57 protein-coding genes (1 of these 57 cut by a window edge) are annotated in these 56,104 nt (G+C 58.5%); 22 read left to right on the forward strand and 35 right to left on the reverse strand.

Annotation, left to right across the window (positions count from 1 at the left end):
* Positions 1 to 2 precede the first annotated feature (2 nt).
* From pta to ACR0D9_RS17115, 4 genes are all read left to right on the forward strand, one after another.
* Positions 3 to 986: a phosphate acetyltransferase gene (gene pta / locus ACR0D9_RS17100; RefSeq protein WP_480539585.1), complete on the forward strand. Its 984-nt coding sequence runs from the start codon at positions 3 to 5 to the stop codon at positions 984 to 986.
* 90 nt (positions 987 to 1,076) lie between these two features.
* Entirely contained in the window at positions 1,077 to 3,896 is a 2,820-nt protein-coding gene (locus ACR0D9_RS17105; protein ID WP_480539587.1) for a molybdopterin oxidoreductase family protein, read from the forward strand.
* 109 nt (positions 3,897 to 4,005) lie between these two features.
* Positions 4,006 to 4,755, forward strand: coding sequence for a 4Fe-4S dicluster domain-containing protein (locus ACR0D9_RS17110; protein WP_480488652.1), 750 nt, complete (start codon positions 4,006 to 4,008; stop codon positions 4,753 to 4,755).
* On the forward strand, positions 4,755 to 5,627 hold the full coding sequence (locus tag ACR0D9_RS17115; protein WP_480488650.1) for a dimethyl sulfoxide reductase anchor subunit family protein: 873 nt from the start codon (positions 4,755 to 4,757) through the stop codon (positions 5,625 to 5,627). The genes ACR0D9_RS17110 and ACR0D9_RS17115 overlap by 1 nt, the downstream gene beginning before the upstream one ends.
* 133 nt (positions 5,628 to 5,760) lie before the next feature.
* Here the strand turns inward: ACR0D9_RS17115 and dapA are convergent, their stop codons facing one another.
* Positions 5,761 to 6,633, reverse strand: a complete 873-nt coding sequence (gene dapA, locus ACR0D9_RS17120; protein WP_267363596.1) for a 4-hydroxy-tetrahydrodipicolinate synthase — start codon at positions 6,631 to 6,633, stop codon at positions 5,761 to 5,763.
* 133 nt (positions 6,634 to 6,766) lie between these two features.
* Between dapA and ACR0D9_RS17125 the strand changes: the two genes are divergently transcribed.
* Entirely contained in the window at positions 6,767 to 8,740 is a 1,974-nt protein-coding gene (locus tag ACR0D9_RS17125; protein ID WP_480539589.1) for a lytic transglycosylase domain-containing protein, read from the forward strand.
* On the opposite strand, the gene ACR0D9_RS17130 is transcribed toward ACR0D9_RS17125, so the two are convergent.
* Entirely contained in the window at positions 8,714 to 9,583 is an 870-nt protein-coding gene (locus ACR0D9_RS17130; protein ID WP_480484082.1) for a DMT family transporter, read from the reverse strand. The genes ACR0D9_RS17125 and ACR0D9_RS17130 overlap by 27 nt on opposite strands.
* Entirely contained in the window at positions 9,580 to 10,245 is a 666-nt protein-coding gene (gene mnmC2, locus ACR0D9_RS17135; protein WP_480539591.1) for a tRNA (5-methylaminomethyl-2-thiouridine)(34)-methyltransferase MnmC2, read from the reverse strand. The genes ACR0D9_RS17130 and mnmC2 overlap by 4 nt, the downstream gene beginning before the upstream one ends.
* Positions 10,246 to 10,300: 55 nt before the next feature.
* Here mnmC2 and ACR0D9_RS17140 point away from each other — a divergent pair, with 55 nt between their 5' ends.
* Positions 10,301 to 11,335: an NAD(P)/FAD-dependent oxidoreductase gene (locus ACR0D9_RS17140; protein ID WP_480539593.1), complete on the forward strand. Its 1,035-nt coding sequence runs from the start codon at positions 10,301 to 10,303 to the stop codon at positions 11,333 to 11,335.
* On the opposite strand, the gene ACR0D9_RS17145 is transcribed toward ACR0D9_RS17140, so the two are convergent.
* The 4 genes from ACR0D9_RS17145 to ACR0D9_RS17160 all read right to left on the reverse strand — a co-directional run bounded on the left by ACR0D9_RS17145 (position 11,327) and on the right by ACR0D9_RS17160 (position 14,288).
* Positions 11,327 to 12,118 (reverse strand): HTD2 family dehydratase, encoded by a 792-nt coding sequence (locus tag ACR0D9_RS17145; RefSeq protein ID WP_480539595.1) that lies wholly within the window; start codon positions 12,116 to 12,118, stop codon positions 11,327 to 11,329. The genes ACR0D9_RS17140 and ACR0D9_RS17145 overlap by 9 nt on opposite strands.
* Before the next feature lie 15 nt (positions 12,119 to 12,133).
* Positions 12,134 to 12,676: an NADPH-dependent FMN reductase gene (locus tag ACR0D9_RS17150; RefSeq protein WP_480488644.1), complete on the reverse strand. Its 543-nt coding sequence runs from the start codon at positions 12,674 to 12,676 to the stop codon at positions 12,134 to 12,136.
* A 122-nt stretch (positions 12,677 to 12,798) separates the two neighbouring features.
* Complete coding sequence (locus tag ACR0D9_RS17155; protein WP_480484182.1) at positions 12,799 to 13,470, reverse strand: YiaD family glycine zipper/OmpA-like lipoprotein; 672 nt, start codon at positions 13,468 to 13,470, stop codon at positions 12,799 to 12,801.
* A gap of 125 nt (positions 13,471 to 13,595) precedes the next feature.
* Entirely contained in the window at positions 13,596 to 14,288 is a 693-nt protein-coding gene (locus ACR0D9_RS17160; RefSeq protein ID WP_480539597.1) for a helix-turn-helix transcriptional regulator, read from the reverse strand.
* 104 nt (positions 14,289 to 14,392) lie between these two features.
* Here ACR0D9_RS17160 and ACR0D9_RS17165 point away from each other — a divergent pair, with 104 nt between their 5' ends.
* Complete coding sequence (locus ACR0D9_RS17165; protein WP_267363584.1) at positions 14,393 to 14,584, forward strand: hypothetical protein; 192 nt, start codon at positions 14,393 to 14,395, stop codon at positions 14,582 to 14,584.
* 2 nt (positions 14,585 to 14,586) lie between these two features.
* Here ACR0D9_RS17165 and ACR0D9_RS17170 read toward each other — a convergent pair whose 3' ends face one another.
* Positions 14,587 to 15,234 (reverse strand): RluA family pseudouridine synthase, encoded by a 648-nt coding sequence (locus ACR0D9_RS17170; RefSeq protein WP_267363583.1) that lies wholly within the window; start codon positions 15,232 to 15,234, stop codon positions 14,587 to 14,589.
* A gap of 92 nt (positions 15,235 to 15,326) precedes the next feature.
* On the opposite strand from ACR0D9_RS17170, the gene ACR0D9_RS17175 reads away from it, so the two are divergent.
* A complete protein-coding gene (locus ACR0D9_RS17175; protein ID WP_480506396.1) occupies positions 15,327 to 15,737 on the forward strand; it encodes a nuclear transport factor 2 family protein in 411 nt (136 codons plus the stop codon).
* A 4-nt stretch (positions 15,738 to 15,741) separates the two neighbouring features.
* Entirely contained in the window at positions 15,742 to 16,455 is a 714-nt protein-coding gene (locus ACR0D9_RS17180; protein WP_480539599.1) for an SGNH/GDSL hydrolase family protein, read from the forward strand.
* Here ACR0D9_RS17180 and rarD read toward each other — a convergent pair.
* The 12 genes from rarD to ACR0D9_RS17240 form a co-directional block, all read right to left on the reverse strand.
* Positions 16,446 to 17,351, reverse strand: coding sequence for an EamA family transporter RarD (gene rarD, locus ACR0D9_RS17185; RefSeq protein ID WP_267363579.1), 906 nt, complete (start codon positions 17,349 to 17,351; stop codon positions 16,446 to 16,448). The genes ACR0D9_RS17180 and rarD overlap by 10 nt on opposite strands.
* A 260-nt stretch (positions 17,352 to 17,611) precedes the next feature.
* Positions 17,612 to 20,065: a GcvT family protein gene (locus tag ACR0D9_RS17190; RefSeq protein ID WP_480539601.1), complete on the reverse strand. Its 2,454-nt coding sequence runs from the start codon at positions 20,063 to 20,065 to the stop codon at positions 17,612 to 17,614.
* 89 nt (positions 20,066 to 20,154) lie between these two features.
* The gene (locus ACR0D9_RS17195; RefSeq protein ID WP_480539603.1) at positions 20,155 to 21,129 is read right to left on the reverse strand and encodes a GlxA family transcriptional regulator; all 975 of its coding nucleotides are present in this window, start codon (positions 21,127 to 21,129) and stop codon (positions 20,155 to 20,157) included.
* A gap of 10 nt (positions 21,130 to 21,139) precedes the next feature.
* Complete coding sequence (locus ACR0D9_RS17200; protein ID WP_480539605.1) at positions 21,140 to 22,033, reverse strand: homocysteine S-methyltransferase family protein; 894 nt, start codon at positions 22,031 to 22,033, stop codon at positions 21,140 to 21,142.
* Between the two features lie 11 nt (positions 22,034 to 22,044).
* Entirely contained in the window at positions 22,045 to 23,079 is a 1,035-nt protein-coding gene (locus ACR0D9_RS17205; protein ID WP_480539673.1) for an alcohol dehydrogenase family protein, read from the reverse strand.
* A gap of 14 nt (positions 23,080 to 23,093) precedes the next feature.
* Positions 23,094 to 25,547, reverse strand: a complete 2,454-nt coding sequence (locus tag ACR0D9_RS17210; protein ID WP_480488627.1) for a GcvT family protein — start codon at positions 25,545 to 25,547, stop codon at positions 23,094 to 23,096.
* A gap of 16 nt (positions 25,548 to 25,563) precedes the next feature.
* Positions 25,564 to 25,944 carry a GFA family protein gene (locus ACR0D9_RS17215; protein ID WP_480484095.1) on the reverse strand — a complete coding sequence of 127 codons (381 nt, stop codon included), beginning with the start codon at positions 25,942 to 25,944 and terminating at the stop codon, positions 25,564 to 25,566.
* 4 nt (positions 25,945 to 25,948) lie between these two features.
* Positions 25,949 to 26,572 carry a LysE family translocator gene (locus ACR0D9_RS17220; RefSeq protein ID WP_480484096.1) on the reverse strand — a complete coding sequence of 208 codons (624 nt, stop codon included), beginning with the start codon at positions 26,570 to 26,572 and terminating at the stop codon, positions 25,949 to 25,951.
* On the reverse strand, positions 26,572 to 27,141 hold the full coding sequence (locus tag ACR0D9_RS17225; protein ID WP_267365885.1) for a helix-turn-helix domain-containing protein: 570 nt from the start codon (positions 27,139 to 27,141) through the stop codon (positions 26,572 to 26,574). Before ACR0D9_RS17225 ends, ACR0D9_RS17220 begins: the two co-directional genes overlap by 1 nt.
* 126 nt (positions 27,142 to 27,267) lie before the next feature.
* Complete coding sequence (locus tag ACR0D9_RS17230; RefSeq protein ID WP_480484097.1) at positions 27,268 to 27,786, reverse strand: GNAT family N-acetyltransferase; 519 nt, start codon at positions 27,784 to 27,786, stop codon at positions 27,268 to 27,270.
* A gap of 100 nt (positions 27,787 to 27,886) precedes the next feature.
* Positions 27,887 to 28,342: a GAF domain-containing protein gene (locus tag ACR0D9_RS17235; RefSeq protein WP_480488625.1), complete on the reverse strand. Its 456-nt coding sequence runs from the start codon at positions 28,340 to 28,342 to the stop codon at positions 27,887 to 27,889.
* 73 nt (positions 28,343 to 28,415) lie between these two features.
* On the reverse strand, positions 28,416 to 29,588 hold the full coding sequence (locus ACR0D9_RS17240; RefSeq protein WP_480539607.1) for a thiolase family protein: 1,173 nt from the start codon (positions 29,586 to 29,588) through the stop codon (positions 28,416 to 28,418).
* A 101-nt stretch (positions 29,589 to 29,689) separates the two neighbouring features.
* Between ACR0D9_RS17240 and ACR0D9_RS17245 the strand changes: the two genes are divergently transcribed.
* From ACR0D9_RS17245 to ACR0D9_RS17255, 3 genes are all read left to right on the forward strand, one after another.
* Positions 29,690 to 30,028: an STAS domain-containing protein gene (locus ACR0D9_RS17245; protein ID WP_480484099.1), complete on the forward strand. Its 339-nt coding sequence runs from the start codon at positions 29,690 to 29,692 to the stop codon at positions 30,026 to 30,028.
* A 21-nt stretch (positions 30,029 to 30,049) separates the two neighbouring features.
* The gene (locus ACR0D9_RS17250; protein WP_267365664.1) at positions 30,050 to 30,499 is read left to right on the forward strand and encodes an ATP-binding protein; all 450 of its coding nucleotides are present in this window, start codon (positions 30,050 to 30,052) and stop codon (positions 30,497 to 30,499) included.
* Between the two features lie 219 nt (positions 30,500 to 30,718).
* The gene (locus ACR0D9_RS17255; protein WP_480484100.1) at positions 30,719 to 32,296 is read left to right on the forward strand and encodes a gamma-glutamyltransferase family protein; all 1,578 of its coding nucleotides are present in this window, start codon (positions 30,719 to 30,721) and stop codon (positions 32,294 to 32,296) included.
* Positions 32,297 to 32,331: 35 nt separating this feature from the next.
* Here the strand turns inward: ACR0D9_RS17255 and hspQ are convergent, their stop codons facing one another.
* Entirely contained in the window at positions 32,332 to 32,658 is a 327-nt protein-coding gene (gene hspQ, locus ACR0D9_RS17260; protein WP_209504966.1) for a heat shock protein HspQ, read from the reverse strand.
* Positions 32,659 to 32,738: 80 nt separating this feature from the next.
* On the opposite strand from hspQ, the gene ACR0D9_RS17265 reads away from it, so the two are divergent.
* Together ACR0D9_RS17265 and ACR0D9_RS17270 are read left to right on the forward strand one after the other, a co-directional pair.
* Positions 32,739 to 33,620 (forward strand): AEC family transporter, encoded by an 882-nt coding sequence (locus ACR0D9_RS17265; RefSeq protein WP_480488621.1) that lies wholly within the window; start codon positions 32,739 to 32,741, stop codon positions 33,618 to 33,620.
* Positions 33,621 to 33,680: 60 nt separating this feature from the next.
* Positions 33,681 to 34,262 (forward strand): transglycosylase SLT domain-containing protein, encoded by a 582-nt coding sequence (locus ACR0D9_RS17270; RefSeq protein ID WP_209504968.1) that lies wholly within the window; start codon positions 33,681 to 33,683, stop codon positions 34,260 to 34,262.
* Between the two features lie 15 nt (positions 34,263 to 34,277).
* On the opposite strand, the gene ACR0D9_RS17275 is transcribed toward ACR0D9_RS17270, so the two are convergent.
* The 4 genes from ACR0D9_RS17275 to ACR0D9_RS17290 all read right to left on the reverse strand — a co-directional run bounded on the left by ACR0D9_RS17275 (position 34,278) and on the right by ACR0D9_RS17290 (position 40,471).
* Complete coding sequence (locus tag ACR0D9_RS17275; RefSeq protein ID WP_480488619.1) at positions 34,278 to 34,874, reverse strand: LolA family protein; 597 nt, start codon at positions 34,872 to 34,874, stop codon at positions 34,278 to 34,280.
* Between the two features lie 39 nt (positions 34,875 to 34,913).
* Positions 34,914 to 37,838, reverse strand: a complete 2,925-nt coding sequence (locus ACR0D9_RS17280; protein WP_480539609.1) for a DNA translocase FtsK — start codon at positions 37,836 to 37,838, stop codon at positions 34,914 to 34,916.
* 14 nt (positions 37,839 to 37,852) lie between these two features.
* Complete coding sequence (locus ACR0D9_RS17285; RefSeq protein WP_480488615.1) at positions 37,853 to 39,034, reverse strand: aminotransferase class I/II-fold pyridoxal phosphate-dependent enzyme; 1,182 nt, start codon at positions 39,032 to 39,034, stop codon at positions 37,853 to 37,855.
* Positions 39,035 to 39,142: 108 nt separating this feature from the next.
* Positions 39,143 to 40,471 (reverse strand): amidase, encoded by a 1,329-nt coding sequence (locus tag ACR0D9_RS17290; protein WP_480539611.1) that lies wholly within the window; start codon positions 40,469 to 40,471, stop codon positions 39,143 to 39,145.
* A 52-nt stretch (positions 40,472 to 40,523) separates the two neighbouring features.
* On the opposite strand from ACR0D9_RS17290, the gene ACR0D9_RS17295 reads away from it, so the two are divergent.
* Complete coding sequence (locus ACR0D9_RS17295) at positions 40,524 to 41,786, forward strand: FAD-dependent monooxygenase (RefSeq protein ID WP_480539613.1); 1,263 nt, start codon at positions 40,524 to 40,526, stop codon at positions 41,784 to 41,786.
* On the opposite strand, the gene ACR0D9_RS17300 is transcribed toward ACR0D9_RS17295, so the two are convergent.
* From ACR0D9_RS17300 to ACR0D9_RS17325, 6 genes are all read right to left on the reverse strand, one after another.
* On the reverse strand, positions 41,783 to 41,968 hold the full coding sequence (locus ACR0D9_RS17300) for a Trm112 family protein (RefSeq protein ID WP_209504973.1): 186 nt from the start codon (positions 41,966 to 41,968) through the stop codon (positions 41,783 to 41,785). The two genes, ACR0D9_RS17295 and ACR0D9_RS17300, sit on opposite strands and share 4 nt — an antisense overlap.
* Positions 41,965 to 42,606, reverse strand: a complete 642-nt coding sequence (locus ACR0D9_RS17305) for an LON peptidase substrate-binding domain-containing protein (protein WP_480506416.1) — start codon at positions 42,604 to 42,606, stop codon at positions 41,965 to 41,967. Before ACR0D9_RS17305 ends, ACR0D9_RS17300 begins: the two co-directional genes overlap by 4 nt.
* 26 nt (positions 42,607 to 42,632) lie before the next feature.
* Positions 42,633 to 43,547, reverse strand: coding sequence for a thioredoxin (trxA, locus tag ACR0D9_RS17310; RefSeq protein ID WP_480539615.1), 915 nt, complete (start codon positions 43,545 to 43,547; stop codon positions 42,633 to 42,635).
* A gap of 75 nt (positions 43,548 to 43,622) precedes the next feature.
* A complete protein-coding gene (locus tag ACR0D9_RS17315; protein WP_480488609.1) occupies positions 43,623 to 44,411 on the reverse strand; it encodes an exodeoxyribonuclease III in 789 nt (262 codons plus the stop codon).
* A gap of 73 nt (positions 44,412 to 44,484) precedes the next feature.
* Positions 44,485 to 44,877 carry a GFA family protein gene (locus ACR0D9_RS17320; RefSeq protein WP_267364337.1) on the reverse strand — a complete coding sequence of 131 codons (393 nt, stop codon included), beginning with the start codon at positions 44,875 to 44,877 and terminating at the stop codon, positions 44,485 to 44,487.
* 238 nt (positions 44,878 to 45,115) lie between these two features.
* Complete coding sequence (locus ACR0D9_RS17325) at positions 45,116 to 45,802, reverse strand: response regulator transcription factor (protein ID WP_171724917.1); 687 nt, start codon at positions 45,800 to 45,802, stop codon at positions 45,116 to 45,118.
* Between the two features lie 162 nt (positions 45,803 to 45,964).
* On the opposite strand from ACR0D9_RS17325, the gene ribA reads away from it, so the two are divergent.
* Together ribA and ACR0D9_RS17335 are read left to right on the forward strand one after the other, a co-directional pair.
* Positions 45,965 to 47,056, forward strand: a complete 1,092-nt coding sequence (gene ribA / locus ACR0D9_RS17330) for a GTP cyclohydrolase II (protein WP_480539617.1) — start codon at positions 45,965 to 45,967, stop codon at positions 47,054 to 47,056.
* Complete coding sequence (locus tag ACR0D9_RS17335; RefSeq protein ID WP_480488605.1) at positions 47,053 to 47,553, forward strand: L,D-transpeptidase family protein; 501 nt, start codon at positions 47,053 to 47,055, stop codon at positions 47,551 to 47,553. The genes ribA and ACR0D9_RS17335 overlap by 4 nt, the downstream gene beginning before the upstream one ends.
* Here the strand turns inward: ACR0D9_RS17335 and ACR0D9_RS17340 are convergent.
* Both ACR0D9_RS17340 and ACR0D9_RS17345 read right to left on the reverse strand, forming a co-directional pair.
* Complete coding sequence (locus ACR0D9_RS17340) at positions 47,537 to 48,196, reverse strand: YggS family pyridoxal phosphate-dependent enzyme (RefSeq protein ID WP_480488603.1); 660 nt, start codon at positions 48,194 to 48,196, stop codon at positions 47,537 to 47,539. The two genes, ACR0D9_RS17335 and ACR0D9_RS17340, sit on opposite strands and share 17 nt — an antisense overlap.
* A 99-nt stretch (positions 48,197 to 48,295) precedes the next feature.
* Positions 48,296 to 49,315, reverse strand: a complete 1,020-nt coding sequence (locus ACR0D9_RS17345) for a porin (RefSeq protein ID WP_480539619.1) — start codon at positions 49,313 to 49,315, stop codon at positions 48,296 to 48,298.
* Positions 49,316 to 49,596: 281 nt separating this feature from the next.
* On the opposite strand from ACR0D9_RS17345, the gene ACR0D9_RS17350 reads away from it, so the two are divergent.
* The 4 genes from ACR0D9_RS17350 (at position 49,597) to holA (ending at position 54,195) form a co-directional block, all read left to right on the forward strand.
* Entirely contained in the window at positions 49,597 to 50,082 is a 486-nt protein-coding gene (locus tag ACR0D9_RS17350; protein WP_480484184.1) for a DUF3576 domain-containing protein, read from the forward strand.
* Between the two features lie 72 nt (positions 50,083 to 50,154).
* Entirely contained in the window at positions 50,155 to 52,692 is a 2,538-nt protein-coding gene (gene leuS, locus ACR0D9_RS17355; protein WP_480539621.1) for a leucine--tRNA ligase, read from the forward strand.
* Positions 52,679 to 53,170, forward strand: a complete 492-nt coding sequence (gene lptE, locus ACR0D9_RS17360; protein WP_267364334.1) for an LPS assembly lipoprotein LptE — start codon at positions 52,679 to 52,681, stop codon at positions 53,168 to 53,170. The genes leuS and lptE overlap by 14 nt, the downstream gene beginning before the upstream one ends.
* Positions 53,167 to 54,195 (forward strand): DNA polymerase III subunit delta, encoded by a 1,029-nt coding sequence (gene holA / locus ACR0D9_RS17365; protein WP_480488599.1) that lies wholly within the window; start codon positions 53,167 to 53,169, stop codon positions 54,193 to 54,195. Before lptE ends, holA begins: the two co-directional genes overlap by 4 nt.
* Position 54,196: 1 nt before the next feature.
* On the opposite strand, the gene ACR0D9_RS17370 is transcribed toward holA, so the two are convergent.
* Positions 54,197 to 55,381, reverse strand: a complete 1,185-nt coding sequence (locus ACR0D9_RS17370; RefSeq protein WP_480539623.1) for a TIGR03862 family flavoprotein — start codon at positions 55,379 to 55,381, stop codon at positions 54,197 to 54,199.
* A 48-nt stretch (positions 55,382 to 55,429) separates the two neighbouring features.
* On the opposite strand from ACR0D9_RS17370, the gene ACR0D9_RS17375 reads away from it, so the two are divergent.
* A complete protein-coding gene (locus ACR0D9_RS17375) occupies positions 55,430 to 55,726 on the forward strand; it encodes an HNH endonuclease (RefSeq protein WP_480539625.1) in 297 nt (98 codons plus the stop codon).
* Here the strand turns inward: ACR0D9_RS17375 and ACR0D9_RS17380 are convergent, their stop codons facing one another.
* On the reverse strand, positions 55,727 to 56,104 hold the 3' portion of the coding sequence (locus tag ACR0D9_RS17380; protein WP_480539627.1) for a VOC family protein. It continues 360 nt past the right edge of the window; the window shows 378 of its 738 coding nt (coding positions 361-738); the start codon falls outside the window, past its right edge; it ends in the stop codon at positions 55,727 to 55,729.

Genomic DNA, 56,104 nt, shown 5'->3' on the forward strand with positions numbered 1-56,104 from the left:
TGTTGCGGCAAAACGCTCCGGCCACCCGTCCCATAATCGCCCTCAGCGAAGGCAACGACCCCCGCATCACAAAAGGGGCCATCAACGCGCAGAGGGCCAATCTGGCCGATATCATTCTGGTTGGCCCGTACGCCGAGGTCGAAGCAGCCCTGAAAGATCAGGGGGCTGCTGCCTCTCGGGGCGTTGATATCCATGACCCCAAGACTTCGGACCTGACCGAAGAGTTTGCCGAGGCCTTTTTCGAACTGCGCCGGCATAAAGGCGTCGATCGGGCCAAGGCCCGTGCCGCCGTTGAAACACCCCCCGTCTATGCCGCCATGCTGGTGCGCAGCGGACGTGCCACCGGCACCGTAGGAGGGGCCGTTCACACGACCGGCGAAATCGTCCGTGCGGCGATCCAGGTGATTGGCATGGCCCCCGATGCAGGAATGGTGTCGTCTTTCTTCCTGATGTACCCGCCGGAAAACGCTCAGCCCGGGGCGCGGGCGATGCTGTATTCCGATTGCGGGCTGGTCATCAATCCGACCGCGAGCGAGCTGAGCAAGATCGCCATCGCATCCGCCGCATCGGCCCGGACGCTGCTGCAGGTCGATCCAAAAATCGCGATGCTCAGCTTTTCCACCAAGGGCAGCGCCAAGCATCCCGACGTGGACAAAGTGATCGAGGCCACTGAGGCGCTGCGCCAGGCCGCGCCGGACCTGAATGTCGACGGTGAATTGCAATTTGACGCCGCCTTTGTACCTTCGGTTGGCGAGCGAAAATCGCCGGGATCGTCAGTCGCCGGGCAGGCCAACGTGATGATCTTTCCCAACCTTGATGCTGGTAATATCGGCTACAAGATCACCCAAAGGTTGGGGGGCTACACCGCCATTGGTCCGGTCTTGCAGGGGCTGGCCAAACCCGCCAACGACCTGTCCCGCGGATGCAGCGCCGAGGATGTGACCCAGATGATCGCCGTGACCGCGCTGCAGGCAACTGGACTGTAACACTTAATTTTCGCACCGTTCCCGGAACGATGTTCTAAAGTACCGAGGAAACTGACAAAATCCTCCTGACATAACCAATTGGACCCGCAAATGACCCATCAGCAGCCGATCCTTGATACGTCACCGAAAGTCTCGGACGAAATCCGCAGGACCACCTGCTACATGTGCGCCTGCCGATGCGGCATCAACGTCCACATGAAAGACGGCAAGGTTGCTTATATCGAAGGCAATCGCGACCACCCGGTGAACAAGGGTGTCCTGTGTGCCAAGGGATCCGCCGGGATCATGCAGGTCAATGCCCCCTCGCGCCTGCGCAAGCCACTGAAACGGGTCGGCCCGCGTGGCTCGGGTGAATTTGAAGAGATCAGCTGGGACGAAGCGCTGGAACTGGCGGTCAGCTGGCTGGAGCCAATCCGCAAAGACAACCCGGAAAAGCTGGCCTTTTTCACCGGACGGGACCAAAGCCAGAGCTTCACCAGCTTCTGGGCGCAAAATTTCGGAACTTGCAACTATGCGGCGCATGGAGGCTTTTGTTCGGTCAATATGGCTGCGGGCGGCATTTATACGATGGGCGGCGCATTCTGGGAATTCGGCCAGCCTGATTGGGACCACACCAAACTGTTCATGTTGTTTGGCGTGGCCGAAGACCACGACTCCAACCCGATCAAAATGGGTATTGGAAAGATCAAGGCGCGCGGTGCACGTGTTATCGGCGTCAACCCCATCCGCAGCGGATACAACGCCGTCGCTGATGATTGGGTCGGCATCACACCGGGAACTGACGGGCTGTTCATCCTGTCGTTGATCCATGTGCTGATGAAAGCCGGAAAGATCGATCTCGACTATCTCAGCCGCTATACCAATGCCCCGGTTTTGGTGAACGCGTCCGAAGGCGCCGGAAAAGGCCTGTTCCTGCGCGACGATGACGGAAAGCCTCTGGTCATCGACCGGAATACAGGCAAGCTGACGGCTTTCGATACGCCTGGCGTTCGCCCGGATTTGTCGGCGGTCTACGCAAACGACGGTGTCGTTCATCGCCCTGTATTTCACTTGATGGCGGAAAAATACCTGTCCGAGGAGCACGCGCCCGAAGCCGTTGCCGAAACATGCGGTATTCCCGCCAAGCGCATTCGCGCGATTGCCGCGGAACTGGCGCGCGTCGCCTTTGACGAGGCATTCGAACTGGATCACGAATGGACCGATTTCCGGGGCGAGAAACACACAAAGATGATCGGCCGCCCTGTCGCGATGCACTCGATGCGCGGCGTTTCGGCTCATGCCAATGGTTTCCAGACCTGCCGCGCTCTGCACGTGCTGCAAATCATCCTGGGCACGGTCGAGGTTCCCGGCGGTTTCCGCTTCAAGCCCCCCTACCCCAAACCGGTCGAGGCGCACCCGACACCGCATTGCAAGGTGACGCCCAACTCGCCCTTGGATGGCCCGCACTTGGGGTTCGTCCGCGGTCCGGAACACCTTGCACTGAAGGAAGATGGCAGCCCCGCACGGATCGACAAGGCGTTCACCTGGGAAAACCCGATGTCCAGCCACGGGCTGATGCATATGGTGATCTCGAACGCACATGCGGGCGACCCGTACAAGATCGATACGCTGTTCATGTACATGGCCAATATGTCTTGGAACTCGACCATGAACACCACGGGTGTCATCGAGATGCTGACGGACAAGGATGAAAACGGCGATTACGTGATCCCGCGCATCATCTATTCAGACGCCTATTCTTCCGAGATGGTGGCTTACGCGGACCTCATCCTGCCGGATACTACTTACCTCGAACGCCACGACTGTATCTCGCTGCTGGATCGCCCGATTTGCGAGGCGGACGCGGCCGCTGACGCCATCCGCTGGCCTGTGATCGAACCGGACCGTGACGTGCGCGGGTTTCAGTCAGTATTGATCGATCTCGCAAACCGCATGAAGCTCCCGGGTTTCACCCATGAAGACGGCAGCGCAAAATGGGTCGATTACGCCGACTATATCGTCAATCACGAACGCAAGCCGGGTATTGGCCCGCTGGCCGGATTCCGCGGTGAAAACGCCGACAAGGAAGGGCGCGGAGAGGTCAACCCGGATCAGTTGAACCGCTATATCGAAAACGGTGGCTTCTACGTGGCGCATATCCCGCAAGGCGCGGATTACTACAAACCATGGAATACAGCCTATCAGGACTGGGCCGTGGGCATGGGGCTCTATGACAGCCCGCAGCCATACATATTCCAGCTTTACTCCGAACCAATGCGCAAGTTTCAGCTGGCAGCCGAAGGCCATGGCGACCGACAGCCGCCTGATCATCTGCGCCAGCGGATCAAAGACACAATGGACCCGCTTCCGATCTGGTACGAAACCGACCAGCAGGGCAACGACGGCTTCACTGTCAACGCGCTGACTCAGCGCCCGATGGCGATGTATCACAGCTGGGGCACGCAAAACGCCTGGCTGCGGCAGTTGCACGGGCGAAACCCGCTCTATGTTCCGACTAGGCTGATGCGCAAGCATGGGCTGAGCGACGGAGATTGGGCTAAAATCACATCCCCTCATGGTGAGATCACCGTCCCTGTGATGGAAATGGCCGCGCTGAACGACAACACCGTCTGGACATGGAACGCCATCGGCAAGCGCAAAGGCGCCTGGGCCCTGCAGCATGACGCGCCGGAGGCCACAAAGGGTTTCCTGCTGAACCACCTGATCCACGAACTGCTGCCGCCAAAAGGCGACGGGCTACGCTGGGCCAATTCTGACCCCATAACTGGTCAGGCCGCATGGTTTGACCTGAAGGTGAAAATCGAAAAGGCCGACGCGCCCGCCGATGCCCAAAGCCAACCTCATTTTGACCCGATCAAATCACCGGTCGGAACTGGCCCCGACAATCTGGCTTGGAAGGTGGGCAAATGACCCGGATCCGCGCTTCATCTGGCCACAAATATCCCGGGGGTGAATTGAGCCGCAGGCTCAAGAGGGGGCTGGCCCCCTCACCCGTCCTCAACAGCACAGGTATCCTGACATGACCCAGCTACCGAACTCAACCGAGCGCAAGATAGGTCTGGTGATCGACCTGGACACCTGCGTTGGATGCCATGCCTGCGTGATTTCCTGCAAGGGCTGGAACACGGAAAATTATGGCGCGCCACTGTCCGATCAGGACGCCTATGGTGCCAACCCGTCGGGCACTTTCCTGAACCGCGTGCATTCCTACGAGGTGCAACCGGCGGAAGGGCACGCGCAACTGATCCATTTCCCGAAATCCTGCCTGCATTGCGAAGACGCGCCCTGCGTCACCGTCTGCCCGACCGGGGCCAGCTACAAGCGAACCGAGGATGGCATCGTGCTGGTCAATGAAAGCGACTGCATCGGGTGCGGCCTGTGTGCCTGGTCCTGCCCCTATGGCGCGCGTGAACTGGATAAGGCCGAGGGGGTGATGAAGAAATGCACCCTCTGCGTCGACCGGATCTATAACGAGAACCTGCCCGAGGTGGACCGGATCCCCTCCTGTGTCAGAACCTGCCCGGCGGGCGCGCGGCACTTTGGCGATCTGGGTGATCCGGACAGCGACGTCAGCAAGCTTGTTGCGGAACGCGGCGGAATGGACCTGATGCCCGAAATGGGCACCAAACCCGTCAATAAATATCTGCCGCCGCGCCCGAAAGACACGGTGGAAGACCAGATCGACATCCTGGCCCCCCTGTTGGCACCTGTCGCTGAAGAACCCAAAGGGTTCCTTGGCTGGCTCGACAAGACGTTGGAGAAACTCTGATGCATCCCGCACCCTCCGTCATTCTGTTCACCACCCTGTCCGGTCTGGGATTTGGACTGCTGTTCTTTCTTGGCCTGGGGTTTCCGGCTGTCTCGGGTTGGGTGGCCTTTGTGTTCTTCGCCATTGCTTACGGTCTGGCCGTCGGAGGGCTGATGGCCTCGACCTTCCACCTCGGCCACCCGGAACGGGCCTGGAAGGCTTTTACCCAATGGAAAACCAGCTGGCTTAGCCGTGAGGGCTGGTGTGCCGTGCTCGCCCTGGTCGTCATGGGACTTTATGCGATTGGCGTAGTGTTTCTGGATCGGCATTGGAGCCTGCTGGGTTGGGTCGGAGCGTTGATGTCACTGGCGACCGTGTTCACGACATCGATGATCTACACGCAACTCAAGACCATCCCGCGCTGGAATATGAACCTGACCCCCGCCATGTTCCTGAGCTTCAGCCTGGCGGGTGGTGCGTTGCTGGCGGGCCAGACACGTGTTGCTATTCCGCTTCTGCTGATCGCCGCTTTGGTTCAATTCTTGTATTGGAAGAATGGCGACAAAGCGCTGGAGGCATCCGGAACGGATCTGGGCACGGCGACAGGTTTGGGTAACCGGGGCACAGTCAGAGCCTTCGAGCCACCGCATACCGGTACCAACTATCTGCTGCGCGAGTTTGTTCATGTGGTCGGGCGCAAACATGCCGAAAAGCTACGGGTGATCTCGTTTGTATTCGCCTTTGCCCTGCCGGTTCTGTTGCTGGTCCTGCCATTCAATCATTTCCTGGCCCTGCTAGCCGTGGCATCGCATCTGGCAGGTGTCGCGACCTCGCGCTGGTTGTTCTTTGCGCAGGCTGAACATGTCGTTGGGCTTTACTACGGTAAGCGTTGAGGGGGCTCTGCCCCCGCCGCGGCAAGCCGCGACTCCCCCGGGATATTTTTGGCCAGATGAAGTTTGGATCCTGAAAACCAAAAAGGCGGCACTCGGTAGTCGAGGCCGCCTTTTCCGGTTTCTGAAGGCCGGGTTAGATGAGGCCCGCGTGTGCCATTGCCGCATCAATCGCGGCTTTTGTGTTGTCTTCCAGCTCAGTCAGAGGTGAGCGGACTTCGGTGCTGCAAAGGCCCAGTTTGCTGAGCGCGTATTTGGCGCCGACCAACCCGGGTTCTATAAAGATCGCTTCGTGCAGCGGCATCAGCTTGTCCTGGTATTCCAGTGCCTTTGCATAATCGCCCGACAATGTGGCCTGCTGGAATTCGGCGCATAGCCTGGGAGCCACGTTTGCGGTGACTGAAATGCATCCGACACCGCCATGGGCGTTAAAACCCAGTGCAGTGGCGTCTTCACCGGATAGCTGGCAGAAGTCCTTGCCACAGATCGCGCGCTGCTGGCTGACGCGCGCCAGATCGCCCGTCGCATCCTTGACACCGACAATACGCGGCAACCGGGCCAGTTCGCCCATGGTGGCCGGGGTCATGTCGATGACCGATCGCCCGGGAATGTTGTAGATGATGATCGGAATATCCGCAGCCTCGTGCAGGGCTTGGAAATGCGCGATCAGGCCGCGTTGAGTCGGTTTGTTGTAGTAAGGCGTGACAACCAGCGCCGCATCGGCACCAACTTTTTCGGCGAACTGAACGAACCGGACGGCTTCGACCGTGTTGTTCGACCCGGCACCGGCAATAACCGGAACACGGCCAGCAGCCGTTTTGACCACTTCTTCGATGACCGTTTCGTGTTCGTCGTGGCTGAGCGTCGGGCTTTCGCCGGTGGTTCCAACAGGCACCAGCCCGGTCGAGCCTTCGGAGATCTGCCATTCAACCAGATGTTTAAGCGTCTTCAGGTCCAACTCGCCGTTGTTGAACGGAGTGACGAGGGCTGGCATCGAGCCTTTGAACATGACACGCTCCTTAAGGTGCATATTGCGGTTTTTGCGCCCTGGTCACTCACGTTTCCAGCTTTGTGAGTTGATCCCGCCGGCGCAGGGTTTATCCTCACAGGCTCTATCCTCGGTTGGTTGGGAAATGCAAGGGATGACACGCTTTCTGGCACTGTTGACCGGTTTGATTCTATACGCAGTGACGACACCGCAAGCCGCACGCGCGGATGCGGCCGATGATTTGCGCTCCGGGCTGTATGAAATGCGCAAGGGCGACTGGAATGCGGCGCTGCGCGTATCGGGCCAGCGCGGCTCGGTCTCGCGCGATGTCATCGTCTGGCACTGGTTACGTGAGGGATTTGGCAGCTCGGGCGATGTGCTGGTGTTTCTCGAACGCCGCCCGGACTGGCCCGGGCTGGACTGGCTGCGCCGCAAGAGCGAGCCGGTCTTTACCGGGGCCGATCCCGACAGAGTTCTGAAGTTTTACGCTGGCTTGCCCCCTCAGACTGCTGAAGGCGCGCTGAACTATGCGGTGGCCCTTAAGGCCAAAGGGCGCATTGGCGAGGCGGAAGCCGATATCGTGACAGCCTGGCGTACCATGCCGATGGGGTCGGGGTTGCAAAAGGACTATCTGGAGAATTTTGCCAAACTGCTGAAGCCGCACAATGCCGCGCGGCTGGACCGGATGCTGTGGGATGGCCATTTGGTCAGCGCAGAACAGATGCTGCCCTTAGTCAGCACCGACGAGCGCAAGTTGGCCGAAGCGCGGATCGCATTGCAGAAACGCCAGCCAGGCGTTGACGGCAAGGTGGCGGCGGTGCCGAAGTCGCTGGCAGATACGCCGGGGCTGGCATTCGACCGTTTTGTCTGGCGGGACAAGAAAGAACTGGATGACAGCGCCGTCGACCTGATGCTGGCACGGTCAAGCGGACCGGAAGCCCTGGGCGAGCCTGACAAATGGGCCGAGGGTCGTCGCCGTCTGGCCCGGCTCGAGATGCGATCGGGGCGGGCGGCGCGTGCTTATGACGTAGCGGCCAAGCACCATATGACCCCGGAAATGGGATATTCCTATGCGGATCTGGAGTGGCTGGCCGGGTTTTTGGCCCTGCGCAAACTGAATGACCCCGCCACAGCCGTGCGACACTTCCAGAATTTTTCGGATGCCGTGCAATCGCCAATCTCGAAAGGGCGCGGCGGCTATTGGCTGGGGCGGGCTTACGCCGAGCTTGGGGACGCAGACAAAGCCTATGAGGCCTACGCCATGGGCGCGGACCATCAGACCTCTTTTTATGGTCTTCTGGCGGCGGAACGGATCGGACGACCATTTGACAAGGAACTGGCCAATCCGCGTCGCGCCCCGCATTGGCGTCAGGCAGATTTCGCCGATTCCAGCGTTCTGGAAGCCGGGCTGCTGTTGCTCAAGGCCGGCGAAGACAACTTGTCCGAGAGGTTCCTGACCCATCTTGTCGAAGGTCTTGACCCTGTGCAGGCCAATCAGTTGGGCGACCTTGCGATTGAGCTGAAACAGCCACATCTGGCCGTGATGATCGCCAAGCGGGCAGCGACCACGGGCACCGTTTTGCCTGCGGCCTATTACCCGGTTCATCCGGTGGCCGACATGCGCCTGCCAATGGCCAAGGAAATGACGCTGGCCATCGCGCGGCGCGAAAGCGAATTTGATCCGGTTGTCGTCAGCGGCGCGGGGGCGCGCGGCCTGATGCAAGTGATGCCTGCAACAGCCAAGCTGGTGGCTGGAGAACTGGGGATACTCAGCGGCCATCAGACCGGTCGGTTGACGTCGGACTGGCAATACAATGCCAAGCTTGGCGCCAACTATCTTTCGGGCCTTGCAACCGAGTTCAACGGGAATGTCGTCATGATGGCGGCTGGATACAATGCCGGTCCAAAGCGCCCGATCTCGTGGATGGAACGCTATGGTGATCCGCGCACCGGTGAGGTGGATATCGTAGACTGGATTGAGACCATTCCGTTCAATGAGACGCGCAATTATGTGATGCGCGTGACCGAAAGCCTGCCGGTCTACCGCGCCCGTCTGGGGCAGCCCGCCCTGCCGGTTCCGTTTTCGCAGGAACTGATCGGATCATCGCTGGCGGCGTTCGCGCCATAAGGTAAACAGACCTGCGGCCACAACAATCGCTGCGCCCGTGACAACTTCGGGGCGCAGTTTTTCACCAAAGATCGAAATCCCCAGAATCGCGCTCCAGACAAGGTGGAAATAGGCGAAGGGTTGGACGGCGCTGGCTTCGGCCATCTCATAACATTTGATCAGCAGCCAGTGCCCCGTTGCCCCGCTGACGCACAGCAACGCCATCCACAGCCAGTCGCTGCGGGCCATTGGCTCCCAGAACCACATTCCAAAAAGGGTCATGGCGATGGCACCAACAACGCCGGTCCAGAAAAAGCTGGTGGCCGTGCTGTCCTGACGTGCGACGTAGCGCGTCAGCAGGCCGTAAATCGCAAACAAAAACGCCGAGATCAGCGGTATGACGGCCCAAGGATCAAAAACACCAACGCCCGGCTGCAGAATGATCAGAACACCAATGCAACCGACACCGATCGCAACCCAGCGCCGCCATCCAACCTTTTCACCCAGAACCGGACCGCTCAGCGCGGCGACAAGCAGGGGATAGCTTATGAAAACGGCCATACTGTCGATCAGACCGAGCACTGTGAAACCGAACACGGCGACGCAGATCTCGGTGGCCAGCAGCAGGCCCCGCAGTATCTGAAGCCCCATCTGGTTCGTCTGCATGGCCGCCCTTAACCCGCCGGAAGATCGCGCCGCCAATGCAATGACAAAGGCCGCAAAGAACCAATAGCGGATCATCACCACCATGTAGGTGTTATAGGTTCCGGCCAAATGGCGTGAGATACCGTCCTGCAAGGCAAAGACAATCGTCGCGCCCACCATCAGGGCGATACCCGCACCTGCATTGTTTTTCTGCGTCATGCCTTGAGCGCCCGCGTCATGTGCCGCTTGCGGCCATAGCCGGATGTACGGGTGACGGTGAAACCGGCATCCTGAAGCCCGCGGCGAACAAACCCGGCGGCCGTATATGTGGCTGCCGTGCCATCGGTGGCAGTATGCGCCGCCACTTGCTGCATCAGCTCTGCCCCCCACAATTCAGGGTTCTTAGCCGGAGAGAACCCGTCAAGGAACCAGGCGTTGGCCATGCCTGCCCATTGCGGCAGGCTGTTGCGCGCATCGCCGATGATCACTTCGCATTGAAGGGTTTCAAGATTGCAGGCGTGACCTGTCCAATGGGCTAGAAACCGGCTGCTCCACGGGTGTAACTCGGGGAAGGCCTCAAGCGCGTGACGCATATCATCCGTGGCCATGGGAAAGGCTTCGAAACTGGTGAACCGAAGCGGGCCTGTTTGGCCGGATTTCTCCCATTCAGACCAAACCGTCAGCAGGTTCAGACCGGTGCCAAAGCCCAACTCGGCAATATGAAACCCCGGCGCAAAGCGTTCTGGCAGATCATTGCCTGCCAGAAACACATGGCGCGTCTCTTCCAGCCCGTTTTGCAACGAGTAGTAGGGATCGTCGAAACGGTCCGAGACCGGTATCTGATCCTCGGTCCACGTCAATTCGGCATGCTGGTCTGCCATCGGGGAATCCTGTAGCTAAGCGGCGCGACACTGAACAAGGAAAAGGGAATTGGCAATGGTCGATGTAACGGTTCGCGGGGCAGGAATTTTCGGCCTGTCCATCGCCTGGACCTGCGCCCGGCGGGGCGCGAAGGTACAGGTTGTCGACCCTTTTGGGCCGGGCTCCGGGTCCAGTGGCGGTCTGGTGGGGGCCTTGGCCCCGCATGTGCCCGAAAACTGGAATGCCAAGAAAGCTTTTCAATTCGACAGCCTGATCATGGCCGAACCCTTTTGGCAGCAGGTCGAGGGTACCGGCGGCGTTTCCCCCGGCTATGGCCGTCTGGGCCGTCTTCAACCCATTCCTGACACCCGCAGCCTTGATCTGGCCCGGCAACGCGAAGGTTCAGCCGATCAACTTTGGCAGGGGCTGGCAGAGTGGCGGGTGATCAGCACATCGCAGGCCGGATCGTGGTGCCCGCCCAGCCCCACCGGCTTTGTCATCCGCGATACACTGACAGCGCGCATGCATCCCCGGCGGGCCTGCGCCGCTCTGGTTGCAGCCCTTGAGGTGATGGGCGTTCACGTTGTCAGTAACGCTGATGATAAAGGACAGGTTGTCCACGCCACGGGCCTAGCAGGATTACTGGAACTGAACGACGCCTACGGAAAAACCGTCGGAAACGGTGTCAAAGGCCAGGCCGCCCTGTTGCGCTTTGATGCAGGAGAGATGCCACAGCTATTCGCAGATGCGGTCCATATCGTGCCACATGCGGACGGAACGCTTGCAATCGGATCAACGTCTGAACGGGATTATGACGACCCGACCAGCACAGACGGTGCTTTGGACGATGTCATAGACCGCGCCACGCGCGCGCTGCCGCTTTTGCACGGGGCCGAGGTGATCGAACGTTGGGCCGGGGTGCGTCCCCGCAGCAAAAGCCGCGCCCCGATGTTGGGCCTGCATCCATTGCACCAGGGCCAGTTCATCGCCAATGGCGGCTTCAAGATCGGCTTTGGCATGGCTCCGAAAGTTGCCGAGGTTATGGCCGATCTGATGCTGGAGGACCGGGATTCGATCCCCGATGACTTCCGCCCCGAAGTCTCACTGTAATAGGGCCACAGCCTTCATGCATTGCCGCCCGTCCGGGCCGCGCACCCACATGTCCTGACCGTTCCGGCACAGCTGTGCAGTCTCGAAATGCATCAACGGTGAGGTCGCACGGAAAGAAAACGATTTGAGTGGTCCGCCAAGATCAACTGCAAACAGCATCAGAAGCTGCGCCAGAAGTGGCCCGTGCACAACCAGCCCTGCATATCCTTCCACATCACGCGCATAGTCCAGATCGTAGTGAATGCGATGGCCGTTGAAGGTCAGCGCCGAATAGCGAAACAGCAGGGTGGAATTAAACTCGACCGCGCGGATATCCGTTTCATCCGTGCGCGATTGGGGCGGCGCCGGAGTCATCACACCCGGTGCGGGGTCTTCACGATAAACAAGATCCTGCCATTCTGTCAGACAAAGTTGGCCGCCTTGCCGTATCTCGTGCCGCAACGTGACAAAACCCAACGGGCCGGACCGGCCCGCTTTTGCGCTTTGGTTTTCAAGAACCGATGTCCTGTCAGCAGGGACACCCGCGATCAGCGGTGCATGATATTCCAATTGCCCACCGGCCCACATTCTGCGGGGCAATCCCATATCCGGGATCAGGCCACCCACCTTGGGATGCCCATCCCGCCCCAGCTCGGCAGGCGGTTGCGGCGCCCAGAAATAGAGCTGATGGAAGAATGGCGGCAGAGCTGAGCCTTTGGCAATTGTTGGCTCAGAGCCCAACGCAACCTGAAACGACGCTGCACGGGCCGGGTCAAGGATATCGCTTTGACGCTGTTCCAACATATGGGCAGTCCAAGCTCAGAAACCGGCCTCGGCCCTGAGTTTCTGCATCAGCATGTGCAGCGAGTTTTCGTATCGCTCGGATAACAACCTTCCCTGATCGTCGAACTCATTCGAACTGTCGGCGAGGTGGATTTCCGGACCCTGCAAGATGCGGGGCTGAAAGGGCACCATGCAGGCGCGCAGGATCATCTGTGCCCTTTCCCCGCCGGCGCGGCCACCCGCAGCCGACATTACAGCAACCGGCTTGCTCGCCCATGGATTGCCTTTCGTCCGGCTGACCCAGTCCAGAGCGTTTTTCAGAACACCCGAAGGCCCTTTGTTGTACTCGGGCGTCGAGATGATCACCGCATCTGCCTGCCCGATCTGGTCGGCCAGCATCTGAACAGGTGCCGGTATCCCTTCGGCATCCTCCAGATCGCCATCATAAAGCGGCAGGTTCAGGTCTGCTTCGGTATAGCTGACAGGGTCGAATAACCGGGCCGCTTCGCGCAGCAGTTTGCGGTTCGTCGCGCCCTTGCGCAGGGAGCCGGACAGGCCAAGCAGGGTCGGTTGAGACATCAGGGACAACTCCGTTTCAGTGTTTCCCAATAGTTAGACCGAGATTGACCCTGACCAAACCCCCATTGACGCACAGTCATTGCGCAACAGGGGCCGGGCCAGACCGGTCCCGCGTTTCAGGATCACGCGTTTCCGCTGGGGACCACAACAATCTCAACTCGACGGTTTTGCGCTTTTCCTTGCGGCGTCAGGTTGGACGCGACCGGGTTGTTTTCACCCTGACCGTAGGTTCTGATACGGCTGTAGCTGACACCATTGGCTTGCAGGATATCCGCGACCGCGTTTGCGCGACGCTCGGACAAACCCTGATTATAAGACGCGTCACCATCGCTGTCGGTATGACCGATAATCTGCACGTTCGAGTTGGGATAGTTGACAAGGTTCTGGCCCACTTTCACCAGATCCGCCCGCAGCGCCGGGCGCACGGTCGAGCTGTCTGTGTCAAACGTAATGTCATTCGGGACAGTCACGATAAGCCGGTCACCCGCATTGACGATTGTAATCCCGTCATTCGCCAGTTGTTGGCGCAACTCGGCAGCCTGCTTGTCCAACTGGTTGCCGATCAGACCGCCACCGGCGGCACCAATGGCGGCGCCGGCCAGCGCCCCAAGACCCGGGTTCGAATTATTGGCAATCGCGCCGACACCCGCACCGATAAGGCCGCCTAGAACCGCACCCTGCTTGGTGTTTTTGTTGGGGTCGTTCTGAACGGTCAGGGTGCCCGGATCGGTACAGGCCGTCACGGCCATGATTGAACACAAGCCTGTCGCCAGGAAAAACTTTGAAATCGTCATGATATCACCTTCTGCTCCGGTACCCGTTCTTCGGGCTTGATCCATTTCACCCAGTATATCACTGTGCTTGCTCACAGGCTCAAGCAACAATGCGGTGAAATCGGCGAATACCCGCCAAAGGTCATTCATACCGGTTCCGCAAACGTGCCCGCGAGCTGTTGCTCCTGCCAGAGATCGCGCAAAGATTTACCTTGCCCCAGAAATCCTTCGTCAGTGAATTCACTGGACCAGATGCGATCGGTTCTGAAATGGCGAAAGCCGTTTCGCATCTCGCACCACCCTGCCAGCAACGAACATTCGACGTGATAGATCAGCGCCAGTGGGCGCACCACGCGGATGGTTTGTTCGCCTTCACCATCTACGTAAGTGATGCGGATTTTCCGTTCTGCCCGAATAGCTTCGCGGTAATGCGAAACAGAAACACACCCCTTCTCGGGATCATCCGCCGGAGCCCCCCAGGGTGAAACCTGCAACCAATCAGTCGGGCTATGCAGCGCATCGATCTTCTGACAGATCCGACTGGCGGCGCGCTGCAGGTGGCTGTCGCCGGTGCGCGCCAGAAGAGACAGGCCAACCCACAGGGCTTCAACCTCTTCCGCGTCGAAATTCAGAGGCGGCAGATCGTAACCGCGCCGCATCATGTAACCGACACCGGCCTCACCTTCGATAGGTGTTCGCTGGGCCTGCAATTCGGCAATGTCACGATAGACAGTGCGGCTGGACACCTCTAGCCGGGTGGCCAGTGCTTCTGCCGTGACCGGCGCACTTGCGGCCCGCAAGATCTGGATGATTTCAAACAAACGGGTCGAACGGCGCATCGCATTCTCCTGACACTCTGCTGACACCCTAGCACACCCCACTGACAACATGCTGTCAGCAGTGACGCGCGATTATGGGGGGATATCACACAAGGAGCCAAGAAATGCCGCACCTCGACAACCACGTCATGATGACACTGAAACTTGGCCAATGGTCACAGGACCACACACTGCGTGCCTTCGAGATTGAACGTGAGATCGCGCAGGAGCGCCATCGCCGCCAATCGGTTTCGACGAAACGAACAAGACGCATTTCGCTGGGCAACCTGAAGATGCTGTGGGCCAGAATTGCCTGAGATCAGAAATCGGGCAGGGCGCGAAACTTCATCGAATGCCCGCCCTCGGGATGCTTCAGGCGCAATTCTTCGGAATGCAGCATCAATCTGGGAAACTCCCTCGCCGCACCTGTTGCATAGAACGGATCGCCCAGGATCGGGTGACCCAATGCCTGCATATGAACGCGCAGCTGATGAGACCGCCCGGTTTTAGGAAACATACGCACGCGAGAGGTCTCGCCCTCATGTTTCACAACGCGCCAATCGGTGACCGCAGGTTTGCCCGTATCATGACACACCATTTGTCTGGGTCGGTTGGGCCAGTCCACGATCAACGGCAGGTCAACCGTGCCGGTCTTTGGCTCCATCCGCCCCCAGACACGGGCAATATAGGTTTTCCGGGTCTGCCGCTTTTCGAACTGCATACTCAGATGCCGTTGCGCATGGGGTGTTTGGGCAAAAACCATGACACCTGATGTGTCCCGGTCCAGTCGATGCACAAGCAACGCCTGAGGGAAAGCCGCCTGCACGCGTGTCAGAAGGCAATCAGCCAGATGATCGCCCCGCCCCGGCACGGAAAGCAGACCCGACGGTTTGTTCACCACAATCAGCTGCGCATCTTCGTGCAGCACGTCCAGCGCGGTTTGCGGGGGGGCATAGGTTTCGCTCATGCGGGCCTGCCTATCTCAGCACGCTTCTTCCCGCAACGTCGTCCTTGCGCGTCCGCCCATGTTCGGTGAACTTCTGCGCAGGAGGACAGGACATGCACCCGACAATTGAACGACTACAAGAGGTTGTCGCCAAGGGCGATGAGGCGCTGATCCACGATCTGCTGGCCGAAGATGTGAAGTTCCTTCCACCAACCTATTTCAGCACCTGGACCGGGCGCGCACCTGTGGCTGCCGTTCTTGGCCATGTCGGGCAGGTCTTTTCCGACTTCCGGTATCGCCGGATCATGGGCGCCGGCAACGATTGGGCGCTGGAGTTTCAATGCAAGATTGGAGATCTGGACGGCATTGGCGTTGACCTCATTACGCTGAACGAGGACGGTTTGATCCAAATCTTCGAAGTCGCCATGCGCCCCTACAAAACAGTCGGCGCTTTGCGCGAGGCGATGATGGCGCGCGTGATGACTGACGCTCGTTTTCTGGAATTCAAAAACGCCCTGACGTGACCTGATGATGCGCACCCTGATAGCACCCGACCAGGTTCTACGTGTGCCTTTGTTGCCCGTTCTGGCCACGCAAGCCCTTTTGGTGCGCCGTAACGCCCGGCTTTTGCCAGAGCCAACTGGCCCGCGAGAGGGCCGAACAGGGCGTGGCCCCCGCCTGCGTTTGCTGATCACCGGCGATAGCTCGGCGGCCGGAGTGGGCGCGGGAACTCAGGCGCAGGCCTTGTCGGGACAGCTTGTGGACCGGCTGGCCAGACATCACACGGTTGAGTGGCAACTTGAGGCCACCACAGGGTACACGACGCTGGATACGATTGACCGCCTGAGGGGCATAAAGGGCGAATTCGATGCGGTGGTCACGGCTTTGGGGGTGAATGACGTCACCCGCGCCGTCTCTTGCCGCACATTTGCGGATCGCCAGGCGCAGCTTATCAACATCCTGTCAAACGAACTGGGGGCGCGGCGAATAGTCATCACCGGCGTTCCGCAAATGAACAGGTTTCCGGCCCTGCCACATCCATTGGCCTGGGTGCTTGGCCGTCAGGCTGCGCGGCTGGATAATGCGTTGCAACAGGTTGTGTCCGTCCATCCCCATGTGCAGCACCTGAGGCTTGATCTGCCCGACGACCCGGCCCTGGCGGCACCGGACGGCTATCACCCAAGCCCCCGGGCCTTTGCGCTGTGGGCAGATGCCGCAGCACGCCTGTTGCTTCAGGCCTGAGCCCGCGCCTGCCGGATCAATGGGATCGAGTAAATGACCAAAGCCACCCAGATCAGGGGGAATGCGATCATACGTCCGGTGTCGATCTTCTCACCGAACAGAGTGATGGCTGTAATGAAAATCATAGTCGGCGCAATGTATTGCAGGATGCCCATGGTCGACAGGCGCACCAGCTTGGCTCCGTTCGCATAGACCAGCAATGGCACCGCCGTGACGATACCGGCGCAGGACAACAATGCGGTATCGGACATCGCTGCGCCGAAATGGCCTGTGCCTTGCACACCCAGCCAGGTGACATAGGCCAGGGCCGGGATCAAAAGGATCAGGACCTCAAGCAGAAAGCCCTGGTTGGGACCAATTGGAAGGGATCTCTTGAAGAATGCATAGAAACCCCAACTGACCATCAAACCCAGCGCCGCCCAGGGAAGTCGCCCAGCCTCAAGCACAAGCACAAGAACGCCCAGCGCGGCAAGCCCCACCGCGAACAGCTGGGTCCGCGTCAGGGGCTCACGCAGCAAAATCGCCCCCAACGCAATACTGAACAGCGGGTTTATGTAATACCCCAGCGCCGCGTCCAGCGCGTGCCCTGTCGAGATCGCCCAAACATAAATCGCCCAGTTCACGGAAATCAGCGCCGCCGTCAAAGCCGCCATGGCCAGCATCCGGGGATTGCCCAGTGCAGCTTTCAAGTCCCGGGTGCGCCCCAGCGCGACCAGCAGCAAACCTGCAACCGGAACAGACCAGATAACCCGATGCGCCACCACCTCGACAGGTCCAATGTGATCCATCGCCTTCATATAAAGCGGCAGGAATCCCCACATGACGTACGCTGTGACAGCCAAAGCCAAACCTTTGGGAGTATCCACATTCTGAGGTGGTAATGGCGTGGGTGTCACGAAGGCTCTCCGGTTTATACCGGTTCCGTTTACGGCAGAACTGAACGGATTGAAAACTCTGAAAACAGTGAAGTGTCACATAACGATTTGTGATAAGTTTGCTGACCGCAGCTGCTGCCGCCAAAATTGCGAGGCTCTGCCTCGCGCTCCGGGATATTTAGAGCCAGGTGAAGCAAGGGATCCGCACTTCATCTGGCCCAAAATATCCCGGGGGAGTCGCCCGGCACGGGCGGCGGGGGCAGCGCCCCCTCCCTTGTCTGTCAGACCTTCACCCGTTCGGATTTCGGGTCATACATCGGTTTAAGCGATGCTTCGGCTTTGACCTTCACGCCGCAAACATCGATCTCATAGGTTGAACCCAGAACGTCTGCGGCCTTTTCACCTTCGCACGGGACATAGCCCATTCCGATGGCACCACCGAGGCTATGACCGTAATTGCCGGAACTCAGGTAGCCGACATATTCGCCATCACGCACGATCGGCTCGTTGTGGAACAACAGCGGTTCAGGGTCGGTCAGACGGAACTGTACCAGACGGCTTTTCGGGCCGCTTTCTTTTCGTGCAATCACCGCCTCACGCCCGATGAAATCACACCCTTTGTCCACCTTGACGGCAAAGCCAAGACCAGCATCAACCACGTGATCCTCACAGGTGATATCGTGGCCGAAATGCCGGAAACCTTTTTCGATCCGGCAGCTGTCCATCATGTGCATACCACACAGCTTCAGCCCCATGTCCTGACCAGCCTCATGCAGGGTCTCAAAGACGTGGCCCGCCATGTCTGAAGAAATATAGATTTCCCACCCAAGCTCACCCACATAGGTCACGCGATGTGCACGGGCCAGGCCCATTCCGATCTCGATCTGCTGGGCAGTACCAAAGGGGTTGGTCGCGTTTGTGAAGTCGTTGGGCGAGACCTTTTCCAGCAGAGCCCGGGCGTTTGGCCCCATGACAGCGAGAACGCCTTCACCCGCTGTGACATCTGTAATGACCACGTTGAAATCCCCGACATGGCGCATCATCCATGTCTGATCCGCCAAGCGCGTGGCTGCAGGGGTCACGACCAGATAGGCGGTTTCGGTCAGGCGGGTTGCGGTGACATCCGCTTCGATCCCGCCTGTGCGGTTCAAAAACTGCGTATAGACGATCTTGCCGACAGGGACCGAGTAGTCACCCCCGCCGATGTAGTTCATGAACTTTTCGGCATCAGGGCCTTCCACACGAAGCTTGCCGAAGGAAGACATGTCATACATGCCCACATTCTCGCGCACGGCTCGGTGCTCGGCAGCGGAATTCTCGAACCAGTTCTGGCGCTTCCAGCTGTACCGGTATTCGCGCTCCTGCCCTTCATTCGCGTACCAATTGGCCCGTTCCCAGCCTGCGATCTCTCCAAAAACGGCGCCCTGTTCTTTCAGGTGATGGTGGAACGGGGTTCGGCGCACACCGCGTGCAGTGGCTTTCTGGCGATAGGGGTAGTGATCGGCGTAAAGCAATCCCAACGTTTCTTTTGAGCGTTCAAATAGGTACTTCTTATTACCCTGAAACGGCTGCATCCGGCCGATATCCACGTCGCCCAGATCAAAGGGCTTTTCACCGGTATCCATCCACTCGGCCAGCGACATGCCCGCGCCACCGGCGGACTGGATACCGATCGAGTTGAACCCGGCGGCGACCCAAAAATTGTCCATCTCGGGCGCCAGACCCAGGTGATAGGCGTCGTCGGGAGTAAAGGATTCGGGGCCGTTGAAGAAGGTGTGAATACCCGCCTCGGACAGCATTGGCATCCGGTTGCACGCCGCTTCGAGGATCGGTTCGAAGTGATCGAAATCCTCGGGCAGTTGGTCGAACTCGAAGTTGTCGGGAATACCGTTCATGGCCCAGGGTTTGGCATTGGGCTCGAATGCGCCCAACATCATTTTGCCCGCGTCTTCCTTGTAGTAGGCGCATTCATCTGGCACCCGCAGAACCGGCATCTGGCTCAACCCTTCAATGGGTTCAGAGACGATATAGAAATGTTCGCAGGCGTGCAGCGGCACATTCACGCCGGCCATCTTGCCTACCTCGCGCCCCCACATTCCCGCGCAATTGACAACCATATCACAGGCGATATGCCCTTGGGATTGCCCGTCATCACTGACCCAGTCGACACCGGTCGCGCGCCGTCCGTGCCGGGAAATCCCGGTCACCTTCACCCGTTCCTTGATCACCCCACCGCGTTGACGCGCACCCTTGGCCAACGCCAAGGCAATATTAGCAGGATCCGCCTGGCCATCGGTTGGCAACCAAACGCCACCTGCCACGCCGTCGAGGTTGATATGCTCATATCGCTCTTTGACTTCGGTCGGAGAAAGCTCTTCGACCGGCACGCCAAAGGCGCGGGCCATTGCCGCATTTCGGTGAAGCTCCTCCAACCGCTCACTGGTCAGGGCGACCGAAACGGACCCGACCTGACGCAGGCCGGTGGCGACACCGGTCTCTTCCTCAAGGCCCAGATAGAGCTCTGCGGAATAGCGCGCCAGTTTGGTCATGTTGGAAGACGCGCGCAGTTGCCCGATCAGGCCCGCCGCGTGCCAGGTGGTGCCGCTGGTCAGTTGCTTGCGTTCTAGCAGAACAACATCGGTCCATCCCTTCTTGGTCAGATGATAGGCGACCGAACATCCGATGACGCCGCCACCGATGATGACCACTCGGGCCTTGCTGGGAAGATCAACCATCCTGAAATCTCCGCTGTGTCAGGTTTGGCGTAAACTGCCACGGAAGATCGACAACAAATGCACCAAAAACGTCACAAGATCAGCATTTTTCACCGATGTGTCGCGGCCCGCTTTTCCCGCCGAACGACAAAAGGCGTGACCCCGAAGAAGCTTTTGTAAACAGAGGAAAACCCGTTCGGAAAACCACAGGCCAATCCGATTTCGCGAACGCTCATAGTGGTGTTCAGAAGCAGGTTATTGGCCTTGGCGAGCCGCATTTCGCGATAGAATCCGTTGGGCGTGGTACCAAAGAAGGTTTTGAACTTACGCTCAAGCGAACGGTTCGACAGTTGCAGCGAATCGACGATCTGATTGATCGGCAGAGGGTCTTCGATATTGGCCTGCATGAGCTTGATGCACTGATCCAGCTTCACATCTCCGGTCGCCGTCAACTTTACCCCCGAGAAAGGCTGCATCGAGGCGAAATCCCGGATGTTTTCATGCAGCATGATGTCCGCCACGGTCATCTTTGCAGGCCCCGAGATATGGCGACCGATTACTGCCAGCGCGACATCTGTTGTCGCCTCCATTCCGGCACAGGTCACAACGGCGCCCTGTTCGGTTGCAATCGACAGTTTGGCTTCAAACCGGGCCCCGCGTTCCCGCAGGAACGAGGCGTTTTCCCAGTGAGTTGCCAAATCATCTGAACCCTGTTCGTCGATATACCGGCTGGCCGCTTCCGCCAGCAGAAACACCTTGGCATCGCGGAAAGTATAGTCCGACACCACCCGCCCCAAAGACAAGTCCGGGTGATCCGGGTCAGAATTGCCGATCACAAAAAGATAATTCGCCTTGGGTTGCGGCTGCACGCGTTCCGTTTGCACCACCGCGTCGCTGCTGCTGGAGATCGGGCCACCTTTGAGCGACCGATAGGCAAAAGTGAACGGCGGCTTTGGACACACACGATTTGCCAGCCTGAGAACCTCGACCAATGAGGCCAGTTCAAGCAGCACAAATCCGGGTGCGACCAGAATATCGAAATGTTGCTGTATCGCCTGCGGTGAATCAGAAGCAACTTTCCTCATCGCTGTCACCTTAGACGATCTCGTGCCCGGCAGCACGCAACCGTTTGGCCAGCGCTTCGATGTGGTCCGGGCCAATTTCGCAGCACCCGCCGACAATCGTAGCCCCCTGACCGACCCAACGCATGACGTGATCCGCATAGGCATCGGGACCAAGATCATGGCGTTGATCCAACGCATCCACTGTCGGCGCGTCCTTTAGAAACTCATCCGAAATATGTGTAAAGCCGTTGGCGTAAGCGCCATAGGGCTTGTTCATGCCGGACAGGATGCCCAGAGCAGCCGGGATCGCTTCGGGGCGCGAACAATTGATCAGCAGCGCGTCAGGCGAAAACTCTTCAACCAATGGCGCGACATCCCTGAGCTGTTCGCCAGACCTGAAGCGACTGCCATCGTCGTCATTGACCGTGAATGACAGCCAGACCGGTTTGCCACATCCGGTCGTTCCACGCAGCGCGCCCTCGGCCTCCTGCACCGAGGACACTGTCTCGATCAGAAACAGATCGACGCGCGCAGCCATCAAAGCCACAAGTTCAGCAAACTTTTCCGCCGCGTCTGCCGGGTCCGGGTTCAGGTCGGGTCGGTAAGATGCCAGAAGCGGCCCCAGAGACCCGGCGATCCGCCCCCCGGTCGAAATACGGGCACGTTCGGCCTGTGTCAGGGCAGTGTCGACAAGGGCGGGCATCTGGTCCTCCATCCCCACCCGTACAAGGCGTGAGCGGTGGACTGCATAGGTATTGGTGGTGGCAACCGTGGCACCACAACGGAAATAGTCGCCATGTACCGCGCCGACCAGATCAGGGTGGTCGATCATCACACGCGTGGACCATAGCGGCGTCGCCCGGTCTCCGATGCGTTTGACCAGTTCCTGTCCGATTGAACCGTCCAACAGAGTGATCTTTGTCATGTCCTTGCTCCTTAAGGCAGCAGCACGAGTTTACCCGGAAGGGTCTTTGCCTGAAAATCAGCCTGTGCGCGGGCGATATCCTTCAATGGGTAGGTTCGGGAAACCAGTGGCTTAATCCATCCGCAATTCATCAACTCCACTAGGCGGCCAAAGACTTCGGGTGCCTGATGCGTGCAGCCGTGAATGGTGATGTCGCGCAAATAGATGTCCCGCAGATCAGCCTCGACAATCGGACCGGCGATCGCCCCAGAAACGGCGTAGTGCCCGCCGGGTTTCAAGGCAAGGATCAGCGATGCCCATGCGGGCCCGCCAACCACATCTATGACCGCGTCGAACATATCCTGCGGCGGCAGCTCATCCCGGCCAAATGTGCCCAACGCGCCTTGGGATTTGACGACCTCTTCCTTCGCTGCAGCCGTCACACCCCAAACCGATGCCCCGCGCAGCGCAGCAAGCTGCACAGCCGCCAGACCGACGCCACCTGACGCACCGGTGATCAGAACCTTTTGTCCCGCCGTCACGCCCGCGCGCGTCAGCAGGTTTTCGGCAGTACCAAAGGCACAGGGAATGGCCGCAATTTCCACGTCTGACAGGGGCGATGCACTTAAGTCATAAAGGTCATTTGCTTCAACCAGACAGTATTGGGCAAAAGCCCCATCAATCTCAGACCCAAGCGCAATAAAGCCCTGAGGGTTTCTTGGGCTCGGACGCGGCAGGTTGATCGGACAAGTCACACGCTGGCCTTTTTTGAACCCCGTGTTTGACCCGACCTCTACAACGATCCCGCACAGATCGCCGCCCTGAATGCGGGGAAAGTTCAGTGCACCGCCCCACCCTCCGGCTTCAACATCCTGATCGACGGCATCCGTCCCGCCGGTGACATCCGATGAATACCAGCCGATCCGCGTATTGATGTCCGTGTTATTCACGCCTGCTGCAGCGACCCGAACAAGTACCTGCCCCGGCCCAGGGGCCGGGACTGGGATATCGTCGCGCCATTCAAGCGCCTCTGGCCCGCCATGGCCGGTCAGATAGACGCCGGACATGGTCGCCGGAAGCGTCACGCGCGCAACCGCTCGTTCTCGGGATCCCAGAGCGGTTGATCCAGTTCTACAACAGCGTGGCATTTCTGACCGTAGATTTCGACCTCAAGCTCAGTTCCGGGATTGGCAAGCTCGGCCCGGATCATGCCCAGCGCGATGGATTTACCAACACGGTAGCCCCATGCGCCGGATGTGGTTTCGCCCACGATCTCATCGCCATGCCAGATGCAGGACATATACGGCGCGTCACAATCGCCCGCATCAACGGTCAGGGTGACGAAGGACTTTTTCACGCCTTGCTGCTTTTCGTTCAGGATTGCGGCCTTGCCCGGGAAGTCCTGCGGTTTGTCCAGCTTGACGAACCGCTCCAACCCGCCTTCAAGCAGGGAATAGTCGGTCGACAGATCGCCCTTCCAGGCGCGGTACCCCTTTTCGATCCGCAGCGAGTTCAGCGCATACATCCCGAACGGCTTGGCACCGGCATCGATGATCGCGTCGTAGATCGCAGGCATATCCGCATTTTCAGCGTGAACTTCCCAGCCCAGCTCACCAGCGAATGAGACACGCAGCAGAGCGACCCATCCGCCTTTGATTTCGCTTTCCTGAAAGCTGAGCCACGGCAAGGTCAGATCGGCCTCGGTAACTTTGCTGAGAATGTCCCGAGATCGAGGCCCGGTAACGATCAGCGTGCTCATCCGCGTTGTCCAGTCTTCCAGCGTGAACTCGGCATCGGCAGGTATGTGACGCTCAAGCCATTCACGGTCATGCCATTGCGCGGTCGCTGCAGTGACCAGAACGAACAGGTCTTCGGCCTCGCGCGTGACCGACATTTCGGTCAGGATACGCCCGCGGTCATCTGCGAAGTAAACCAGCCCAACCCGACCAATCTTGGGCAATGCCCCGGCAACCAGACCGCGCAGCCATTCATCAGCACCCGGCCCCTGTATTTTGAACCGCGAGAAGCCCGGCAGGTCCAACACGCCACAATGATCGCGCACGGCCTCACATTCTTCCTTGATCCGCTGTTCCCACGGACCGGACCGTCCCCAGGTGTGGGTCGCGTCGAGCGAGGTGTCATCACCGGGCTGTGCAAACCAGTTGGCGCGTTCCCAGCCGTTATAGGCCCCCATGACACCGCCGTGCGCGATCACCTTGTCATGCACGGGCGACAGCTTCTTGTTTCGTGCGGCAGGCCATTCATGGTGCGGGAAGTGCATGGCATATTCGTTGCCATAAACTTCCATGCCTTTCTGGTTGCAATAATCCTGATCGGTGTAATCGGTATAGCGGCGCGGATCGACGGCCCACATATCCCATTCGGTCGCGCCATCAACGACCCACTCGGCCAGAACCTTGCCTGCGCCACCGCCCTGCGCGATGCCGAAGGTGAAAGTATGCGCCTCGAACGCGTTTTTCACACCCGGCATCGGGCCGATCAGCGGCAGCCCGTCCGGCGCATAAGGGATCGGCCCGTTGATGACGCGTCCAACGCCCGAGGTTGCCATCAGCGGCACCCGCTCCATCGCATCGGTGACGATATCTTCGATGCGGTCCAGATCGTCATTCCACAGCTGAAAGCTGAAATCATCCGGCATCGGATCGTCTTCGGTCATCCAGTGGCCCTTGCAGTTGGGCTCGTAAGGACCAAGGTTGAAGCCGTTCTTTTCCTGCCGCAGGTAGTAAGAGACATCCACATCACGCAGCAGCGGCAGCTTGGCACCGCTTTGCTTGGTCCATGCTTCGATCTCGGGGATTTCATCGGTCAGCAGGTACTGGTGACTCATGACCATTGCCGGAACGGTGCGGCCACCGAAGGGCTTGAACCATTCACCCACACGCTGCGCATAATACCCGGCTGCGTTCACAACATAGTCACAGGCTATATCGCCTTTGTCCGTGTGCACGGTCCAGGTGCCGTCGCCATGCTGCGTCACGCCAGTCGCCGGGCAGAAACGGATGATCTTCTGCCCCATATCGCGTGCGCCCTTGGCCAGCGCCTGGGTCAGCTGCGCCGGATCGATATCACCATCCGTCGGGTCGTAGAGAACACCTTCAAGATCGTGCGTTTCCAGGAAGGGATAGCGCTCTTTCGCCTCTTCCGGGGTCCACATTTCCATCGGGATACCCTGATAGCGGCCCATCGCCATGGCGCGCTCGAACTCCTGCACACGTTCTTTCGAATGCGCCAGTCGGATCGAACCGGTCTGGTGGTAGTTCATCGGGTAATCGACTTCCTCGCCCAGACGCGCATACAGCTCGGTCGAATAGCGCTGCATGTTCATGATCGCCCATGAGGTCGAAAAGGTCGGAACGTTCCCTGCCGCATGCCAGGTCGACCCGGCAGTCAGTTCGTTCTTTTCCAGCAGAACACAATCGGTCCAGCCTTTCTTGGCAAGGTGATACAGCGAGGAAGCCCCCACCACACCGCCACCGATTATGACCACGCGGGCTTTTGTTGGAAAATCACTCATGCGTTTTTGATCCTTGTTACTGTGCCTCTTGAGGCAGATCGTCCGTGATGTCGTAGTAGTCGCCCTTGTCAGCCACAAAGATGTGCTTCGAGAGCGAAAGACCTGTGGGTGCGTCCAGCGCGCCCATGGAAATCGAAATCGTGTCTTCCTGGTTGTGATGCCAGAAGAGGAACGAGCCACATTTGCTGCAAAATCCGCGCCGGGCGATGTCAGACGCGCAATACCAGCTGAGTGTGTCACTGGCCGAGAAACTCAGGTTGTCCTTATGGGTCGAAGTCGAAGCCCAGACATGGCCCGACTGTCTGCGGCACTGTCCGCAATGGCAGACCGACGGCGGCGACAGGTCTCCGTCGATCGTGAACGCGACCGAGCCGCAAAGGCAGGATCCCTTATGCATCTGACTACCCCTTTGTTGCGGGTGTGGTGCTGGTTCCCAACAACACACCGTAGATGACAAAACAGGCCGCCGTGATCCGGCGCACCCAGATATTGAACACCGCGCCCAACGCTGCCTTGCCCATCAAGGCACCCAGCGCCGTAAAGCCGGTGTAGCTGAGTGTGGTGATGACCAGCGCGGTCGGCATGATAACCCCCATCTGCTGCCAGATCGGAACCTCGGGCTGAACGAACTGCGAAAACGCGGCCAGGTATCCGGCGACGCTTTTGGGATTGATCGTGGCCACCGCAAGCGCGTGCAGATAGACATGTCGCGCCGGACGCTCGGAGGCTGGTGCGGGTCTTGTCGCATTCATCCAGCCGCGAATCCCCAACCAGATTAAAAATCCCGCGCCAATCAACTTGGCGACAAAGAACCCGGTCGGCGATGCAGCGATCAGGGCGGTCACACCCAGCGCAGACAGGATCAGAAAGGCGCTGGCCTGCGTGAGAATAGCCAATACGCCTAGCATTGCCCTTGGAAACGGAAGGCTCATCCCGTTCGAGATGCAATTGACCGCGTTCGGACCCGGGGTGGTCACGAAAACCACCCAGAACAACGCGAATATGGTCCAGGCCTCGAACGACATCAATAAACCGGCGGGGCGATAACCCAGATGGCTACAGCGGGCTCATCATAAGGGTTGGCCCATTGATAGGGTTCATGTCGGAATCGAAAGCTGTCACCCGGCCCAACCGTGAACGCGCGTCCCCCGATTGTCAGGTCCAGCTTGCCCGAGATCATGTATCCGACTTCCTGTGTCGGGCGATTGGCCGGTGTCTGCATCTGCGAGTTGGGTTTGAAGGTGGAATGCACCATTTCAAAATCATCGGTCAGATCCGGCGAGAGCAGCTCTTCGATCAACCCTTCCTCGCCCGACCCCATGGGGCGGCGCGAGCCGGCACGCACGACATATCCCTGCTCGTCCGCCGGTGCCGCCGAATGCGCAAACAACATCGACATGGGGACGCCAAGGCATTCGGCGATCTGCCTCAGGTCCGAGATCGACGGCTCGGACATGTCACGCTCAACCTGGCTGAGCCAGCCCACAGACCTGTCCAACCGGATCGCGATATCACTCAGCGTCAATCCTCGCGCCTTGCGCAGCGCGCGGATATCAGCACCGAGTGTCGCACTTTGCGGGGCCTGACTGTTCAAGGATAGCTCCAACGCTCGTGAAAATTTCACCTCTTTTTTCACGATGACTCGATTCCATGAAATTTCCAAGCATTTTTTCACGTGGATCCATATTCCGGATTGGCTATGCCCTGACGGCTCGGTCACTCAGCTAATATGGTAAACATAAATATCGGCGGTGTCCGAGGCGCGCTCCGGCCAAAGCGTAAAGCCTGTTTTTTCCAGAACGCGGGCTGAACCTGGATTGTCACGCCCGACCCCGGCAATGAGACGCACGGCAGGCCCAGGCGTCAATGCGTCCTGCAAGCCTTGCAGCAACTCGGGGGCGTAACCATTCCCCCAAGCGGTTTGAGCAATCAAATAGCCGATGTGAAGGCTTGGAATTGCCTCGGTGTCAGAACTCATGGCCAACACCATGAGGCCGATCAGGTGGTTACCGCGGCTTTGGCGCGCAAGCAGAATATCGCTTTCAGCACGTCTTTCATCAATCCAGTTCGAAATCTCCCGGCCCTGCAACTGCATCGGGGGCGGCAGGTGTTTCAGGACCTCAGGGGTCAGAAGCGTGACAAGATCATCTTCAAGCCGAACCCGCAATCGCGGATCGGCGAGTTCAACCTTCCAGTTGCGAACCGAGAGGCGCGGAGTTCGGAAATGGCCTGGGACCATGGTTAATCCAATACGGTTCGGGCTTTCCTGTTTTATCAAACCCCGAGCGAAATCGAAAAGAGGAAACCGGTAGACGCACCTTGTACAGACCGAAAATCAATCAGGCTTGCGCGAAGGTCTTTGACAGGATCGCGGACAGGTTATCCGCGTCTTCGGTTGAGAACGCGTCGGGTTGATTGCTGTCGATGTCGAAAACTGCAATCAGCTCGCCCGATGCGTTCCGGACCGGCAGAACCAGTTCGGATCGGGTGGACGAGGCGCAGGCGATGTGACCCGGAAACGCGTCCACGTCGGGCACCAGTTGCACTTCGCCGGTGCGCGCTGCCGCCCCGCAGACGCCGCGTTCGAACGGGATGACGAGGCAGCCATGGCCACCTTGATACGGGCCAATTTTAAGCAAGCCCGGTTCTGTCACCCGGTAAAACCCGGTCCAGTCGAAACGATCGTCGGAATGGTGGACCTCGCAAGCAACGGTAGCCATCAGGGCAACCTGATCGTTTTCGCCTTCGGTCAATGCTGCAATTGTACTAGCCAGCGCGCTGTAATCGACGGTCATAGGTTCCAAACCCCTTGGAAAACTCGGGGGCGCCGCCCCCGAACCCCCGGAGTATTTCGAAAAAGATGAAGGGTCAAATGCGTTCGATCGCGATAGCTGTTCCTTCACCGCCGCCGATACAGATTGCAGCAACCCCCCGCTTGAGATTTCGTTTCTCGAGCGCGTTCAACAAAGTGACCAGAATACGGGCGCCAGATGCGCCAATAGGATGGCCCAAGGCGCAGGCCCCGCCATTTACGTTTACCCTGTCGCGCGGCAATCCCATTTCGTGCATGAAAGCCATCGGCACAACTGCGAAGGCTTCGTTGACCTCCCACAGGTCGACATCATCCTTGTTCCAACCGATGCGGGACAGAAGCTTTTGCGCCGCCGGAACCGGTGCAGTCGTGAAAAGTCCGGGCGCTTGAGCATGGCTGGCATGTCCCAAAATCCGGGCCCGAACTGTCAGTCCTTGCGCTTCTGCCGCCTCAGCCGATGCCAGAACAAGCGCCGCCGCGCCGTCGGATATTGACGAGGAATTGGCGGCGGTCACTGTCCCGTCCTTGCGGAAAGCCGGTTTCAGTGTCGGAATTTTCTCGGGACGGGCGGATTTGGGTTGCTCATCAGCGACCTGTACGACCTCACCCTTACGCGTGCGCACTGTGACGGGGACGATCTCGCCCTCGAAAGCACCGCTTTCTTGCGCGGAAAGTGCGTTGGACAAGGATTTCAAGGCATATTCATCCTGCGCTTCGCGGGTGAACTGATACGCCTCGGCGCAGTCTTCGGCAAAGGTTCCCATCAGGCGGCCCTTGTCATAGGCGTCTTCCAGCCCGTCAAGGAACATGTGGTCGATCACCTGACCATGACCGATGCGCGCACCGCCCCGCATTTTCGGCAGCAGGTAGGGCGCGTTGGTCATGCTCTCCATCCCTCCGGCGACCATTGTGTCCGCAAGACCCAATGCGATCTGGTCGAAGGCCATCATCGCCGCCTTCATCCCGGAACCACACATCTTGTTCAGCGTGGTGGCAGGAACCTCCTCGCCTAAACCCGCCGCGAAACCCGCCTGGCGCGCCGGTGCCTGCCCCTGACCTGCGGGCAGGACACATCCCATCAACACCTCGTCAACCGTCTGCGCCCCTGCCCGCTTTAACGCGGCACGAATCGCTGCGCCGCCAAGCTCGGATGCTGCGACACCGTCGAACATGCCCTGAAAACCACCCATTGGTGTTCTGGCAGCGCCTGCAATAACAACATCTCTCATCCGGATAATCCTCCTGTCGTCCGGCCCTTGAATACCGAATGGTAAGAATTCGCGTCTAGCGTATTTCTACGACTCATTTTCAGATTGGAGGCAGCCGGACCATGGGGCTGACCAGCACATCAGACGGAACGACACAGATTATCACGGTTCACTCTGACCGGATCGACGCTGCGATGGCCATTCAGTTCAAAGAAGACATGCGCGCAGAGACCGAGGCCTGCGCCGATCGGGTTGTCCTGGACCTTTCAGGCGTCGAGTTCATCGATTCAAGCGGACTGGGCGCAATCGTAGCGTCCATGAAACAACTGGGGCTGAACCGAAGGCTTGATCTGGCAGGCCCGCAGCCCGTGGTGGAAAAGGTCTTTCGCCTGACGCGCATGGATACCGTGTTCAGGTTGTTTGCAACACTGGATGACGCCCTGTCGGAACCAGACAGGTGACAACAGCAGGAGTGCGACAACGTGGAGCCCATTTGTAACGCGACCTGCCTGGAATTGAGCTTTCCCGCAACGGAAACAGAAGCCAGTGCGGGGATTGCGAAACTCAGCGCCGGACTGGCGAAACGAGGGTTGCCGCCGCACAAGGCGGACGATGTCAAGATCGCACTGGCAGAAGCAATCAACAACGTTGTGGAACATGCCTATATGGACGTGGCCCCGGCCGGGGTTCAGGTGACATGCCGATTGGACAGAAACCGGCTGGACATTCTGATTTCGGACACGGGCCATCCATTGCCCGGCTACGAACCACCAGACGGAACGCCGGCACCACTGGGAACCCGCATTCAGGATTTGCCCGAAGGCGGGTTCGGCTGGTTCCTGATTCATCAACTGACCAGCGATATCTGTTATGAGCGTCGCGACGGGTGCAATCGGCTATCCCTGCGATTTAACTTTGACAAGAACGGGTAATCAGCCGCAATTGGCCACAATAACGCCATTTTCGAAACATTGTCGCGCCGCAAATCGCCGCCATACAGTGACTCGTAGCTCAGATAGCTTCCCTCGGCGCCAATTATCACAGCCCCCACCCAGTGAACGGCGCCGAGGATCTCCCCCCAAACTTGAATTGACTGGACAACCGGCAATCAGAGAATAGCTTTCCCCTGTTTGAAGGAGAAAGAACCCACCATGCGTGATCTGCACAAACCTGGCCGGTCGGAAGTTTTTGCAACGCGGGGGATGTGCGCAACGTCGCACCCGCTAGCCGCCAAAGTGGCAATCGATATTCTTGAGCGCGGCGGCAACGCCATGGACGCCGCGATAGCAGGTGCGGTTCTGCTTGGCATCTGCGAACCGCAGATGACCGGGTTGGGGGGCGATTGTTTCGTTTTGTTCAGCCGTGCGGGCGAAAACCGGATACGCGCATTGAACGGATCGGGTCGCGCACCGGCCGCCGCGCGGGCGCAGCCCTTGCGGGACAAAGGCCTGTCGTCTGTACCGTTGAGCGGTCCGGATGCGGTGACTGTTCCCGGTGCCGTGGACGCCTTCTGTCACCTTGCAGAAACCGAAGGGCGATTGGGGCTGGACGCGATTCTGGAACCCGCAATCCACTATGCCGAGGCTGGCGTTCCGGTGGCCCCCCGGGTTGCGTTTGACTGGAAAACCGGGGCGGCCACATTACAGGGTGCTGCGCGTGACCATTATCTGATCAAAGGGCAGATACCAGCTATCGGTCAGATCTTTCGCGCCCCCGGTCAGGCTGAGGTCTTGCGCAGGATCGCCAGTCAGGGACGCGACGCATTTTATTCAGGAGACATTGCCGAGGATATGATCCGGGCCCTGTCTGCACGCGGAGGTGTCCACACCGCCGAAGACTTTCACTGCACCAAGTGCACTGAAACGCAGCCCATGCGCGGAGCCTACAAGGGTGTTGATCTGGTCGAACACCCGCCAAACGGCCAAGGCGCGACCGCGATCCTGTTGCTGAACATTCTAAAACAATTCGATCTGGCCAGTATGGATCCATTTGGAGCAGAACGGGTTCATATCGAGGCTGAAGCCACCAAGCTGGCTTATGACGCGCGCAACCGGTTCATTGCGGATCCCGATCATGTCGCACGGGCCGAGCGGTTTCTTGATTTGGATGTTGCGGTCCGGCTGGCTGCATTGATTGACCCAAAAGGCGCAATGCCCGCAGCAGCACCTTTGACGGAAGCCATTCACAGGGACACGGTCTATATCACGGTGGTCGATCGCGACCTTATGGCTGTGTCGCTGATCTATTCGATCTTTCATAGCTTTGGATCAGGGATCGCATCCGAGAAATACGGTATCTTGCTTCAGAACAGGGGCGCGGGGTTCACGCTTCAGCCGGGTCACCCCAATGAACTGGCTGGCGGCAAGCGCCCGATGCACACGATCATACCGGGGATGTTGACCGAGAATGACCGTGTCACGATGCCATTCGGCGTCATGGGCGGTGCTTATCAACCGACCGGGCACGCGCGTTTCGTTTCGAACCTTAGGGACTTTGGGCTGGAGCTACAGGAAAGCATCAACGCGCCGCGTGCCTTTTTCGATGGGAATGTCCTGAAGCTGGAGCGGGGCTATTCCGAAGAGGTAGCGAAACAATTGTCTGAAATTGGACACAATATTGAAATTCCAGAAACGCCGCTTGGAGGAGCGCAAGCGATCCGAATCCGAAAAGACGGTGTTTTGGAAGGTGCCAGCGACCCGCGCAAAGATGGGTGCGCCCTTGGATACTGATCAGCGGCAGTGCAATGCCGACCGGTTCGCCAAACCTAGTTCAGGTGGAAATGCAGAGGGTAAGCACCGTCTTCAAACGGGCCGAACATGTTGGAGATATCCGGGTGCTCGACCGGCTCTCCAGAATAGTCTGCAACCAGATTTTGTTCTGAAACATAAGCAACATAGAAGGATTGGTCGTTCTCTGCCAGCAGGTGGTAGAACGGCTGTTCTTTCCGTGGACGGCTGTCTTCCGGAATGGCCTGGTACCATTCTTCTGTGTTCGAAAATTCCGGGTCCACGTCAAAAATCACCCCTCGAAAAGGGTGTTTCTTGTGACGGACCACCTGGCCCAATCCGTATTTCGCGCGTGTCTTTAACATTGTTTCGGCCCCCACCGCATTTACTAACGGTTTTTGGCCCGAAATGCCAATCATTGATGTGAAATTCAGGGAAACAGTCTGTGAACCTAATACTGACAGTGTTCGAAATCGTGGCCCCGGTTTTTCTCTTGGCGGCCATTGGCTTTACGTGGGTCAAACTGGGGTTCGAATACCGGCTGCAATTTGTGACACGCTTTGCAACGACGCTGGCAATGCCCAGTCTGATCTTTGTTGCACTCATGCAAACCGACATTCCGGGCGGAGATTTGTCGCGTTTCACGTCGGCAACTCTGGTCGCAAATCTTCTGCTGGCTGGGGTGTTCTGGTTGATTGTTCGCGGATTGAAACTGGATCAGCGCACGTACCTGTCACCGCTGATTTTCGGCAATACCGGCAATCTTGGCCTGCCGCTATGTATCTTTGCGTTCGGGCAGATTGGTTTGGGTTACGCGGTCATCTTTCTGTCTGTAACCGCGCTGTTTTCTTTCACCTATGGGATCTACCTAGTCGCCGGAAAAGGCGCATGGGGACAGGTCTTACGCCAGCCGATGGCATGGGCGACCATTCTGGGTGCGGTGTTTTTGTGGCAGGGGTGGCAAACTCCGACATTTCTAACCAACACGTTAGAGCTTTTGGGGCAAATGGCTGTTCCGCTGATGTTAGTCACGGTGGGTGTTGCAATCGCCCGCCTGACCTCGCGTAGTCTGGGGCAAGCGCTCTGGCTGTCAGTCCTGAAACTTATCGTCTGCTTTGCGTTGGGCTGGGGGATTGGGGTGTTGTTTGATCTGGACACTGTCGCCTTTGGCGTTCTGATATTGCAAATTTGTACACCGGTCGCTGTGACCTCATATTTGTTGGCAGAACGATTTGAAGCCGATTCCGATGCCGTTGCCGGCATGGTCATGGTGTCCACCGTACTTTCCGTGGCGGCGTTACCCATAATTCTTGCCATTGTTTTATAGCGATTGTGATTTCCTCAGAGCTCAATCTGCGCTAGAATAAACAAAAAAGGCATGAGGCACATGAGCAGAATTCTTATCGTACTCTTCGGGGTGCTGCTTTTGGCATCCTGTGGCGGCGGGTCAAAACAACCGCCCAGCAAGCTGAACGACGCGTGCAGCATTGCGCACGAACGACCGGATTTTATCAAGGCTTTCAAAAGCACCGAGCAGAAATGGGGTGTTCCGGTTCACGTTCAGATGGCCACGATTTATCAGGAAAGCCGATATCGCCACGACGCGCGTACCCCGCACCGTTACGTGCTGGGCGTGATCCCGATGGGGCGGCAAAGCAGCGCCTATGGGTTCAGCCAGGCACTGGACGGCACCTGGGATCAATATCAGCGCGAAACCGGCAAGCGCCGGGCCAAGCGGGATCGCATCCGCGATGCCTCGGACTTCATCGGCTGGTATATGAACAAAAGCTATGAGCGCAACGGCATCCACCCCGGCGACACACGCAATCAATACTTGGCCTATCACGAAGGTCACACGGGGTACGCTCGCGGCACCCACAACAGCAAGTCGTGGTTGTTGAGCGTGGCCAATGACGTGGACGCGCGCGCGCAACTGTATCAGGCACAGTTGGCGAACTGCCGGTATTGACCAGCAAAAAGCGGGTCAGCGATTGACTGACCCGCGTCTTTCCTTGTTCGAGAAAAGACCCTGATCAAGACCATTGCTTACGGTCAACGCACCCAAAAGAACGGTGGTCTGGCTGCCGGCGTTGTCATGGATCACCCATTTGCGCAGCTCAACCGGATTATCGGTGAACATCAGTTCAATCCGGCCTGCTTCAGGGTTCTTGGGGTCTTGCGCGGTGACCACTGTGGCCGTGCCGTCAAAGCTGTGGCCGACAACCATATTGGCCTGATCAAGATTCACGTTGCGTGCCAGCACAATGGATAGAGGCGTGCGCTTCAGCGGGTATTGCTCGGGTGGCTGGTTCGATTTCGGATCGAAGATCTGAACACTGCCTGATCGCGCCAGCACCACAGCGCTGTTGGGCGGGTCATATTCGAACCGCATCTTGCCCGGGCGCTGCATCCACAGCTGTCCGGTGCTCAACGAGCCATCATCGTTCACCTGCGTGAACGTTGTCTGAACCGTTTTCAATCCGTTCAGGTAATTGGAAATCTGCGAAAGCGGCAGTTTTTCCGCCGCCCATGCGGCGGGTGCGGCCAGTGTCAAAGCAAGGGCAAAAGCAATCTGTTTCATGCTGTACAGATAGGCTGTCTGCCCTTGTTATTAAATATCCTATTGCTCGGGAACGAGGATTTCGCGTTTCCCGACATGATTTGCTGACGAAACAACACCTTCGTCTTCCATTTGCTCAACAAGACGCGCCGCCTTGTTGTACCCGATGGCGAGTTTTCGCTGAATATAAGAGGTCGAGCATTTGCGATCCTTGATCACAATTGCCACCGCCTGATCGTACAGCGCGTCCTCTCCGTTCGTGTTGCCGCCAGTATTCAGCCCCAGAACGGCGTCAATGTTGTCGACCTTGTCCTCGGCCGGGCCATCCAGAACGCTGCCCACGTAATCGGGCGGACCGTATTGTTTGAGGTGGTTGACGATCTCCTCTACCTCTTCATCCGACACAAACGGTCCGTGGCAACGGGTGATTTTGGCGCCACCGGCCATGTAAAGCATGTCGCCCTGCCCCAGCAGTTGTTCGGCGCCCATCTCGCCCAGAATGGTGCGGCTGTCGACTTTCGACGTCACTTGGAACGAAATCCGCGTAGGGAAGTTGGCCTTGATTGTGCCGGTAATCACGTCAACCGAGGGGCGCTGTGTGGCCATGATCAGGTGAATGCCCGAGGCCCGTGCCATTTGCGCCAGACGCTGGATACAGGCTTCGATTTCCTTGCCCGCGACCATCATCAGATCGGCCATCTCATCGACGATGACGACGATATAGGGCATCGCTTCGGGCGCGAATTGTTCCGTCTCGAACGTTGGTTCACCGGTTTCATCGTCAAACCCGGTCTGCACCGTGCGGCTGAACAACTCGCCCTTGGCCAGCGCGTCCTTCACCCGGCCGTTGTAGCCCGCAATGTTGCGCACGCCCATCTTGGACATCTTGCGATAGCGGTCTTCCATTTCGCCCACGACCCATTTCAGGGCGACGACCGCCTTCTTTGGATCGGTCACAACGGGTGACAGCAGATGCGGGATGCCATCGTAAACCGAAAGTTCCAGCATCTTGGGGTCGATCATGATCAGGCGGCATTCATCCGGCGTCAGCTTGTAGAGCAGCGACAGGATCATCGTGTTGATCGCCACCGACTTACCCGAACCCGTGGTCCCGGCAATCAACAGGTGAGGCATCTTGGCCAGGTTCGCCACAACGGATTCACCGCCGATATCCTTGCCCAACGCCAGCGGCAACGCCTGGTTGCCATCGCCAAAGTCTCGGCTGGCGAGGATTTCGCGCAGAACCACCATCTCGCGGTTTTCGTTGGGCAATTCGATGCCGATCACCGAGCGGCCCGGCAGGGTCGAAACCCGCGCCGACAGCGCCGACATCGAACGCGCAATATCGTCTGCCAAACCGATCACACGGCTCGCCTTGAGGCCCGGAGCGGGCTCCAGCTCGTACATGGTCACGACCGGGCCGGGGCGTACGCTGACGATCTCACCCTTGACGCCGTAATCGTCCAGAACGTTTTCCAGCATCCGTGCATTTTCTTCCAAGGCTTCATCGCTCAGGTGATGGCGTTGGATACTGGCGGGGTTGGACAACAAGCCCAGAGGCGGCAGTTCGAAGTCAGAGTGCCGTTCCTCGAAGGACAATGCCGGTTGCGCTTCGGCCTGCGCACGACGAGACGGCAACGGTGTCCGACGCACGGGCTGCGCCACCACAGGCTTGCGCGGTTCAGCTACCGGGATTTTCATCGCGGGGCGCTGCTGCGGCGCGGCGTCAGTGACATCCTCGAAAACCGACTCATCATCGATATCCAATTCGGATGCGTAATCGTATTGTTCTGTCCCGGCCTCATAACCGAACACAGCGGGTTCTTGCGCCTCTGGCGTGTCACCAGCGGACACCTGCGGCTCGGGGCGCAGACCATACGCCGTCATCGGCGGTTCGGGTGGCAGTTCGGACGAGGTATGCTGGTTCAGGATTAGCGGATCGGGACCGCGTCCACGACCCTTGGTCAACGGCAGGTTGGGATCCGGCTCGGGTGTCATTTCACCCACGGCTACCTTGCGATTTCGCACGGCGGCCGAGATTTTGGAGCGGATGCGATCTTCTCCGGGCATGTCGTCAAAGCCGGCGATCGGTTCAGGATCCACCAACTCAGGCTCGGGCATTGGATCGGGGCGCCGGATAAGTGACGGCATTCGCGCCAACAGGCCTGATTTGACCGGAGGTTCAGGACGTCCCAATTCAGGTTCTTCAAAAACAGGATCGGCATAGACCAGTTCGTCGTCAAACATCGCCTCAGCCGCTTCAGCGCGGGCAAGCTTGCGTTCTTCCCACTGTGCTCGGCGATCCCGCGCGGCTTGCGCGGCCGAGGCCGCACCACGCCCCATCAGCGTCATCAGCATGTCATAAGACATAACAAGACCCAGTAGGAAGGCGCGGAAGCCGCGTTTCACGTCGGCCTTGGTGAAGCCCAGCACAAAAACACCCAGCGTGGTCATCCCGACGGCCATGGCCAGCGACATCAGTTTGACCAGAAAATGCGAAGAGATCGGCACCAGCGTCAGCAACGCGCCCATGACCGTGTCGCCGAACAAACCGCCCAAACCGTAGCTATGCGTTGCACGCCACTCGGCACCGGGAACAAGGGTAGCGGCATAGACCGAGGCTACAGCGATCCAGATCGGGGCAAAGATCAGGCGGGCAATGGCCCGGTCTTCACCGAAATGGCCAGCAAAACGCAGCCCCCATCCAACCACAACAAGCGCGATGCCCCAGCTTCCCCAGCCCACGATCATGAACAAGGGGGCTGCAATAGACGCGCCGACCCGTCCCATCCAGTTTTGCACCGGCGCGTCGGTCGAAACCATCCAATTAGGATCATCGGGCGTATAGGACCAGATCATCGCAGCCGCGGCCAAGCCCAACAGGATCAGCGCGATACCGATCAGTTCCTTACTGCGTCGCTCCAGGGCTGCCTGTGTTGTGCTGTCCAGCAATGGGTCGCGGTTTCGCGCGTTATATGATGCCATTTTGCCCTCGTACCTCACGTATAGATGCAGTCGCGGAGTGTGATCAAACCACGCTGCAACTCTGTTTTTGGGGCTACCAATGCAACCCGGATAAAGCTTTCGCCCGGGTTATTTCCCGGATCACCTTGTGAAAGATATGCGCCCGGAAGAACCCGAACCCCGGTATCCTTCCAAACCTTCAATGCTGCGTCCTCGCCGTTCTCGACCGGCAACCACAGAAAGAACCCGGCCACTGGCGACATGTAACCTTGCACGCCCGCAAACACCTTATCGGCAATGGCGTATTTCTCCTGATAGAGCGCGCGGTTTTGCTCGACATGTGTCTCATCCGCCCAGACGCGCGCGGCGGCGGCTTGCAAGGGCAAAGGCAGTGGGGATCCGGCATAGGTGCGCAGCTTTTTCACCTGGCTGATGGACTTTGGTCCACCTGCAATCAGGCCCGAGCGCAAACCGGCCAGATTCGAGCGTTTGGACAGGGAATTAAACAGCGTGATCCGTTCGGGATCGGCCCCCAGTTCCTGCGCGACGGTCAGAGCCCCCGTCGGGGCTTGGTTACGGTAAATCTCGGAATAGCATTCGTCGGCGAAGATGCGGAAATCATATGCCTCGGCCAGACGGATCAGGTCAGCCCAATAGTCGCGCGACGCAACCGCGCCCTGCGGGTTGGCCGGGGAACAGATATAAGCCACCGCTGTTCGGTTCAGCACATCTTCGGGCAGGCCGGAATAATCCGGCAGATGACCCGTCGCGGCGGTTGCAGGGACAAAATAGGGTTGCGCACCCACAGAAATCGACGCGACCATGTAGACCTGATAAAACGGGTTCGGGCACAGGATGATCGGTTGTTTGCCATTCTTTTGTTCCGGGCACAGTGCCATGGCCGCATTATACAGCCCCTCACGTGTGCCGTTCAGCGCCATGACGTTGGCGTCAGGGTCCATTTCGACCCCATAGCGCCGCTTGATCCAGCCCGAGATTGCACCGCGCAGGTCTTCCGAGCCTTCGTTCGGCGGATAGCCCTGAAACCCGGCCGCGTTTTCCATGATGACATCCGTCACCCAGGCCGGAAAATCATGCGTGGGCGCGCCAATCGTCATATGAACGACGTCACCACCCGGTTGATGGTGATCCAACAGGGCGCGCAAACGCGGGAATGCATATTCCGGTAGGTTCGAAAACCGCTCGGGAAAATCCATGTTACTGCCTCAATATCGGGGTCATTTGCGCCCCGTTTTTTTGGCAGATTACAGTCCGCATACCTCTTCGTCCAGACAAAGAGGTTCCGAATCAGTGGATTGTGGCATTCAGGCCAATGCCGATTCTGCCGCTGACCCCAACCGCAACAGGGCCTCTTCCGAGTTCGGATACCCCATCATCATCAGCCCGCAACCGGGCGTTCCGGTGGGCAGGGTCAGCGCCGCAAGCCCCATCAGGTTGCCGATCCGCGTATTGCGAAGGGCCAGCAGGTTTTCAGTCACGTAATAGTCGTGATCGGTCATCAACCGGTCCAGATTGGGTGGCAGATTGGGAACGGTTGGCGCAAGAACGGCATCGAACCCGGCGGTGGCGGTATCCCATGCCGCGCGACAGGCTTCCAGCTTCGACCACGCAGCGACGTAGTCCGGACCGGATACGTCTTTTCCAGCCCGGAACCGTTCCAGTATCGGAGGATACATTACATCAGGATTCGCTTCGATCACATCTCGCCACAGTCCGTACGATTCAGTGGGATCGACAACACTAGACAGGGACATTGCGTTGTGAAGTTCGGGAACCTCAAGAGGTATAACCTTTGCGCCTGCGTCTCGAAGTCGTTCCAAACCAACCTCATAAGCGACTCGCGGTACATCGCGCAAATCGTCTTTAACCACGTTTTGCAAATCTGCAAAACGGCGGCCTTTCAAGTTTGCACCTCGCAGATCGGCAGGCGTTCCGCCCTCAAGCAAAGCCAGCATATGTGCTGCGTCTTCAACTGAGCGCGCCAAAGGGCCCACCGTGTCAAACCGAAGGCGCAGAGGTACAACCCCTTCCAAACTTATCCGCCCGGCGGTGGTTTTTAGTCCAACCAAATTGTTCCAAGCCGATGGGATGCGTACTGACCCAGCAGTATCGGACCCGATACCCCCAGCTGCCAAACCCCACGCAACCGAAGCCGCCGCGCCTGAAGATGAACCGCCAGGCACGGCGTCCTCATCGTCAATGCAAGGCGGCGTACCAGTGATCGGGTTCAATCCAAGGCCGGAAAAGGCCAGCTCGCTCATATGCGTCTTACCCAGACAGACCGTTCCCATCTGGGTTGCGTTGCGCACCACAAGCGCATCCGCATCCGGCACCCGGTCTTTCAGAAGCGCCGACCCGGCCTCGGTCGCGGTGCCGGCAGTGTCGAACAGGTCTTTCCAGCTGATCGGAACCCCATCCAGCAACGATCGCCGCAATCCCATTTTCGCGCGTTGCTGCGCGGCTTCAGCCTCGGCGCGGGCGCGGTCATGGGTGACGCGGGCATAGATGCGGTCGCGGTGCGGATGGGCGTCTATTGCGGACAGGTAGGTTTCCGTCAATTCAACCGGATCGATCTGGCCCATCCCAATGCCACGGCCCAAATCACACGCCGTCATGGTCAACCAATCCTGCATCCCGCCCCCTCCTGCTTTTTGGCTTGAAAGAACGGTAGCGACAGGACTGCACATGGACAATCCCGAAAGGGCGCGCATATTGCAGGGCATGACACAGGCATCTGACATTCTGATCGTGGGCGGCGGGTTGAACGGCCCGGCTTTGGCATTGGCTCTGGCACAAACCGGACATTCGGTCACAGTGATTGATGCGCTTGATGTGAAGGTCCGCAAGAATGCGGCGTTCGACGGGCGAGCCTATGCGCTGGCCTTGGCATCACAGCGCTTGCTGGCTGCCATCGGCGTGTGGGGCCGTGTTGCGGAACACGCCCAACCGATGCTGGAAATCAAGGTCACGGACGGCCACGCAGGTACAGGCCCGTCACCGTTTTTCATGCATTTCGACCATGCCGAAATAGAAGAAGGTCCGATGGGGTTTATGGTCGAAGACCGTCACCTGCGCCGCGCCTTTCTGGACGCTATGGCCGAAGAGCCCCGCATCACTCAGCTGAGTGGCAAGACTGTTGTGTCGCAACAAGCCGACACCACTGGAGTGACCGTGACGCTGGACGATGGTTCGACGATGAACAGCAGACTGCTGATCGGGTGCGACGGTCGCCGCAGCGGCACTGCGGACCGCGCAGGTATCAAGCGCACCGGTTGGGATTATGGCCAGACCGCACTGGTCTGCGCCATTGAACACGAGTTGCCGCATCACGGCATTGCCCATCAGTTCTTTATGCCACCGGGCCCCTTGGCGATTCTGCCGCTGACCGGCAATCGCAGTTCCATTGTATGGAGCGAACGCACCGAGGCCGCGCAGCAGATCAACGCCCTGCCTGAGGATGAGTATCTGCAAGTGCTACGCCCGCGGTTTGGCGATTTCCTCGGTGACATCCACCTGGCTGGTGATCGTTTCACCTATCCTTTGAACCTGACCATCGCCAATTCCTTTATCGCTGATCGTCTGGCACTGGTCGGGGATGCTGCCCACGGGATGCACCCGATTGCCGGTCAGGGCCTGAACGCCGGTTTGCGTGACGTCGGCGCGTTGGCAGAGGTTCTGACCTTGGCAGGACGGCGCGGCGAAGACATCGGATCGCTTATGGTGCTGGAACGCTACCAGGAATGGCGCAGGTTCGACACCGCTGCTCTTGCGATGGCAACGGATGTCTTCAACAAACTGTTCTCAAACGACAACCCGTTGCTGCGCATTGGGCGCGACGTTGGTATGGGAATTGTCGGCGCACTGCCGGGGTTGCGGCGCGGTTTCGTCCGCGAAGCAGCGGGTTTGACCGGGGATTTGCCCAAGCTGTTGCAAGGGCAGCCAATTTAGTCCAGCTGCCGTGCCTCGTCGACCAGCATGACCGGAATGCCGTTGCGGATGGGAAAAGCCAGCCCAGCGGCCTGTGACACAAGCTCCTGCCTTTCGGCGTCATAGCGCAGGGTCGTTTGCGTCTGCGGGCAGACCAGAGCTTCGAGCATACGGCGATCAAAGGCGTGTTCAGGGTCAGTCATTGCAGTTTTTCCTCATTCGATCCGCCTCGCATTGCGAATTCTATCAATGTCATCAGCGTCTCGCGCCGTGTGCGTAGGCAAGGGGCCTCTAAGAGGGCCTGTTTATCTTCCGGGTCAAAGTCCAACAGCATGGACAGTGAGTTTACCAGCAATTCATCCTCGGCATCTTTCAGCGAATCCCAGTCAGTGGACAATTGCCGTGACGAAAAGAAACGTTCCAGCAAAGCCAGGAACTTGGTGCGATTGAACCTGTCGTCGTGTTCGGCCTTGCCAAGATCCCTGTCAAAGCCGTCCCACGAGACTTCGCATCGCCGATATGGCGTGAAAGCGTCCAGCTCTGACACCACCCGGAACCGGGACACACCGGTCAGCGTGATCAGATACCGACCATCTTCCGTTTCGGAAAACTGGGTCACGCGCCCGACACACCCGATGCGGTGCAGTTTGTTCTCATCATGGGCCGAAGGATTTGGCTGGACCATCGCGATCAGCCGTTCCTTGGTCTTGAGGGCATCGTCCAGCATCTGCAAATAGCGGGGCTCGAAGATGTGAAGCGGCAAGCGCGAGCGGGGCAACAACAGCGCCCCGGGCAAGGGGAAAACGGATACGGTGTCCGGCAAGTCGGCGGGATGCATCATGTCCCAATTCTAGCTCTGATCAGAAATTAGGCAAATATCATCGAGCTGAGTTTGCGGCGACCATTCAGAACGATCGGGTCATTGGGCTTGAGCGCGTCAAAGATCGTGAAAAGCTGGGTCTTGGCGGCCCCGTCATCCCACTCACGATCCCGACGGAACAATTCCAGCAATTGCGCCACGGCTTCTTCCACTTCGCCGTTCGCGTGCAAGGCCTGTGCCAGATCAAACCGGGCCTGAAGATTTTCGGGGTCTGCTTCAACGACCGCTGTCAGATCCGCCACCGGACCTGCATCAGCCGCCTGCTTGGCCAGCTGCAATTGCGCATGCGCAGCCTCGACCTCGGCCGAGTTGGATATTTCGGCGGGTGCACCGTTCAGGATGGCCTCGGCATGTTCCAGATCGCCAGTGGCGATATGTGCCCGCACCAGCCCGCCATATGCTGCCGCGTGGTTCGGGTCTTCGCCAAGAATGGCGGCAAAAGTCTGCGCAGCATCTGCCGCTGCGCCGTCGCTCAGCATTTCTTCGGCGGCTATTACGGCGTCATCCAATTGGCCGCCCGGGCTTTCCCCACCTGACGCCTCGATCACGCGATCCACGAAAGCCTTGATCTCGGACCCCGGCAGCGCGCCCTGAAAACCGTCCACGGGTTGCCCTTTAAAAAACGCGTAGACCGTTGGAATCGACTGGATGCGCATCTGCGAGGCGATCATCTGTGCCTCGTCCACGTTGATCTTGACCATCTTCACCGCGCCTTTGGCGGCGGTAACCGCGTCTTCCAGCATTGGGCCCAGCGTCTTGCACGGGCCGCACCAGGGTGCCCAGAAGTCAACGATAACAGGCGTTTCCTGCGAGGCTTCGATCACATCGACCATGAAAGTGGCCTCGGTCCCGTCCTTGATCAGATCGGTGGCTGGGGCGGCTGCGCCGTTCAGGATGTCCATGGCAATCACTCTTTCGTTCGAACTTGCGCCCTATATGCAATCGCTTGTCGCAGAAACCAAGGGCAGAGTTTCAGTTCAAATGTCGAAAGTCGCAAAGACCGGCGCATGATCGCTGGGCTTTTCCCACCCACGCGCATCCCGCAGAATGCGACTGGAATGGCCCGCATTCGAAATATCGGGCGTGGCCCAGACATGATCCAGCCGCCGCCCCTTGTCTGCCGCATCCCAGTCGCGGGCCCGGTAGGACCACCAGCTGAAAAGCTGCCCTTCGGGAATATCCTGCCGGGTGATATCGACCCAACCACCTGCGTCCTGGGTCTCGGCCAGTTGTTCCACTTCGATCGGAGTGTGCGAGACGACCTTGAGCAATTGTTTGTGCGACCAGACGTCATCCTCACGCGGGGCAATGTTCAGATCGCCGACGAGGATGGATTTTCCCGGCTTTTCCGCGTGGAACCAATCGCGCATGTCCGTCAGATAGTCGAGCTTTTGGCCAAATTTCTCATTCACTTCACGATCCGGCACATCACCGCCAGCGGGGACATAGAAGTTGTGGATCGTGACACCATTCTCCAACCGACCGGCTATGTGGCGCGCGTGGCCGAGATCAGCGAAATCCTTGTCGCCCACCTCTTCTATTGGCAGGCGGGACAGGATGGCGACGCCATTATATCCTTTCTGACCACGGGCAATCATGTGGGTATAGCCCAGCGCCGCGAACCCTTCGGTAGGGATCTTTTCAACCGGAGACTTGCATTCCTGCAAACACAGAACATCCGGCGCCTCTTCTTCCAACAGTTTCAGCACGATTGGTTCGCGCAGTCGGACCGAGTTGATGTTCCAGGTGGCAAGTGTGAAGGGCATGGCGAGGAATCCTCTGTCGCGATTTGGCGAAGGTTAACGCGGTGGGGGATGGGGTACCATCAGAAAAGAAAATCTAGGACGGGTGGCTTTCATTTTGGGGGGCATCATCGCAAATCTCGTACCAGTCCGGTTTTTCCGAAACAAATTCGTGAAACTGAACTTTCTGCTCTAACCCGGTATCCAGTGCATTTGCTGCGATTGGAAAACTATCTGCTTCTGAAATGATTTCGCCCAAAGATGTCCCGCATTTCGTGCAGAAACACCTGCCGTATTTGTAGGGCGGATCGGGCTGGTGCAGCGTTACGTTTTCCCTGCCCCGAACCCACACCAAGTCTTCTTTGTTGACAAATACGACTGTGCTGGCCCCGGCTTTTCTGCATCTTGAGCAATGGCAGGTTCCCATCACGGATGGTTGAGACTTCAGGTTAAACTTCACCGCCCCGCACAAACAGCTTCCTTCAATCATCACGCGCTCCTCCAACCCTTCGCGAGAAATAGAACATTACAGGAACACACAAGGTTTCGCAACGCCTGTGACGGTACAGGCGGCACATGATTTCGTCCTTCAGAAAAGAAAAAAGCCGGGCCATTCGGCCCGGCAGTCCAACAGGGAGGTGCATGTCATAACCCGGACATGCGCGGGTTGGGAGTAACCTAATTATGAGTACAGGGTATCACTTTGATCCAAGTCAATCCACACCCAGTTAAGACACCAGCCTATATCCACCGGATTCTGTGACCAAAAGGCGCGCATTTGACGGATCGGGCTCAATCTTCTGACGCAGGCGGTAGATGTGGGTTTCCAGCGTGTGCGTTGTAACACCAGCATTATATCCCCAAACTTCGTGAAGCAGCACATCCCGCGCCACCACGCCGTCGGTCGAGCGGTACAGGAATTTGAGGATGTTGGTTTCCTTCTCGGTCAGGCGGATTTTTCTGTCCTCTTCCGTGATCAGCATCTTCATCGCCGGTTTGAACGTATAGGGGCCAAGTACAAATACTGCGTCCTCGGATTGTTCATGCTGGCGAAGCTGCGCACGGATACGTGCCAGAAGCACCGGGAACTTGAATGGTTTCGAAACATAGTCATTCGCGCCGGCATCCAGGCCCAGGATCGTATCGGCATCGCTGTCATGACCGGTCAGCATCAGGATCGGGCTTTTGACACCCTGTTTGCGCATGAGGCGGCACAGTTCGCGCCCGTCGGTATCCGGCAGACCCACATCAAGAATGACCAGGTCATAGATCGCTTCGCGCGCGCGCTCCATGGCAGAGTGACCGTCTGACGCCTCAAACACGTCAAAGTCTTCGGTCATGACAAGTTGCTCGCTGAGCGCCTCGCGCAGGTCCTCGTCATCGTCCACCAGCAGGATTTTCTTGAGTTGAGCCATTTCCCGGTCCTCCAAACGCTTTTCCATCACTTGCGCGTGGAATATGCAATCAACAAGATTTGCTGCAACCGTTTCACGCCTTCGTGTCAGAGTTCGCGGAAATGTTTCACATTTCCTTTCGAAAGGGCTAGGAGAAAGATTGAGCGTTATAGGGTAACATTGATGAGTCTCATCCCCGATATCACGGAACTTCTCGCCCGGGCCCGGGCCGATCTGCGCATGGGCGTTCCCGTTGCGCTGACCGATGACAGTGGCTTCAGCGTGCTTGCGGTTTCTGCCGAAACGCTCAGCCCGCAGCGTCTGGCCGACCTGAAAAAACTAGGGAATCCGGTGGTGGCCATAACTGGGCGACGCGCTGAAACCCTGAAAGCGCGGGCGTACGACGGGGATCTGGCGCGGGTTTCGATCCCGGCGGATGCAGATATCGCGTGGGTACAGGCGGTTGCTGATCCTTCCGACGATCTGAACGCGCCCATGAAGGGCCCGTTGATGACCGAGCGGCACGGCAATGCCAATCTGCACCGTATCGCAATAGCATTGGCCAAATCCGCGCGCATCCTTCCCGCTGTGGTCGTGGTACCTGTCGAGGACGGCAGGGCATTTGCCGCTTTGCACGGTTTGACCTGCATTGATCACACGCGCGCCACGCCTCATCTGGCGGATCGCAGTACTTTGCACGAAGTCGTCGCGGCCCGCCTTCCGATGGAGGTGTCCGAAGCCGGTCGGTTACACGTCTTCCGACCTGAAGACGGTGGTGAAGAGCACTATGCCGTCGAGATCGGTCGCCCGGACCGCGACAAGCCTGTGCTGGCCCGATTGCATTCTGCCTGTTTCACCGGCGATCTGATGGGAAGCCTGAAATGTGACTGCGGCCCGCAACTCCGCGGTGCCCTGGCACAGATGGGGGCAGAAGGTGCAGGCGTTCTTCTGTATCTGAATCAGGAAGGGCGCGGTATCGGTCTGGCGAACAAGATGCGCGCTTATTTCCTTCAGGATCAGGGTTTTGACACCGTTGAGGCGAACCACAGGCTGGGTTTTGAGGATGATGAGCGTGATTTTCGGCTTGGGTCGGACATATTGAAATCGCTGGGTTTCAACTCTGTCCGCTTGCTGACCAACAACCCGGCCAAAATCGCCATGATGGAACGGACAGGTATCGCAGTAACCGAGCGTGTCCCTCTGAAGGTTGGCGAAACCTCTCACAACCGGGGATACCTGGCGACCAAGGCCAAGAAGTCAGGGCATCTGCTTTGACCCCAAACGATCTTGTTCTAACTCCACGAGGCATCCGGTTTCTTGGCAGGGTGTTCCCCTGTTCCGTGGGCAAAGGCGGGTTGAGCAACGCAAAACGCGAAGGCGATGGCGCGACCCCAACTGGACATCATCGAATCGTCGGCATGCTATACCGGGCCGACCGAATGGCCGCCCCCAGCAAATGGGCCCGCGCCATTGGCCCGCGGGACTTGTGGTCTGACGACGTGTCTGAAAGCAGATACAACCACATGGTCAGCGCACCCTATGCATTCAGCCATGAAAAGTTGCGCCGCGCCGACCCCTTATACGACCTGATTCTGTTAACCGACTGGAACTGGCCAAACGCCGTTCCGGGCAGGGGATCGGCAATTTTTCTGCACCAATGGCGCAGACCCGGCTATCCAACCGAAGGCTGCGTTGCCTTTCGCCGGGACCATCTGCACTGGATATCACAGCGCATTGCCCCCGGATCATGGCTGATCATTCCTGAGGTTTAACCCGTTCGCCAAAGATGGCCGAGCCAACACGGACGTGGGTTGCGCCCAAAGCGATGGCCTGTTCGAAATCGTGACTCATCCCCATAGACAATCCATCAAGCCCGTTACGTGCAGCGATTTTGGCCAATAGCGCAAAGTGCAAAGTAGGCTCCTCATCGACCGGAGGAATGCACATCAATCCACGCACGGGCAGATCCAACGACCTGCACTCGGCAATGAAACTGTCCGCGTCCACAGGAAGGATACCGGCCTTTTGGTCTTCCTCGCCGGTGTTGACCTGAATGAACAGGTTCGGGCAGTTTCCCATTTCCTGTGCCAAACGCGCCAGTGTCTTGGCCAGTTTGGGTCGATCTACCGAATGGATCGCGTCGCACAGTTCCATTGCGTGACGGGCCTTGTTGGTCTGCAACGGGCCAATGAGGTGCAGATCAATACCCTCGAACTGTTCTTTGAAAGCGGGCCACTTGCTTGCCGCCTCCTGCACGCGATTCTCGCCAAAACATCTGTGCCCTTGCTCTAGAACTGCCTGCACCCTGTCATTCGGCTGCACTTTGGACACAGCAATCAGTTTGACGGAACCTGCCGGTCGGTTCGACTTGGCTTCGGCTTTGGCGATACGTGCGGTGACGTCTTGCAACGACATGGGACCCTCATCCTGTTTTGCGCAGAAAAACACCAAGTCGGCACAAAAGAAAAGGGCGAGTCCGAAGACCCGCCCTTAAACCTTGCGGTTCAGATCAGCTTAGAAGTTGAACTGAGCACCGAAGTCAGCAACGAAGGTCGAGTCTGTGCAGCTGTCACAGTCGTTGACACCGATACCACCGCGCAGCGATGCACCGCCGCCCAGGTCGTAGATCGCGCCAAGAGCAACCTGCTGAGTATCAGCAGATGCGTTACCGTCGCCGTAAGCGAAGATCAGGGTTGTTGCAGCGCCAACGTTGTAGGTTGCCGACAGACCCCATGCGGTGCCGTCAGTTGCTGCAACCTGAGTTGCGTCGTCTGCAACAAACAGAGTACCGCCGAAGTCACCCCATTCACCACCCAGGGTCAGAACGGTCAGGCTCGGATCGCTTACACCAGCAACACCAGCGTCGGTCTGGCCGTAGGCCAAAGCAGCTGTGATGTTGTTGAAGGTGTAGGTTGCGCTGATGTCCCAACGGTCTGCGTCCATAGGCACGCCGTTCAGAGCTACAGTCGCTTGGTCGTACGATGCACCAAACGAGAAGTCACCAACCGAGTACTGGAAGAACACGGCGTTCGAACCCGAACCGGTCGAAGTGTAGCCCAGGAAGTTGTAGTTAACACCCGAGTACTGACCAGCGAACAGCTCAAGACCAACTTCGTTGCCGTAGTAGTTTGCCAGGTTGTCGAAGGCACCTGCAACGTTTCCGGCGTCAACACGCAGGCCACCGTAGATGACCGAGAAGCGTGCACCGTTCAGACCAGCGCGGTTTGCTTCGCCGTTGCCGCTGTTTTCGTCAGCTTGCAGACGAACGCGGCCTTCGAAACGAACGCCACCGTCGGTTTCTGCAGAACCGTCGATGTTCAGACGGAAGCGCGAAACCAGGATCGCGTCGTCAGTTTGAACAACGGCAGTACCAACGCCTGTCGCGGTACCGGTTGTCTGGACGTTTACAACGGTACCGCTACGATCTTCAACGTAACCAATACCAAAGCGGCCATAACCGCTGAAGTTAACTTCAGCTGCTGCAACGCCTGCGGTCGCAATCAGCGCCGTCGATGCGAAGAGAACTTTTTTCATCTTGTTTCCCTCGGTTTCAAAAGAGTTATCTACTCGACATATGCCTCGGCACATGTCTCAGCACGGACACCGTTTCGCTCTTTTTGCCCCCTTTGCGCAAGCTTGGCATAAAGACGTCGGCGTCATTGAGGTCAAATTGGTGCAAGGATGCCACAGTCAGTTTTCGCCCCGATGCAGCTGATACACTTACATTTCAGAAGAATGGGCTTGTTGCAGCGGGGGTCCTTGGCTAGGAGTATCCCCTGAATACTGTAGAACAAGTGAAACAGGACCTGTTTGCAATGCGCCTGCCGACGATTTTGGGAATGATCCTGCTGACCGCTGCTCTTTCGGCATGTGGGCAGAATCGAAACGCTTCGACAACATACTCCCCGAACATCGCTGGCGGCAATTCGGACGAACAAGAGCTGAATGACCCCGATCGGGCAACTATCTGGGATATCTTTGACCGCAGCACCGCCGAGCAGACCACAAACGTAAACCGGTATCTGTGGGCGGCTTCACTGGATGTACTGAGCTTCCTGCCCGTGCAGGAGGTTGATCCGTTTACCGGTGTAATCGTAACGGGTTACGGCACACCTCCGGGCGGCGGCCGATCCTACCGGGCTACTGTTCATATCAGCGATCCGGCGCTTGCCGCGCGCTCGTTGTCGGTAGCGCTTCAATCGAGCGGAGGGGCCCCGGTGAGTGCGGCAACATCCCGCGCAGTCGAGGATGCGATTCTGTCGCGCGCCCGACAGCTACGCATAGCGGACAACAAGTTCTAGCAACCCGCCGAAAATCACAATATTACCACGCCGGGTTCCTACCCGGCGTTTTCATTCACGAAGGACCGCAAAATGTCGCGCTACTCGGCCACCGAAATCGAAGCAAAATGGCAAGAGGCCTGGGACAAGGCCGGGATCTTCACCGCCAACCACAAGGCGGACAAGCCGAAATACTATGTGCTTGAGATGTTTCCCTACCCGTCTGGCCGAATCCATATGGGGCATGTGCGCAACTACACGATGGGTGACGTCATCGCGCGGCACAAATTGGCGACGGGTCACAACGTGCTGCACCCGATGGGCTGGGATGCATTCGGGATGCCTGCGGAAAATGCCGCGATGGCTATCGGGGGTCATCCGAAGGACTGGACCTACAGCAACATCGCAGACATGCGCGATCAGATGAAACCACTTGGCCTGTCCATCGACTGGTCACGTGAGTTCGCGACCTGCGACCCCGAGTATTACGGCCAACAACAGGCGCTGTTCCTCGATATGCTTGATGCCGGGCTGGTCTATCGCAAAAACGCTGTGGTGAACTGGGACCCGGTCGATATGACCGTTCTGGCCAACGAGCAGGTTGAAAATGGTCGTGGCTGGCGTTCGGGCGCATTGGTAGAGCGGCGCGAACTGACCCAGTGGTTCTTCAAGATCTCGGACTATTCCGAAGAATTGCTGGACGCGCTGGACACTTTGGACAACTGGCCCGCCAAGGTGCGCCTGATGCAGGAGAACTGGATCGGCAAGTCGCGCGGTCTGCAATTCGGCTTTGAACGCACTGATGGCGGAGAGCCGATCACCGTTTATACAACCCGCCCCGACACGCTGCTGGGCGCATCTTTCGTTGGCATCTCGCCCGATCACCCGATCGCAAAACAGCTTGAAGCCGAAAACCCCGAAGTGGCTGAATTTGTGGCCGAATGTCGCAAAGGTGGCACCACGGAAGAAGCCATCGAAACTGGCGAAAAGCTGGGCTTTGATACAGGCATCAAGGTTAAGCACCCGCTGGACCCGAGCTGGGAACTGCCGGTCTGGATCGCCAATTTCATCCTGATGGATTACGGCACTGGCGCAATCTTTGCCTGCCCTGCACATGACCAGCGCGACCTCGACTTCTGCCGTAAGTACGGCCTGCCCGTGGTCGATACCTTCTTTGCGCTGGATGACGACACGCCGGTCGACAAAATTGCATTCGTCCCGCCGAAAACCGAGAAAGTTCGCTGGGTGAACCATTTTGCAGGTTTGACCGAGGCGACAGGTGACGAGGCGATCAACGCCACCGTCGATTTTGCTGAAAAAGCGGGTTGGGGCGAGGGTGTCACCAAATACCGTCTGCGCGACTGGGGCCTCAGCCGTCAGCGCTATTGGGGGTGTCCGATTCCCGTCGTGCATTGCGAAAGCTGCGGTGTGGTGCCCGAGAAGAAAGAAAACCTGCCGGTCCGCCTGCCCGACGATGTGACATTCGACAAGCCCGGCAACCCGCTGGATCGACACCCGACCTGGCGCGATTGCGCCTGCCCGTCTTGTGGCGCACCGGCCAAGCGCGAGACCGACACGATGGATACCTTCGTCGATTCGTCGTGGTATTTCGCCCGTTTCACCGCTCCGCGTGCGGAAACACCCACCGATCTGGACGAGGCCGAATACTGGATGAATGTCGACCAGTATATCGGCGGCATTGAACACGCGATTCTGCACCTGCTGTATTCACGCTTCTTCGCGCGGGCGATGAACCTCACCGGTCACTTGCCCCAAAAGGCCATCGAGCCGTTCGACGCGCTGTTCACACAAGGCATGGTGACGCATGAGATCTACCAGACGCGCGACGCCAACGGACGGCCGGTCTATCACCTGCCCGAGGATGTGACCGACGGCAAACTGGCCGATGGTACTGAGGTCGAAATCATCCCTTCGGCCAAGATGTCGAAATCCAAGAAAAACGTGGTCGATCCAGTCAGCATCATTTCAGCCTTTGGGGCCGACACGGCCCGCTGGTTCGTGTTGTCCGATTCGCCACCCGAGCGAGACGTGGAATGGACGGCGGCAGGAGCCGAAGCCGCCTATAAGCATCTGAATCGCGTTTGGAATCTGTGTGACAGGATCGGTACCATGGAGGCCAATGCAGCGGGCGAAGGCGATGAGGACCTGTTGCGCGAGATGCATAAAACCATCCGCGACGTGACATTGGGTGTCGAAAGCTTTGGTTTCAACGCCGCCATAGCCAAGCTTTATGCTTTCACTAATACGCTGGCAAAATCCAAGGCCGGTGCGGCGGCTCAGAAACAAGCGATCAAAACACTGGCCCAGTTGATGTCACCGATGACACCACATCTGGCGGAAGATATCTGGGCGCATCAGGGTGGTGAGGGCCTTGTGGCCGTCGCCCCGTGGCCCGTCGCGGATGAGGCGATGCTGGTTGATGACACCGTCACCCTGCCGATCCAGATCAACGGCAAGCGTCGCGCGGAAATCAGCGTTCCGAAAGATATGGACAAAGCCGAGGTTGAAAATATCGCGCTCAGCACCGAAGCTGTCCAAAAGGCGCTGGATGGCAACGCGCCGAAAAAAGTGATCGTTGTTCCGGGCCGGATTGTGAATGTCGTTGTTTGATCGCAGAACATTGCTTGTGATGCCGCTGGTACTGGCTGCCTGCGGCTTCCAACCGGTTTATGCTCCGGGCGGGTCAGGCTCAGCCTTGTTCGGTCGGGTGGCGGTATCTGCGCCAAATACCGTCGAAAGCTATCTTCTGGTTCAAAACCTTGAACACCAACTGGGCCGCAGCGCGGGATCTGTCAGCGATTACACTCTGGATGTTCAGGTCTCGACCGAAACCCGCGGCGCGGCCATAACCACGACGAACGAGACAACGCGGTACACGATTGATGGACGGGCGCAATACGCGTTGAAATCCAACGAAACCGGGCAAGTCGCGGCGTCCGGCACCGTAACCGATTTTGTGGGCTATTCTGCTTCGGGCTCTACCGTGTCGACGCTGGCTGACGAACGCGATGCGAAAGAACGCCTGATGGTAATCCTGTCCGGGCATATCGTGAACCGCCTGTATTCTACGCCGGGCTTGTCCAAATGAAGTTGAGCCCGCGCGAGGCTGACGGGTATTTCGCCAAGCCGGATGCGGACAAGACCGGGCTGCTGATCTATGGTGCGGATGCCATGCGGGTGGCGCTTAAGCGGCAACAGGTTCTGGCCGCACTGCTTGGTCCCGGTGCGGAAGAGGAAATGCGCCTGACCCGCCTGCCGGGCGGTGATTTGCGCGGCGATCCGGCGTCGCTGCTGGACGCGGTCAAGGCGGTTGGGTTTTTCCCTGGCCCGCGCGCGGTGTTTGTGGAAGACGCCACGGAAACCGCCGCGCCTGCGATTCTGGCCGCGCTTGAAGATTGGGTCCCCGGCGACGCTCAGATCATCGTGACGGCTGGTCAGCTGAAACCAAACTCGAAAATCCGCAAAGCGTTCGAAGGGCATTCTGCGGCCTATGCGATAGGCATTTATGACGACCCGCCATCGCGCGCAGAGGTCGAGCGGGTTCTGACCGAAGCGCATCTGAAAAACATCCCCCACGATGTCATGTCTGCCATCAGCGAACTGGCCAACAGTCTCAGCCCCGGTGACTTCACCCAAACCGTTGAGAAACTGTCGCTTTACAAGCGCGGTGACAACTCTGAGCTGACCATGGAAGACCTCGAAGTCTGCGCCCCGCGTTCGACCGAGGCGGCGCTTGACGACGTGCTGAACGTGGTTGCCGAAGGCCGCGCCGGTGAGATCGGGCCGCTGATCCGGCGGTTGCAGGCACAAGGCACCAACGGGGTAACCCTGTGTATTGGGGCAACCCGGCATTTCCGCACACTTTATGCCTGCGCCTCGGATCCGGGTGGTGCTGCGCAGGGTATCGGTAAGTTGCGTCCGCCGGTTTACGGCAAACGCCGTGACCGTATTCTGCGTCAGGCACAGGGCTGGGGGGCGCCCAAGCTGCAAACTGCGCTGACCGTTCTGACGGATACCGACCTCTCCCTGCGATCCGCCGGACAGACAGCCCCCTCAATGGCTCTGGTTGAGCGTGCTATGATTCGTCTGGCGATGCTTGCGCGGTCGCGCTGAGTTATCTGACCTGATCCAGCCTGTCGGCAGCGGCCCGACCGGCCCAGCGACCCGTGGCAAGACAGGCCGTCAAAAGATAGCCCCCGGTTGGCGCTTCCCAATCCAGCATCTCACCTGCGCAAAATACACCCGGAATGGTTTTCAGCATCAACCCGTCATCCAACGCGGATCGTTTCACGCCGCCTGCCGTCGAAATGGCCTCATCCATCGGTCGCAGCCCCGCGTGCAGGATTGGCAGTTTCTTGAGAACCTCCACTTCGCCGGGCAGCGGCAACTGACTGCGTTTTGCCATCTCGTGAAACACGGCAATCTTCTGCGGTGACAGGTTCAACGATTTTCTCATCCATTGCGAAAACGTGGTTTTCGACTTTCTGGACGACCATCTCGCCCGCAAGGATTGCAGGTCCAGATCAGGTGCCAGATCGACATAAAGTGGCTGCCCATTGCGCAAAGCAGGGGTGAGGGTGTAAAGCCCGCCTCCCTCCAGCCCGGTTGCCGAGATTGCGGCCTCGCCGCGGCTATCCTGGTCACCGGCCATCCACCGAACCGATTTCAGCGCCGCCCCGAAATGTGGCTGCATATGAGGGCTCCAGTCCACCGACAGGGCTGAATTCGCAGGTTCGAACCGTGCCAGTTCCACGCCCCTGCTGGACAAGATTTGCGCCCACTGACCATCCGACCCAAGGCGGGCCCAGCTTGCCCCGCCCAGTGCCAGAACGGTTACAGAAGCAATCAGGTTTTGCGGCCCGTCCGGGGTCTCAAATACCAGCGCATCAGCTTCCCAACCTTTCCATCGCCAACGGGTTTTGATCTCAACCCCGGCTGCGTCCAGTCGCGCAAGCCATGCGCGCAACAAGGGCGACGCCTTCATGGTCTCGGGAAAAACCCGCCCGGTGGAGCCCGTGAATAATGTCTGGCCCAATCCACGCGCCCAGTGCTGCACGGCTTGCGCATCAAAGGCGGTGATCATCGGGCGCAACCAGTCCGCCGCATTGGCATACGACCGCATCAGTGTCTCAGGCGGTTCGTCCTTTGTCAGGTTCAGCCCCGATTTACCTGCCATCAGAAATTTGCGCGCAACCGAAGGCTTGGCTTCGGCAACCAGCACGGAATGCCCGGCCTCGGCCAGTTGCTCGGCCGCCATCAACCCTGCGGGGCCTGCTCCGATCACGACTGCCTGCGCCATTCGCACCCTCTTGCCTTCGCCGTCCATCGACGCAAGTTTCAAACCATCATGGCGAACAACGATCCGATCTGCCCGCTCTGCGACCGCCCAATCCCCAGCGGGGGTGGCAGCCTGCATCATCTGATCCCAAAACTCAAAGGAGGCAAGGGCGGACCCACCGTTCTTCTGCACCAGATTTGCCACAAAGAGGTCCATGCCACCCTGACCGAGGCCGAACTGGCGCGCAGTTACAAGACGGTCGCAGCCTTGCGCGCGCATCCCAGGCTTGAGAAATTCCTGATCTGGGTGCGTAAACGCCCACCCGGATTTCGGTCGAAAGTTCCGGGCAAGCGACGCAACAGGTGATCAGCCAGGCAGGACCGGATCGCCAAAGGCGTCTTTCAAAGGTGCGGCCAACCCCTCGACTTCTATTCCCTGGTAATCCGGTACGGGCGCAAACTGCGCACCCGCAAGATGCTGGAACTCCAATGTCGTATACGGTCGCTTCCACAACCATTCGCGATTCTCGACGGCCCACAAATCGGGGTTTGGAGGGGTTTCGTCGGTAAAGGCGTAGAAATGCAGATCAAAGCCATGGGGGGCCACCTCCTGCATCGACAGCAAGGACATACCTTGCGCGCGCCAAAACGCGTCTTCACCTGCGATATCACCGGTCCGAAGGGTTATCTGACCGATCCGGGCCTGCGCAAACGGAGCATCCGGATCTGCAACCTGCGCCGGTTT

The sequence above is a fragment of the Ruegeria sp. AK11 genome (assembly GCF_056541095.1).

Excerpts from the sequence above, each read along its gene's own strand:
- ACR0D9_RS17285 (WP_480488615.1), bottom strand. The coding sequence starts at position 39,034 with ATGGATTTTCCCGAGCGGTTTTCGAACCTACCGGAATATGCATTCCCG.
- ACR0D9_RS17165 (WP_267363584.1), top strand. The coding sequence starts at position 14,393 with ATGCCGCACCTCGACAACCACGTCATGATGACACTGAAACTTGGCCAA.
- ACR0D9_RS17305 (WP_480506416.1), bottom strand. The coding sequence starts at position 42,606 with ATGATGCATCCCGCCGACTTGCCGGACACCGTATCCGTTTTCCCCTTG.
- ACR0D9_RS17290 (WP_480539611.1), bottom strand. The coding sequence starts at position 40,471 with ATGCAGGATTGGTTGACCATGACGGCGTGTGATTTGGGCCGTGGCATT.
- ACR0D9_RS17105 (WP_480539587.1), top strand. The coding sequence starts at position 1,077 with ATGACCCATCAGCAGCCGATCCTTGATACGTCACCGAAAGTCTCGGAC.
- ACR0D9_RS17255 (WP_480484100.1), top strand. The coding sequence starts at position 30,719 with ATGCGTGATCTGCACAAACCTGGCCGGTCGGAAGTTTTTGCAACGCGG.
- ACR0D9_RS17200 (WP_480539605.1), bottom strand. The coding sequence starts at position 22,033 with ATGACAAAGATCACTCTGTTGGACGGTTCAATCGGACAGGAACTGGTC.
- ACR0D9_RS17370 (WP_480539623.1), bottom strand. The coding sequence starts at position 55,381 with ATGGCGCAGGCAGTCGTGATCGGAGCAGGCCCCGCAGGGTTGATGGCG.
- ACR0D9_RS17215 (WP_480484095.1), bottom strand. The coding sequence starts at position 25,944 with ATGCATAAGGGATCCTGCCTTTGCGGCTCGGTCGCGTTCACGATCGAC.
- ACR0D9_RS17375 (WP_480539625.1), top strand. The coding sequence starts at position 55,430 with ATGGCGAACAACGATCCGATCTGCCCGCTCTGCGACCGCCCAATCCCC.
- ACR0D9_RS17125 (WP_480539589.1), top strand. The coding sequence starts at position 6,767 with ATGACACGCTTTCTGGCACTGTTGACCGGTTTGATTCTATACGCAGTG.
- ACR0D9_RS17315 (WP_480488609.1), bottom strand. The coding sequence starts at position 44,411 with ATGCCCTTCACACTTGCCACCTGGAACATCAACTCGGTCCGACTGCGC.
- mnmC2 (WP_480539591.1), bottom strand. The coding sequence starts at position 10,245 with ATGGCAGACCAGCATGCCGAATTGACGTGGACCGAGGATCAGATACCG.
- trxA (WP_480539615.1), bottom strand. The coding sequence starts at position 43,547 with ATGGACATCCTGAACGGCGCAGCCGCCCCAGCCACCGATCTGATCAAG.
- ACR0D9_RS17180 (WP_480539599.1), top strand. The coding sequence starts at position 15,742 with ATGATGCGCACCCTGATAGCACCCGACCAGGTTCTACGTGTGCCTTTG.
- ACR0D9_RS17220 (WP_480484096.1), bottom strand. The coding sequence starts at position 26,572 with ATGTCGTTCGAGGCCTGGACCATATTCGCGTTGTTCTGGGTGGTTTTC.
- ACR0D9_RS17195 (WP_480539603.1), bottom strand. The coding sequence starts at position 21,129 with ATGAGGAAAGTTGCTTCTGATTCACCGCAGGCGATACAGCAACATTTC.
- ACR0D9_RS17240 (WP_480539607.1), bottom strand. The coding sequence starts at position 29,588 with ATGAGAGATGTTGTTATTGCAGGCGCTGCCAGAACACCAATGGGTGGT.
- ACR0D9_RS17155 (WP_480484182.1), bottom strand. The coding sequence starts at position 13,470 with ATGACGATTTCAAAGTTTTTCCTGGCGACAGGCTTGTGTTCAATCATG.
- ACR0D9_RS17160 (WP_480539597.1), bottom strand. The coding sequence starts at position 14,288 with ATGCGCCGTTCGACCCGTTTGTTTGAAATCATCCAGATCTTGCGGGCC.
- ACR0D9_RS17210 (WP_480488627.1), bottom strand. The coding sequence starts at position 25,547 with ATGAGTGATTTTCCAACAAAAGCCCGCGTGGTCATAATCGGTGGCGGT.
- ACR0D9_RS17345 (WP_480539619.1), bottom strand. The coding sequence starts at position 49,315 with ATGAAAAAAGTTCTCTTCGCATCGACGGCGCTGATTGCGACCGCAGGC.
- ACR0D9_RS17340 (WP_480488603.1), bottom strand. The coding sequence starts at position 48,196 with ATGTCGTTGCAAGACGTCACCGCACGTATCGCCAAAGCCGAAGCCAAG.
- ACR0D9_RS17235 (WP_480488625.1), bottom strand. The coding sequence starts at position 28,342 with ATGACCGTCGATTACAGCGCGCTGGCTAGTACAATTGCAGCATTGACC.
- ACR0D9_RS17280 (WP_480539609.1), bottom strand. The coding sequence starts at position 37,838 with ATGGCATCATATAACGCGCGAAACCGCGACCCATTGCTGGACAGCACA.
- ACR0D9_RS17295 (WP_480539613.1), top strand. The coding sequence starts at position 40,524 with ATGGACAATCCCGAAAGGGCGCGCATATTGCAGGGCATGACACAGGCA.
- ACR0D9_RS17320 (WP_267364337.1), bottom strand. The coding sequence starts at position 44,877 with ATGATTGAAGGAAGCTGTTTGTGCGGGGCGGTGAAGTTTAACCTGAAG.
- ACR0D9_RS17140 (WP_480539593.1), top strand. The coding sequence starts at position 10,301 with ATGGTCGATGTAACGGTTCGCGGGGCAGGAATTTTCGGCCTGTCCATC.
- ACR0D9_RS17245 (WP_480484099.1), top strand. The coding sequence starts at position 29,690 with ATGGGGCTGACCAGCACATCAGACGGAACGACACAGATTATCACGGTT.
- ACR0D9_RS17205 (WP_480539673.1), bottom strand. The coding sequence starts at position 23,079 with ATGTCCGGCGTCTATCTGACCGGCCATGGCGGGCCAGAGGCGCTTGAA.
- ACR0D9_RS17115 (WP_480488650.1), top strand. The coding sequence starts at position 4,755 with ATGCATCCCGCACCCTCCGTCATTCTGTTCACCACCCTGTCCGGTCTG.
- ACR0D9_RS17300 (WP_209504973.1), bottom strand. The coding sequence starts at position 41,968 with ATGACTGACCCTGAACACGCCTTTGATCGCCGTATGCTCGAAGCTCTG.
- ACR0D9_RS17190 (WP_480539601.1), bottom strand. The coding sequence starts at position 20,065 with ATGGTTGATCTTCCCAGCAAGGCCCGAGTGGTCATCATCGGTGGCGGC.
- holA (WP_480488599.1), top strand. The coding sequence starts at position 53,167 with ATGAAGTTGAGCCCGCGCGAGGCTGACGGGTATTTCGCCAAGCCGGAT.
- lptE (WP_267364334.1), top strand. The coding sequence starts at position 52,679 with ATGTCGTTGTTTGATCGCAGAACATTGCTTGTGATGCCGCTGGTACTG.
- ACR0D9_RS17130 (WP_480484082.1), bottom strand. The coding sequence starts at position 9,583 with ATGACGCAGAAAAACAATGCAGGTGCGGGTATCGCCCTGATGGTGGGC.
- hspQ (WP_209504966.1), bottom strand. The coding sequence starts at position 32,658 with ATGTTAAAGACACGCGCGAAATACGGATTGGGCCAGGTGGTCCGTCAC.
- ACR0D9_RS17145 (WP_480539595.1), bottom strand. The coding sequence starts at position 12,118 with ATGTTGGAACAGCGTCAAAGCGATATCCTTGACCCGGCCCGTGCAGCG.
- ACR0D9_RS17170 (WP_267363583.1), bottom strand. The coding sequence starts at position 15,234 with ATGAGCGAAACCTATGCCCCCCCGCAAACCGCGCTGGACGTGCTGCAC.
- ACR0D9_RS17150 (WP_480488644.1), bottom strand. The coding sequence starts at position 12,676 with ATGTCTCAACCGACCCTGCTTGGCCTGTCCGGCTCCCTGCGCAAGGGC.
- ACR0D9_RS17110 (WP_480488652.1), top strand. The coding sequence starts at position 4,006 with ATGACCCAGCTACCGAACTCAACCGAGCGCAAGATAGGTCTGGTGATC.
- leuS (WP_480539621.1), top strand. The coding sequence starts at position 50,155 with ATGTCGCGCTACTCGGCCACCGAAATCGAAGCAAAATGGCAAGAGGCC.
- ACR0D9_RS17275 (WP_480488619.1), bottom strand. The coding sequence starts at position 34,874 with ATGAAACAGATTGCTTTTGCCCTTGCTTTGACACTGGCCGCACCCGCC.
- ACR0D9_RS17350 (WP_480484184.1), top strand. The coding sequence starts at position 49,597 with ATGCGCCTGCCGACGATTTTGGGAATGATCCTGCTGACCGCTGCTCTT.
- ACR0D9_RS17325 (WP_171724917.1), bottom strand. The coding sequence starts at position 45,802 with ATGGCTCAACTCAAGAAAATCCTGCTGGTGGACGATGACGAGGACCTG.
- ACR0D9_RS17270 (WP_209504968.1), top strand. The coding sequence starts at position 33,681 with ATGAGCAGAATTCTTATCGTACTCTTCGGGGTGCTGCTTTTGGCATCC.
- ribA (WP_480539617.1), top strand. The coding sequence starts at position 45,965 with ATGAGTCTCATCCCCGATATCACGGAACTTCTCGCCCGGGCCCGGGCC.
- ACR0D9_RS17175 (WP_480506396.1), top strand. The coding sequence starts at position 15,327 with ATGCACCCGACAATTGAACGACTACAAGAGGTTGTCGCCAAGGGCGAT.
- dapA (WP_267363596.1), bottom strand. The coding sequence starts at position 6,633 with ATGTTCAAAGGCTCGATGCCAGCCCTCGTCACTCCGTTCAACAACGGC.
- ACR0D9_RS17230 (WP_480484097.1), bottom strand. The coding sequence starts at position 27,786 with ATGGTCCCAGGCCATTTCCGAACTCCGCGCCTCTCGGTTCGCAACTGG.